General features: G+C 72.6%; 52 protein-coding genes (2 of these 52 only partly in view). 25 read left to right on the top strand and 27 right to left on the bottom strand.

Annotated elements, in window-relative coordinates:
* The 3 genes from ACIPEQ_RS15515 to ACIPEQ_RS15505 all read left to right on the top strand — a co-directional run.
* Positions 1-1,399: the 3' portion of an alpha/beta hydrolase gene (locus ACIPEQ_RS15515; RefSeq protein ID WP_402715863.1), read on the top strand. The gene continues 425 nt to the left of window position 1, outside the view; 1,399 of the gene's 1,824 nt are visible here — the last part of the coding sequence; its start codon lies off the left edge, out of view; it ends in the stop codon at positions 1,397-1,399.
* A 5-nt stretch (positions 1,400-1,404) separates the two neighbouring features.
* Positions 1,405-2,070: a hypothetical protein gene (locus tag ACIPEQ_RS15510; protein ID WP_402715862.1), complete on the top strand. Its 666-nt coding sequence runs from the start codon at positions 1,405-1,407 to the stop codon at positions 2,068-2,070.
* Positions 2,071-2,194: 124 nt separating this feature from the next.
* Positions 2,195-2,866: a peroxiredoxin-like family protein gene (locus ACIPEQ_RS15505; RefSeq protein ID WP_402715861.1), complete on the top strand. Its 672-nt coding sequence runs from the start codon at positions 2,195-2,197 to the stop codon at positions 2,864-2,866.
* A gap of 102 nt (positions 2,867-2,968) precedes the next feature.
* Here the strand turns inward: ACIPEQ_RS15505 and ACIPEQ_RS15500 are convergent, their stop codons facing one another.
* On the bottom strand, positions 2,969-3,523 hold the full coding sequence (locus tag ACIPEQ_RS15500; RefSeq protein ID WP_402715860.1) for a TetR/AcrR family transcriptional regulator: 555 nt from the start codon (positions 3,521-3,523) through the stop codon (positions 2,969-2,971).
* 59 nt (positions 3,524-3,582) lie between these two features.
* Between ACIPEQ_RS15500 and ACIPEQ_RS15495 the strand changes: the two genes are divergently transcribed.
* From ACIPEQ_RS15495 to ACIPEQ_RS15475, 5 genes are all read left to right on the top strand, one after another.
* Entirely contained in the window at positions 3,583-4,719 is a 1,137-nt protein-coding gene (locus ACIPEQ_RS15495; RefSeq protein ID WP_402715859.1) for an MFS transporter, read from the top strand.
* A gap of 10 nt (positions 4,720-4,729) precedes the next feature.
* Positions 4,730-6,019 carry a sensor histidine kinase gene (locus ACIPEQ_RS15490; RefSeq protein ID WP_402715858.1) on the top strand — a complete coding sequence of 430 codons (1,290 nt, stop codon included), beginning with the start codon at positions 4,730-4,732 and terminating at the stop codon, positions 6,017-6,019.
* Positions 6,001-6,714: a response regulator gene (locus tag ACIPEQ_RS15485; RefSeq protein ID WP_402715857.1), complete on the top strand. Its 714-nt coding sequence runs from the start codon at positions 6,001-6,003 to the stop codon at positions 6,712-6,714. The genes ACIPEQ_RS15490 and ACIPEQ_RS15485 overlap by 19 nt, the downstream gene beginning before the upstream one ends.
* 161 nt (positions 6,715-6,875) lie before the next feature.
* Positions 6,876-7,757 carry an ABC transporter ATP-binding protein gene (locus tag ACIPEQ_RS15480; RefSeq protein WP_402715856.1) on the top strand — a complete coding sequence of 294 codons (882 nt, stop codon included), beginning with the start codon at positions 6,876-6,878 and terminating at the stop codon, positions 7,755-7,757.
* Complete coding sequence (locus tag ACIPEQ_RS15475; RefSeq protein ID WP_402715855.1) at positions 7,754-8,830, top strand: ABC transporter permease; 1,077 nt, start codon at positions 7,754-7,756, stop codon at positions 8,828-8,830. The genes ACIPEQ_RS15480 and ACIPEQ_RS15475 overlap by 4 nt, the downstream gene beginning before the upstream one ends.
* Before the next feature lie 307 nt (positions 8,831-9,137).
* On the opposite strand, the gene ACIPEQ_RS15470 is transcribed toward ACIPEQ_RS15475, so the two are convergent.
* Together ACIPEQ_RS15470 and ACIPEQ_RS15465 are read right to left on the bottom strand one after the other, a co-directional pair.
* Positions 9,138-10,202 (bottom strand): YeiH family protein, encoded by a 1,065-nt coding sequence (locus ACIPEQ_RS15470; protein ID WP_402715854.1) that lies wholly within the window; start codon positions 10,200-10,202, stop codon positions 9,138-9,140.
* 29 nt (positions 10,203-10,231) lie between these two features.
* Positions 10,232-10,825 (bottom strand): LppP/LprE family lipoprotein, encoded by a 594-nt coding sequence (locus tag ACIPEQ_RS15465; protein ID WP_402715853.1) that lies wholly within the window; start codon positions 10,823-10,825, stop codon positions 10,232-10,234.
* A 172-nt stretch (positions 10,826-10,997) separates the two neighbouring features.
* Between ACIPEQ_RS15465 and ACIPEQ_RS15460 the strand changes: the two genes are divergently transcribed.
* Positions 10,998-11,339, top strand: coding sequence for a hypothetical protein (locus ACIPEQ_RS15460; RefSeq protein ID WP_161972618.1), 342 nt, complete (start codon positions 10,998-11,000; stop codon positions 11,337-11,339).
* A gap of 105 nt (positions 11,340-11,444) precedes the next feature.
* On the opposite strand, the gene ACIPEQ_RS15455 is transcribed toward ACIPEQ_RS15460, so the two are convergent.
* Positions 11,445-12,302: an ABC transporter permease gene (locus tag ACIPEQ_RS15455; RefSeq protein ID WP_402715852.1), complete on the bottom strand. Its 858-nt coding sequence runs from the start codon at positions 12,300-12,302 to the stop codon at positions 11,445-11,447.
* Entirely contained in the window at positions 12,299-13,219 is a 921-nt protein-coding gene (locus ACIPEQ_RS15450; RefSeq protein WP_126891247.1) for an ABC transporter ATP-binding protein, read from the bottom strand. Before ACIPEQ_RS15450 ends, ACIPEQ_RS15455 begins: the two co-directional genes overlap by 4 nt.
* Positions 13,220-13,470: 251 nt before the next feature.
* On the opposite strand from ACIPEQ_RS15450, the gene ACIPEQ_RS15445 reads away from it, so the two are divergent.
* The gene (locus ACIPEQ_RS15445; protein WP_250368102.1) at positions 13,471-13,929 is read left to right on the top strand and encodes a DUF4383 domain-containing protein; all 459 of its coding nucleotides are present in this window, start codon (positions 13,471-13,473) and stop codon (positions 13,927-13,929) included.
* 153 nt (positions 13,930-14,082) lie between these two features.
* On the opposite strand, the gene ACIPEQ_RS15440 is transcribed toward ACIPEQ_RS15445, so the two are convergent.
* From ACIPEQ_RS15440 to ACIPEQ_RS15430, 3 genes are read right to left on the bottom strand one after another with little or no spacing between them, the layout of a single operon-like run.
* Positions 14,083-15,024, bottom strand: a complete 942-nt coding sequence (locus ACIPEQ_RS15440; protein WP_402715851.1) for a 3-oxoacyl-[acyl-carrier-protein] synthase III C-terminal domain-containing protein — start codon at positions 15,022-15,024, stop codon at positions 14,083-14,085.
* Positions 15,021-15,878 carry an MBL fold metallo-hydrolase gene (locus tag ACIPEQ_RS15435; RefSeq protein WP_161972617.1) on the bottom strand — a complete coding sequence of 286 codons (858 nt, stop codon included), beginning with the start codon at positions 15,876-15,878 and terminating at the stop codon, positions 15,021-15,023. Before ACIPEQ_RS15435 ends, ACIPEQ_RS15440 begins: the two co-directional genes overlap by 4 nt.
* The gene (locus tag ACIPEQ_RS15430; protein WP_402715850.1) at positions 15,871-16,887 is read right to left on the bottom strand and encodes an NAD-dependent epimerase/dehydratase family protein; all 1,017 of its coding nucleotides are present in this window, start codon (positions 16,885-16,887) and stop codon (positions 15,871-15,873) included. Before ACIPEQ_RS15430 ends, ACIPEQ_RS15435 begins: the two co-directional genes overlap by 8 nt.
* Before the next feature lie 62 nt (positions 16,888-16,949).
* Here ACIPEQ_RS15430 and ACIPEQ_RS15425 point away from each other — a divergent pair, with 62 nt between their 5' ends.
* On the top strand, positions 16,950-18,185 hold the full coding sequence (locus tag ACIPEQ_RS15425; RefSeq protein WP_402715849.1) for a glycosyltransferase: 1,236 nt from the start codon (positions 16,950-16,952) through the stop codon (positions 18,183-18,185).
* Positions 18,186-18,241: 56 nt separating this feature from the next.
* On the opposite strand, the gene ACIPEQ_RS15420 is transcribed toward ACIPEQ_RS15425, so the two are convergent.
* Genes ACIPEQ_RS15420 through ACIPEQ_RS15410 form a run of 3 tightly spaced genes read right to left on the bottom strand, consistent with a single transcriptional unit; the run spans position 18,242 to position 21,602 of the window.
* Positions 18,242-19,399 carry a Gfo/Idh/MocA family protein gene (locus ACIPEQ_RS15420; RefSeq protein WP_402715848.1) on the bottom strand — a complete coding sequence of 386 codons (1,158 nt, stop codon included), beginning with the start codon at positions 19,397-19,399 and terminating at the stop codon, positions 18,242-18,244.
* Positions 19,396-20,238, bottom strand: a complete 843-nt coding sequence (locus ACIPEQ_RS15415) for a sugar phosphate isomerase/epimerase family protein (RefSeq protein ID WP_402715847.1) — start codon at positions 20,236-20,238, stop codon at positions 19,396-19,398. The genes ACIPEQ_RS15420 and ACIPEQ_RS15415 overlap by 4 nt, the downstream gene beginning before the upstream one ends.
* On the bottom strand, positions 20,235-21,602 hold the full coding sequence (locus ACIPEQ_RS15410) for an MFS transporter (RefSeq protein ID WP_126891240.1): 1,368 nt from the start codon (positions 21,600-21,602) through the stop codon (positions 20,235-20,237). The genes ACIPEQ_RS15415 and ACIPEQ_RS15410 overlap by 4 nt, the downstream gene beginning before the upstream one ends.
* 291 nt (positions 21,603-21,893) lie before the next feature.
* Between ACIPEQ_RS15410 and ACIPEQ_RS15405 the strand changes: the two genes are divergently transcribed.
* Complete coding sequence (locus tag ACIPEQ_RS15405; RefSeq protein WP_402715846.1) at positions 21,894-22,199, top strand: putative quinol monooxygenase; 306 nt, start codon at positions 21,894-21,896, stop codon at positions 22,197-22,199.
* Positions 22,200-22,283: 84 nt separating this feature from the next.
* Here ACIPEQ_RS15405 and ACIPEQ_RS15400 read toward each other — a convergent pair whose 3' ends face one another.
* Complete coding sequence (locus ACIPEQ_RS15400; RefSeq protein WP_402715845.1) at positions 22,284-23,552, bottom strand: MFS transporter; 1,269 nt, start codon at positions 23,550-23,552, stop codon at positions 22,284-22,286.
* A gap of 95 nt (positions 23,553-23,647) precedes the next feature.
* On the opposite strand from ACIPEQ_RS15400, the gene ACIPEQ_RS15395 reads away from it, so the two are divergent.
* Complete coding sequence (locus ACIPEQ_RS15395) at positions 23,648-24,235, top strand: CGNR zinc finger domain-containing protein (protein ID WP_209679447.1); 588 nt, start codon at positions 23,648-23,650, stop codon at positions 24,233-24,235.
* Positions 24,236-24,299: 64 nt separating this feature from the next.
* On the opposite strand, the gene ACIPEQ_RS15390 is transcribed toward ACIPEQ_RS15395, so the two are convergent.
* Complete coding sequence (locus tag ACIPEQ_RS15390; RefSeq protein WP_402715844.1) at positions 24,300-25,619, bottom strand: endo-1,4-beta-xylanase; 1,320 nt, start codon at positions 25,617-25,619, stop codon at positions 24,300-24,302.
* Positions 25,620-25,786: 167 nt separating this feature from the next.
* Between ACIPEQ_RS15390 and ACIPEQ_RS15385 the strand changes: the two genes are divergently transcribed.
* Positions 25,787-27,877 carry an ArnT family glycosyltransferase gene (locus tag ACIPEQ_RS15385; RefSeq protein ID WP_402715843.1) on the top strand — a complete coding sequence of 697 codons (2,091 nt, stop codon included), beginning with the start codon at positions 25,787-25,789 and terminating at the stop codon, positions 27,875-27,877.
* Positions 27,878-27,946: 69 nt separating this feature from the next.
* Here the strand turns inward: ACIPEQ_RS15385 and ACIPEQ_RS15380 are convergent, their stop codons facing one another.
* Positions 27,947-28,504 carry a hypothetical protein gene (locus tag ACIPEQ_RS15380; RefSeq protein ID WP_402715842.1) on the bottom strand — a complete coding sequence of 186 codons (558 nt, stop codon included), beginning with the start codon at positions 28,502-28,504 and terminating at the stop codon, positions 27,947-27,949.
* Between the two features lie 40 nt (positions 28,505-28,544).
* Between ACIPEQ_RS15380 and ACIPEQ_RS15375 the strand changes: the two genes are divergently transcribed.
* The 5 genes from ACIPEQ_RS15375 to ACIPEQ_RS15355 all read left to right on the top strand — a co-directional run bounded on the left by ACIPEQ_RS15375 (position 28,545) and on the right by ACIPEQ_RS15355 (position 33,934).
* Positions 28,545-29,153 carry a molybdenum cofactor guanylyltransferase gene (locus tag ACIPEQ_RS15375; protein WP_402715841.1) on the top strand — a complete coding sequence of 203 codons (609 nt, stop codon included), beginning with the start codon at positions 28,545-28,547 and terminating at the stop codon, positions 29,151-29,153.
* Positions 29,154-29,157: 4 nt separating this feature from the next.
* Positions 29,158-29,463, top strand: coding sequence for a DUF6457 domain-containing protein (locus ACIPEQ_RS15370; protein ID WP_402715840.1), 306 nt, complete (start codon positions 29,158-29,160; stop codon positions 29,461-29,463).
* Positions 29,460-30,659, top strand: coding sequence for a molybdopterin molybdotransferase MoeA (locus ACIPEQ_RS15365; RefSeq protein WP_402715839.1), 1,200 nt, complete (start codon positions 29,460-29,462; stop codon positions 30,657-30,659). The genes ACIPEQ_RS15370 and ACIPEQ_RS15365 overlap by 4 nt, the downstream gene beginning before the upstream one ends.
* A 108-nt stretch (positions 30,660-30,767) precedes the next feature.
* Positions 30,768-31,634: a formate dehydrogenase accessory sulfurtransferase FdhD gene (gene fdhD, locus ACIPEQ_RS15360; RefSeq protein WP_402715838.1), complete on the top strand. Its 867-nt coding sequence runs from the start codon at positions 30,768-30,770 to the stop codon at positions 31,632-31,634.
* A 38-nt stretch (positions 31,635-31,672) separates the two neighbouring features.
* Positions 31,673-33,934 carry an FdhF/YdeP family oxidoreductase gene (locus ACIPEQ_RS15355; RefSeq protein ID WP_402715871.1) on the top strand — a complete coding sequence of 754 codons (2,262 nt, stop codon included), beginning with the start codon at positions 31,673-31,675 and terminating at the stop codon, positions 33,932-33,934.
* A 232-nt stretch (positions 33,935-34,166) separates the two neighbouring features.
* Here the strand turns inward: ACIPEQ_RS15355 and ACIPEQ_RS15350 are convergent, their stop codons facing one another.
* The 3 genes from ACIPEQ_RS15350 to ACIPEQ_RS15340 form a co-directional block, all read right to left on the bottom strand.
* On the bottom strand, positions 34,167-34,676 hold the full coding sequence (locus ACIPEQ_RS15350; RefSeq protein ID WP_402715837.1) for a hypothetical protein: 510 nt from the start codon (positions 34,674-34,676) through the stop codon (positions 34,167-34,169).
* A gap of 175 nt (positions 34,677-34,851) precedes the next feature.
* On the bottom strand, positions 34,852-36,444 hold the full coding sequence (locus ACIPEQ_RS15345; protein WP_402715836.1) for a DHA2 family efflux MFS transporter permease subunit: 1,593 nt from the start codon (positions 36,442-36,444) through the stop codon (positions 34,852-34,854).
* 152 nt (positions 36,445-36,596) lie between these two features.
* On the bottom strand, positions 36,597-36,821 hold the full coding sequence (locus ACIPEQ_RS15340; RefSeq protein WP_402715835.1) for a PLDc N-terminal domain-containing protein: 225 nt from the start codon (positions 36,819-36,821) through the stop codon (positions 36,597-36,599).
* A gap of 102 nt (positions 36,822-36,923) precedes the next feature.
* On the opposite strand from ACIPEQ_RS15340, the gene ACIPEQ_RS15335 reads away from it, so the two are divergent.
* The 3 genes from ACIPEQ_RS15335 to ACIPEQ_RS15325 all read left to right on the top strand — a co-directional run bounded on the left by ACIPEQ_RS15335 (position 36,924) and on the right by ACIPEQ_RS15325 (position 39,364).
* Positions 36,924-37,340 (top strand): HIT family protein, encoded by a 417-nt coding sequence (locus ACIPEQ_RS15335; protein ID WP_402715834.1) that lies wholly within the window; start codon positions 36,924-36,926, stop codon positions 37,338-37,340.
* Between the two features lie 106 nt (positions 37,341-37,446).
* Positions 37,447-37,878, top strand: a complete 432-nt coding sequence (locus tag ACIPEQ_RS15330) for a hypothetical protein (protein WP_402715833.1) — start codon at positions 37,447-37,449, stop codon at positions 37,876-37,878.
* A 1-nt stretch (position 37,879) separates the two neighbouring features.
* Positions 37,880-39,364, top strand: coding sequence for an FtsX-like permease family protein (locus ACIPEQ_RS15325; protein ID WP_402715832.1), 1,485 nt, complete (start codon positions 37,880-37,882; stop codon positions 39,362-39,364).
* A 74-nt stretch (positions 39,365-39,438) separates the two neighbouring features.
* Here ACIPEQ_RS15325 and ACIPEQ_RS15320 read toward each other — a convergent pair whose 3' ends face one another.
* On the bottom strand, positions 39,439-39,867 hold the full coding sequence (locus tag ACIPEQ_RS15320) for a hypothetical protein (protein WP_402715831.1): 429 nt from the start codon (positions 39,865-39,867) through the stop codon (positions 39,439-39,441).
* 323 nt (positions 39,868-40,190) lie between these two features.
* Here ACIPEQ_RS15320 and ACIPEQ_RS15315 point away from each other — a divergent pair, with 323 nt between their 5' ends.
* Entirely contained in the window at positions 40,191-43,799 is a 3,609-nt protein-coding gene (locus ACIPEQ_RS15315) for a TIM-barrel domain-containing protein (protein ID WP_402715830.1), read from the top strand.
* Between the two features lie 69 nt (positions 43,800-43,868).
* Here ACIPEQ_RS15315 and ACIPEQ_RS15310 read toward each other — a convergent pair whose 3' ends face one another.
* The 3 genes from ACIPEQ_RS15310 to ACIPEQ_RS15300 all read right to left on the bottom strand — a co-directional run bounded on the left by ACIPEQ_RS15310 (position 43,869) and on the right by ACIPEQ_RS15300 (position 46,495).
* Entirely contained in the window at positions 43,869-44,321 is a 453-nt protein-coding gene (locus ACIPEQ_RS15310) for a DUF4383 domain-containing protein (protein ID WP_126890623.1), read from the bottom strand.
* Positions 44,322-44,570: 249 nt separating this feature from the next.
* Positions 44,571-45,437 carry an SMP-30/gluconolactonase/LRE family protein gene (locus ACIPEQ_RS15305; protein WP_402715829.1) on the bottom strand — a complete coding sequence of 289 codons (867 nt, stop codon included), beginning with the start codon at positions 45,435-45,437 and terminating at the stop codon, positions 44,571-44,573.
* Between the two features lie 29 nt (positions 45,438-45,466).
* On the bottom strand, positions 45,467-46,495 hold the full coding sequence (locus ACIPEQ_RS15300; RefSeq protein WP_402715828.1) for an LLM class flavin-dependent oxidoreductase: 1,029 nt from the start codon (positions 46,493-46,495) through the stop codon (positions 45,467-45,469).
* A 59-nt stretch (positions 46,496-46,554) separates the two neighbouring features.
* On the opposite strand from ACIPEQ_RS15300, the gene ACIPEQ_RS15295 reads away from it, so the two are divergent.
* Both ACIPEQ_RS15295 and ACIPEQ_RS15290 read left to right on the top strand, forming a co-directional pair.
* Entirely contained in the window at positions 46,555-48,465 is a 1,911-nt protein-coding gene (locus ACIPEQ_RS15295; protein ID WP_402715827.1) for an ABC transporter ATP-binding protein, read from the top strand.
* A 107-nt stretch (positions 48,466-48,572) separates the two neighbouring features.
* Positions 48,573-49,340, top strand: a complete 768-nt coding sequence (locus ACIPEQ_RS15290; protein ID WP_402715826.1) for an SDR family NAD(P)-dependent oxidoreductase — start codon at positions 48,573-48,575, stop codon at positions 49,338-49,340.
* Between the two features lie 72 nt (positions 49,341-49,412).
* Here the strand turns inward: ACIPEQ_RS15290 and ACIPEQ_RS15285 are convergent, their stop codons facing one another.
* The 6 genes from ACIPEQ_RS15285 to ACIPEQ_RS15260 all read right to left on the bottom strand — a co-directional run.
* Complete coding sequence (locus tag ACIPEQ_RS15285) at positions 49,413-51,626, bottom strand: beta-galactosidase (RefSeq protein ID WP_402715825.1); 2,214 nt, start codon at positions 51,624-51,626, stop codon at positions 49,413-49,415.
* Positions 51,623-52,522 (bottom strand): carbohydrate ABC transporter permease, encoded by a 900-nt coding sequence (locus tag ACIPEQ_RS15280; RefSeq protein ID WP_250368073.1) that lies wholly within the window; start codon positions 52,520-52,522, stop codon positions 51,623-51,625. The genes ACIPEQ_RS15285 and ACIPEQ_RS15280 overlap by 4 nt, the downstream gene beginning before the upstream one ends.
* Positions 52,519-53,469: a carbohydrate ABC transporter permease gene (locus ACIPEQ_RS15275; RefSeq protein ID WP_238638080.1), complete on the bottom strand. Its 951-nt coding sequence runs from the start codon at positions 53,467-53,469 to the stop codon at positions 52,519-52,521. The genes ACIPEQ_RS15280 and ACIPEQ_RS15275 overlap by 4 nt, the downstream gene beginning before the upstream one ends.
* An 11-nt stretch (positions 53,470-53,480) precedes the next feature.
* The gene (locus ACIPEQ_RS15270; protein ID WP_402715824.1) at positions 53,481-54,830 is read right to left on the bottom strand and encodes an ABC transporter substrate-binding protein; all 1,350 of its coding nucleotides are present in this window, start codon (positions 54,828-54,830) and stop codon (positions 53,481-53,483) included.
* A 147-nt stretch (positions 54,831-54,977) separates the two neighbouring features.
* Complete coding sequence (locus ACIPEQ_RS15265) at positions 54,978-56,039, bottom strand: LacI family DNA-binding transcriptional regulator (protein WP_402715823.1); 1,062 nt, start codon at positions 56,037-56,039, stop codon at positions 54,978-54,980.
* Positions 56,040-56,191: 152 nt separating this feature from the next.
* On the bottom strand, positions 56,192-56,303 hold the 3' portion of the coding sequence (locus tag ACIPEQ_RS15260) for a LysR family transcriptional regulator (protein WP_402715822.1). The gene runs 830 nt beyond the window's last position; the window shows 112 of its 942 coding nt (coding positions 831-942); the start codon falls outside the window, past its right edge — the gene reads right to left on this strand; its stop codon occupies positions 56,192-56,194.

The following is a 56,303-nucleotide window of genomic DNA, read 5'->3' as shown; positions in this document are numbered from 1 at the left end:
CCGCGCTCGACACCGACGACGGACCGGAGCGCAGTCGACCGGGCGCAGCAGTGCCGATCCGGACCGGTTGCGACAGTTCGCCGCCGCGGCCCAGGCGCAGGACGGCGCGACGGAGCAGGACCTCGTCCGCGTCCGGAACGCGTGGGCGGGGTTCCGGGACCGGTGCGGGTGGGTCCCCGTCGAGGCACCCCCGCTGCCCGGCGGCTTCGGCGAGTACCTCGACGAGAACGCCGAGGACGCCCGGTGGGCGGCGCGGGTCGCCGACGCGTTCGAGGCTGCCGGCGGAGGGTCGGTCGCCGACGTCGCGCTCGACGTCGCCGGAGCGTCGACGCTGCCCCCGGCGGCACAGCGGCTGCTGGACCCGTCCCTGACCCCGGCGCAGGTCGCGGCGGCGTGGAAGGAGCTCGGGCTCACCGCGGAGGACATCGCGGCGCTCCCGCTGCGCACACAGGTGCAGGTGGCGAACCTCGACGGGGTGCCTGCCGTCGCTCGTGACGTGGCCTCGCGGCGGGTGCTCGCCGTGGCGATTCGAGACCCGGAACGGCTGTACCGACTCTTCGGCCTGGCCTCCACGTACGGCGCGGTGAGCCTCGAGGAGTTCACCGCACAGGTCCGCGCGCTCGCTCAGGGCCTCCAGCGGGCCGACAAGGTCGCAGCCGATCTACCCGCGCCGACCGTGACGGTGGCGCAACTCGTCGGCTTCGGCGTCGCGAACGGCGCTCCCGTCGCCGCGGTCGTGCTGGGCGACCTGGACACCGCCGAGAACGTCACGGTGAACGTTCCCGGGGCGACGACGACCCTCGACAGCACGCTCCAGAAGGTGCGCGCTGCGTCGGGGCTGCTCAACTCCGCGGCACGACTTCAAGGCTCGACGTCGTTCGCGGTCGTGTCCTGGTTCGGCTACCGCGCACCTGCCTTGCCCGAGGTCCCGGCGCAGGGCCGAGCCGCCGCGGGTGGGGCCGAACTGGCGTCCTTCCTCGACGGCATCCACGACAGCCGAGGCGGGGCACCGCGTCGACTCACGGTGCTCGGCCACTCGTACGGCTCGACGACCGCAGCGGAAGCACTGGCTCAGACGCGACACCGCGTCGACACCTTCGTCACCTACGGATCGGTCGGCTTCACGGACGCGACCAAGCCGGAGCACCTCAACGTCGACCGCGTGTACGCGACGGAAGGACAGGCGGACCACACCGCCATCAAAGGCAGGATCGGCCGGACCGACCCACGCGACCTGCCGGACGTCGAGGTCTTCAGCTCCGAAGCGGCGAAAGGCCTCGAGGCCGTGACAGGGCACGCCATGTACCCCGAGACCGCCGGCCAGGTCGGATACCTGACCCCCGGTTCAACTGCTCAGGACACCATCTCGCAGATCGTCGCAACGGGAGGGCGAGGATGACGACCATGCGATCGATCCGCGCCCTCGCCGCAATCATCACCTGCGCCTGGCTCCTGTCCGGGTGCACGGCAGGAGGAGACCGCATGCCCGTCGACGCCGCAGGGCTGACGCAGGAGGACGTGGCGCGGATGTCGCTCCACGAGGAGTTCGATCGGTACCACGAGCACTACGAGCGGATGCAGCAGGTACTCGCGGCCGTGCAACCTCGGGTGCACGACGGTGAGTGGCGGTGGGTCGGCGGCGACCGTGTGCCCGGGATCGGTGGTGACGGCGTCGTCCCGTTGATCGGTTCGACCACCGAGAACAGCTACGACCTGCGCACATCACGCGTCTGGTCCTCTCCTGACGCCGGCAGCGACCGTCGTGGACTGCGACCGATGATCGACTACTTCGAGGACCAGGGCTGGCCGTGGCGAGAGCGCACGCTCGGGAAGAACCACGACGTGTGGGCGGTCACCGACGACGGCTGGCACATCCAGTACCTCATCGTCAGCAACGGCAATCACGCGCTCACCGTGTACAGCGAACTCTTCTGGACCAACGACGGACTCGAGCTCACCGAGGCCATCGGCGGCCGCAACGACGGGGACTACCCCGAGGAGTCCCTCCCCGGCGAGTACCCGCCGTTCCCGAAGTGGAGCGACCCGATCATCCGACCACCGAAGATCTGAGTGCGCATCATGCTCAGTTGCCCGGATGACGCTCCGTGACGACGGCCGTTCCCCCGCCGAGGAGACGTGCCTACGCTCCACGCACCGGCCCGCTCGCCGGCAGCCCGGACCCGAGGAGACCGACGTGACCGACCAGACCATCGCCCGCCAGGTGGACGACTTCAACCAGGGCTTCACCGCCCAGATCGGCCCGGAGCTGTCCGCGGTCTTCGACGGCGAGCAGGCCGACCTGCGCGCTTCGGGCGTACCCGGCGGGGTCGTCGGCGCTGGTGAGACCGCTCCGGACGCGCGGCTCGTCACTCCGACGGGCGAGGAGACCTCGCTCGCGGCGGTCCGCGGCTCCGTCCCGACCGTCGTCGTCTTCTACCGCGGCGCCTGGTGCCCCTACTGCAACATCACCCTGCGCACGTACCAGCAGGAGCTCCTGCCGGCCCTGCGGGAGCGCGGTGTGCAGCTCGTCGCCGTGTCACCGCAGACGCCGGAGGCAGCCGAGCAGTCGATCGCGAACGGCGAGCTCGCCTTCCCCGTGCTCACCGACCCGGAGAACGTGCTCGCCGGGCACTTCGGCATCGTCACGGAGCCGAGTGCCGCCGCGCGAGCTGCGCACACGGAACTCGGCTTCGACGTCGCCGACAGCAACGCCGACGACTCCGCGGCGATCCCGTTCCCGTCGGTCTTCGTGATCGACGCCGACGGCGTGGTCCGCTTCGCGGACGTCCACGTCGACTACACGACCCGCACCGAGGTCGCGGACGTCCTGACCGCGGTCGACGACCTGGTGGTCCCCGCGCACTGACCGGGCGACGCGCAGCCGACGGGGTCCGGACGGGAGGCGCGGCGCAGGCGACGGGCGTCCGTCACCGGCACCGCGCCTCCCGTCCGTGCGGTGGCGGGCCGCTCAGGGCAGGAGTGCAGACGCGACCGCACGAGCGGTGGCGGCGTCCGCCGCCGGGTCGCGCAGGCGCATCGCGAGCGACCCGGAGACGACGAGCAGCAGTTGTTCGGCGAGCGCCGGGGCACGATCGCCCACGACCGGCCGGGCCGTCTCGGTGAGCCGTCGGCGCAGGGTGTCGGTCTCGCGGTCGAGGACGGCGCGCAGGTCCTCGGGGGCATCGACGTACTCGGCAGCGGTACCGAGGAACGCGCACCAGCGGGAGCCCGTCGGGGTGGACCGGTAGTCGTCGAGCGCGTCGAACACGGCGAGGAGCCTCCCGCGGTCGCCCGTCGCCCGCTCGAGCGCCCGGTCCCAGGTCGCGACCCAGTCCTCGTGGCGTCGATCGAGCGCCGCGGCGACGAGGGCCTCCTTGCTCGGGTACCCGCGGTAGAGCGTCGCCGACGACACCCCCGCGCGCTCGAGCACAGCATCGATCGGCGTCGCTGCGATGCCCTGGGTGAAGAACAGCTCCTCGGCAGCGTCCAGCACCCGTTGCTCGGTCCCTGGACGCATCGCCATGCCGTCAGCCTAGGGTCACTGATGTGAAACGATCGTTTTCGTTACGGAATCACCTCCTGGTGGTCGGCGGGCTCGGACTCGTCGCTGCGACGTACGGCCTGGTGCGCCTGGCGTTCGGGCTCTTCCTGCGGGACGTGCAGCGCGACCTCGGCTTCGGGGTGGACGTCGGCGGGGCGGTGTCCTCGGGCGCCTCGGTCACGTACTGCTTCGGCGCCGTCGTGGGGTTCCTCCTCGCGGGCCGCGCTGCCCGGTGGCTCGTCGTCGGCGCGGCACTCACCGCGGGCATCGGCGCGATCGCGATGGCGGCGAGCCCGTCAGCCATCGTGTTCGGGGCCTCCGTGGTCGTGGCGTCGATCGGTGCCGGACTCGCGTCGCCGGCGATGGTGCAGCTGGTCACCGGTCGGGTCGACGGGGCGGCCCGCGACCGGGCGCAGGCGGTCGTGAACTCCGGCACGGGTCCGGGGCTCGTCGCCGCCGGACTGCTCGCGCTCGTGCTCCTGCCGGACTGGCGGGCCGCGTGGGCCGTCGCCGGGGTCGTGACGCTGGTGGTCGGTGGCGTGGTGTTCCTCGCGGCAGGGCGGACCGTCGACGTCGGGCGTCCGGCGCGCCCCGTGCTGCCCGGCCGGTCGTGGTTCGGTGCACAGGTCGTGCCGGTGGTGGTCGCCCTGCTGTTCGGCGCGGGCTCGGCGGCGGTCTGGACCTACGGCCGCTCGGCCCTCGTCGGTGCGGGTGTGCCGAGCGTGCTGACGGTCGTGGCCTGGATCCTGCTCGGCGCCGGCGGCGCCTCGGCCGCGGTGACGGCACGGTGGACGAGCGGCATGCCGGCCGCTCGCCTCTGGCTGCTGACCACGACGGCCGCCGCCGTCGCGGTCCTCGCACTCGGGCTGCTGCCCCACGTCGTCGCGGCCGCACTGGTGGCGTGCGCACTGTTCGGGTGGGGCTACACCGCAGCGACCGGTGCCCTCATCGCGTGGACGACCGAGATCGACGGGCAGTACGCCGCTGCAGGCACCGCGTTGCTCTTCGTGGTGCTCGTCGCCGGACAGGCGCTCGGGGCAGCGGCCGCCGGCGCACTGATCGGACCGGCGGGCACGGCGACGACCTTCATCGCTGCCGCCGCCGTCGTGGCGGTCGCTGCCGGTGCCCCGCTGCTGGTCGCCCGTCGGAGCCTGCGGTCGGCGGTGCCCACCCGGTAGCGTTGACCGCATGGGGAGGACGACGGAGGGGTGGGCCCGGCTGCCCGTCGGGTCGCGAGAGCACCGCCAGGACGCAGTGCTCGCGCTGGTGCTCGGCGTCGGGCTGGCCGTCACGACCACCTTGTACGGCGCAGTGGGCGTGTACGGCGACGACCAGGCTCCGTGGTGGACCTCGGCGTTGATGATCGTCGCGAACGCCGCACCGATCGCGTTCCGTCGCCGGTGGCCGATGACCGTCGCGGTCGTGTCCGCGCTGGCGTACGCGGCGACGCAGCTGCTCCACGTGCCCGAGATCGTCCTCATCAACTTCACGCTGTTCATCGCGCTCTACACGGTGGGCGCCTGGTGCTCGGACCGCGTCCGTGCCGAGGTGGTCCGCTGGGTGATCATCGGCGGGATGTTCGCGTGGGTGTTCGTCTCGCTCTCGTTCGGGTGGGCGGTACCGAGTGCCCTGCCGAACGACGACGACGCGCTCATCCCGCCGTACGTCGCGTACTCGCTGGTCAACATCCTCATCAACGTGCTCTACTTCGGCGGTGCCTGGTACGCCGGCAACCGGGCATGGGCGGCCGCGGTCGCGAAGCAGGACCTCACCGAACGCACCGCCGAGCTCGCGGCCGAGCGGGAGCGCACCGCTGCCCAGGCGCTCACCCTCGAGCGGGTGCGGATCGCCCGCGAGCTGCACGACGTGGTCGCGCACCACGTGTCGCTGATGGGCGTCCAGGCCGGGGCAGCGCGGCGCGTGGTCGACCGTGATCCGGCGCAGGCGACCGCGTCGCTCACGGTGGTCGAGGACAGCGCGCGCACGGCGGTCGAGGAGCTCCGTCGCATGCTCGGGACCCTGCGTGAGGACGACCGTGGCGGGGACGCGACCGACACGGCACCGAGCACGACCGACACGGCACCGAGCACGGCCGGTCTCGGGCGGATGCCGGAACTCGTCGAGGCCGTGCGCACTGCCGGCCACGACGGCGAGTACGTGGTCGTCGGGGACGAACGCGCCGTCCCGCCGACCGTCGGCGCGGTGGCGTTCCGGATCGCGCAGGAGGCCGTGACGAACGTCGTGAAGCACGCTGGACCGAGCGCCAGGGCCGACGTACGACTGCGCTACCTCGACGACGCCATCGAAGTCGAGGTCGCCGACGACGGACACGGCGCCGGCGCCGTCCGCGACCCGAGCAGCAATGGGCTGGGACACGTCGGCATGCGGGAGCGGGTCGCCGCGGTGGGCGGACGCATCGAGATCGGGCCGCGGGCCCGGGGAGGGTACCTGGTACGGGCATGGCTGCCGACGACCTGACGATCGTGCTCGCGGACGACCAGGACCTGGTGCGCGCCGGCTTCCGCGTGATCCTGGAGTCCGAGCCTGGCTTCCGGGTGATCGGCGAGGCCCCGGACGGTGCCGCTGCGGTGGAGGCCGTCGTGGCCCTCCGTCCCGACGTCGTGTGCCTCGACGTCCAGATGCCCGGTGTCGACGGGCTCGAGGCGGCGCGGCGGATCGGTGCACTCACGGACCCGCCAGCGGTCCTCGTCCTCACCACCTTCGACGACGACGACGCCCTGTTCCAGGCGCTCGAGGCCGGTGCGAGCGGGTTCCTGCTGAAGAACGCCTCCCCCGAACGGCTGATCGACGCCGTCCGCACCGTCGCCGCCGGTGACGCACTGCTCGCCCCCGACGTGACCCGCCGGGTGATCAGCCGCGCGACCGCCGGGCACGGGCCGGACTGCCCCGGAGACGCCGGCGGTGACGGGGGGACGTCCGCACCGCACACCGGCGCGGCCGCCATCGCCGCCGCGGGCCTCACCGAGCGCGAGGCCGAGGTCCTGCGCCTGCTCGCGCGCGGGTACAGCAACGCCGAGATCGCCCGCGAGCTCTTCGTCGGCGAGGCCACCGTCAAGACGCACGTGTCGAACGTCCTGCAGAAGACCGGCGTCCGCGACCGGATCCAGGCCGTCGTCTGGGCCTTCGAGCGCGGGGTCGCCTCCGCGAGCTGACGGAGCCCGCTCCCCCGCGCGGTGGATCCGTGGCGTCGGGAAGTCCCGCCTCCCGTCGGAGGTGCGCCGCGCCTCCCGGCCAATAGCGTCGAGACGTCGGCGAAGACCGCCGACGGAAGTCGAGACGTCGGCGAGGACCGCCGACGGAAGGGGAACGGGCGATGCTCACCATCGAAGGGGTCACGAAGCACTTCGGCGACCGCCGGGTGCTCGACGACGTGGGGTTCTCGGTCGGCAGCGGCCGATTGACCGGGTTCGTCGGCGGCAACGGCGCCGGCAAGACGACCACCATGCGGATCCTGCTCGGCGTGCTGCAAGCCGACACCGGGCGGGTCTCGATCGACGGCAGCGAGGTCGGGCCGACCGACCGCCGCCGCTTCGGCTACATGCCCGAGGAGCGCGGGCTCTACCCGAAGATGCCGGTCGCCGAGCAGATCACCTACCTGGCGCGTCTGCACGGCGTCGACAAGCGGACCGCCGGGCAGCGCACGACCGCACTGCTCGAACGCCTCGACCTCGCGCAGCACGCGGGCGACGCCGTCGAGAAGCTCTCGCTGGGCAACCAGCAGCGGGTGCAGGTCGCCGCGGCACTCGTCCACGACCCGGAGGTCCTGGTGCTCGACGAACCGTTCTCGGGCCTGGACCCGATGGCGGTCGACACCGTGCTCGGCGTGCTCCGTGAGCAGGCCGCCAAGGGCGTGCCGGTGCTGTTCTCGAGCCACCAGCTCGACGTGGTCGAACGGCTCTGCGACGACGTCGTCGTGATCGCCGACGGCACGATCCGCGCCGCCGGCTCTCAGGAGGACCTGCGCCGCAGCGCCGGACCCGCCGCGTGGGAACTGCTCGTCGACGGTGACGTCGCCTGGCTCCGCGACGAGTCCGGCGTGACCGTGCGCGAGTTCGACGGCGGCTACGCCGTGTTCGAGGCCGACGAGCCGACCGCGCAGCGTGTCCTGCAGCGCGCCGTCCAGCACGGCACGGTGGGGTCGTTCGCCCCGCGGGTGCCCCGACTCAGCGAGGTCTTCCGGGAGGTCGTCCGATGAACAGCTCCTTCGTGCACGCGGTCAGGCTCGTGACCGCCCGCGAGATCCAGGCCCGTGTGCGCAGCAAGGCCTTCGTGGTCTCGGCAGCGATCCTGCTGGTGGTGGTCGTCACCTCGATCGTGATCGGCGGCATCGTCGGCAAGGCCACGGCGGACGACACGACCCCCGTCGCCGTCGTCGACGGGGTCTCGCTCGACTCCACGGCCGGCTTCGACGTCACCCCGACGCGGACCACCGCGCAGGCCGAACGCCTGGTGCGCGACGGCGACGTGGACGCTGCCATCGTGCCGTCCGACGACGCCCTCGGCTACTCGGTCGTGGGGCTCGAGGACGCCCCGACCGACGTCGTCAGCGCGCTCAGTGTCACGCCGTCCGTCGAGCTCCTCGAGCCCGGGACGCTGTCCGCGGGGCTCGTGTCCGCCATCGGCCTCATGTTCGGCGTCGTGTTCTTCGCCTCCGCGGTGACCTTCGGTTCGTCGATCGCGCAGAGCGTCGTCGAGGAGAAGTCCACCCGGGTCGTCGAGATCCTGATGGCGGCGATCCCGGCGCGGGCGCTGCTCGCCGGCAAGGTGCTCGGCAACAGCATCATGGCCTTCGCGCAGATCGTCGCGATCTCGATCGCCGGGGTGGTGGCCCTCGCGGTCACCGGGCAGGACAACCTGTTCACCCTGCTCGGGCCGAGCGTGCTGTGGTTCGTCGGCTTCTTCGCGGTCGGCTTCGTGCTCATCGCGTCGCTGTTCGCCGCATCCGCCGTGCTCGTCTCCCGTCAGGAGGACGTCGGCAGCGTGACCATGCCGGTGATGATGCTCGTGATAATCCCGTACATCCTGATCGTGGTGGCGGCGGACGACCCGACGATCGTGGGGATCATGTCGTACGTCCCGTTCAGCGCGCCGATCGGCATGCCGATGCGCATCTTCCTCGGGACGGCCGAGTGGTGGGAGCCGATCGTGTCGCTGCTGGTCGTCGCCGTGTCGGTCGTCGTGGTCGTCGCCGTGGGCGCGCGCATCTACGAGAACGCGCTGCTGCGCACGGGCGGTCGCGTGAAGCTCGCGGAGGCGCTGCGCGGCTGACGCGCGCGAGCCGCGCCGGGCGCCGCGCACAACCGGAAGCAGGTCGCGCCACGCAACCACGTGGCGCGACCTGCCTTCGGTTGCGCGGCAGCACGTCGCGCCACGGACGCACCGCCGGACGGGAGGCACGCAACCGGACCGCCACGCGCCTCCCGTCCGCCACGCGGCCACGCCGAGCGCAGGGCGCTGCGCACAACCGGAAGCAGGTCGCGCCACGCAACCACGTGGCGCGACCTGCCTTCGGTTGGGCGGCAGCACGTCGCGCCGCGCGGACGCGGCGCCGCCACGCGGCCGCGCGGGCGCCGCGTCAGAGCTGGCCGAAGGCCGCCTGCACCCCCAGGCTCGTCGCCGCGACGAGCACCCACAGCGCGATGCCGAGCAGCATCGGGCGGAACCCGGCACGACGCAGCGCCGCGAAGTCCGTCGAGACCCCCACGGCCGCCAGCGCCACCGTGATGAGGAACGTCGCCGCCGCCGAGAACCCCGGGGCCGCCGCCGCCGGCAGGACCCCGGTGGTCCGCAGCAGCACCACGACGAGGAACCCGACGAGGAACCACGGGACCAACCGCAGCACGCGGACGCCCCCGGCGCGACGCGGCCCGTCGCCGGGGGCGGGCTGCGCGCGGGCGGTGCGGCGTGCCTCCAGGCCGGCGAGCCCGATGACGATCGGGATGATCATCAGGGTCCGGACCAGCTTGACGACGACGGCGGTGTCGGTCGCCTGGCGACCGTAGATCGTGGCGGTCGCGACGACGGACGACGTGTCGTTCACGGCGGTGCCGGCGAAGACGCCGAACGCGTGCTGGGACAGGCCGAGCGCGTGGCCGACCAGGGGGAAGACGAAGACCGCGGCGATGTTGCAGAGGAAGATCGTCGACAGGGCGTACGCGACCTCGGCGCTGGCGGCACCGACGACGGGGGTGACGGCCGCGATGGCGGAGGCGCCGCAGATGCCCGTGCCGACCCCGATCAGCGTGCGGAGCGTGCTCGACACCCGGAGCAACCTCCCGATCCCCCACGCGGCGACGAGGCACACCACGAGCGTCGTGAGCATCACCGGGAGGGTCTCGCCGCCGATGCGCAGGACCTCGCCGATCGACAGCTGTGCGCCGAGGAGCACGACCGCGGCCTGCAGGACCCGGCTCGACGCGAACTTCACGCCGGGCTGCAGCACGCCGAGGTCCGTCGTCCCGTGGTCCTGCTGCCGTCGGCGCCGGACGAGCCAGCCGACCAGTGCACCGAGCAGCACGGCCGGCACCGGACCGCCGACGACCGGGACCGCACGGCCCACCAGGGTGGCGGCGATGCCGATCACGACCGCGAGCGCGACACCGGGCAGGGCGGCGACGAGCGCCGGGCGGGACAGGGGCATGCGGACCAGCATCCCACCGGCGCGGGCGGTCAGGCAGCCGGCGGGACGTCCCCGGACATCTCGACCCGACCCGCGCCGTCGTCCCACGTGTAGGTCGCGGTCGCGCGGCCGGACGGGTCGGCGTTGCTGTCGGCACCCTGCGGGTAGCGGTACTCGACGCGGATCGACCCCGCCGACTCCCGCGTCACCTCCGGCACGAACGGGTACTGCTCCTTCGTGGCCGTCCCGAGGTACGTGCCGTCGTGGAAGAGCAGGATCGCGACCGGCGAACTCGCGGTGCCGTCGGCGACGCTGACGGTGACGGCGGACAGGGCCGCGCACCCGTCGTACACCGAGGTGTCCGCGGCCGAGGCGTCCCACCGCGCCGACTCGAGGCCGGCGGGCAGCGGGAGGTCCGCGATCGGACCAGCGGCGGCAGCGGCCCCGTCGGACGGACCGCACGAGGGCGTGGCGGTGGGAGCGGCCCCACCGGACGACGACGCCGACGGGGTGACGGTCCGGGTCGCCGTCACGGTCGCGGTGGCACCGCTGCCCGACGCTCCCGTGCACCCGGCGAGCGCGACCGAGGTGATCGCGGTGACCAGGAGCAGGCCTGCGGGACGGGAGTGACGAGTGGTGCGCACGGGACCATCCTGCTCTCCGCGCTGCGCGGACGTTCGTCCCCCGACCGCATCGGCGCCTGGAACCGGACGACCGCTCCGGCGTACCATCCAGGCGGAAGCAAGGGCGGTTCCGAACACCTCCCGAGCGCCGACCTCACGGGCCGGTCGAGTCAGACACAGATCAGAGCACGCCGTGACCGAACACCTCATCGAGTACGTCGCCCGCGACCGAACGGGCATCACCACCGTCGTCACCACGACGGGTGTCTTCGACGTGGACACCGTCATCGACCACATCCGCGCCGGCCACGCCGGCTACTACGTCGCCGCCGACTCGTGGAAGCGCACGCCGGTCCGGAGCATGTCGTTCATCGGCGGCTCCTACCTGTTCGCGAACTGGGACGGCACGAAGCGGAACATGCTCCACGACCTCGCGTTCCGCATGCCCACGCGTGCGATCGAGGTCGTCCAGCAGCCACGACGCACGGGGCGGCTGACGCGCGCCCTGCGCGGGCTGTTCTCGCGGGCGGCCTGACCCGCCGGTACCCGGCTGCGGACGGACGGGAGGCTCGGTGCCAGCTGGCACCGCGCCTCCCGTTGCGTCTCGTGGTCACGTCGTGACCGTCGGCGGCCCTCGTCGTCAGACGTCGCGCTTCTTGACCGCGGCCAACGCGATGACACCGATCGCGACGACCCACGCCGCGAGGATCCCGCCGCCGGACCAGCCGTTCAGCACGACGCCCTCGGGCGCGGGCTGATCCGCGGACCGCTCGTACGTGTAGAGCTGGCTACCGGCCTGGTCGGGCAGGAAGCGTGACCCGTCGAGGAGCCACTGCTGGTCCACCAGCCCGGCGACGAGCTGCAGCACGATCGGCAGCACGAGCAGCACACCGAGCGCGATGGCGATGCCGCCGGCGCTCGAGCGGACGAGCAGCCCGATGCCGAAGGCGAGCAGCGCGATCCCCGTCACGTAGACGGACGAGCCGAGGATCGGCATGAACACCGCGGGGTCGGCCAGGTCGGCCTCGACGCCCTTGTCGGCCTGGAAGAGCGTGACGAGCGCGACGCCGATCCACGTGGCGACCACGCTGACCACGAAGGTGGCGACGGCGAGGACGACGGCCTTGGCCAGGACGGCGCCGGTACGGCCAGGGTCTGCCGTGAAGGTCGACCGGACCTGCCCCGTGCCGTACTCACCCGTGATGATGAGGACGCCCAGCACCGCGGCGACCAGCACGGTGAAGCCGACCGACGAGATGCTGAGGTTGACGATCTGCGCGTTCGCGACCGCCTGGGTCGCCTCGGCACCCTCGGGCAGGCCGACGATCGGCGCGTAGAGCCCGAGCAGTGCACCGAGCCCGATCGTCAGGGCGACGATGATCGCGTAGCACCACCAGGTGGAGCGGATGCTGCGGAACTTGATCCACTCGCTGCGGACCAGTCGTCCGAAGCCCAGGCCGACGCCGCTCGGCATCGCGGTTGCGGTCGCGGCGCTCATCGGGCGACCTCCGCCTGGTACTCGACCTCGTCCTTGGTCAGGGCCATGTACGCCTCCTCGAGGCTCGCACCCATCGGGGTGAGTTCGTGGAGCACCGCACCGCTCTGCGCGGCGATGGTGCCGATCTGCTGCGCGTCGGGGCCGACGACCACGAAGGCGCCGTCCTCGCGCGGGGTGATCGACGACGCGGCCGATCCGACCGCGCCGAAGAGCTGGTCGGGGTGCGGCGTCCGGACGAGGGTGCGCGCCGCGCCGCCCTGCCCGCTGCCGGCGACGAACTCGGCGATCGGCGCGTCCGCGAGCACCTTGCCGCGACCGAGCACGACCACGCGGTCGGCGGTCTGCGCCATCTCGCTCATCAGGTGGCTGGAGAGGAACACGGTGCGGCCCTCGGACGCCAGGTGCCGGGCGAGCTGGCGCACCCACACGACGCCGTCCGGGTCGAGACCGTTCACCGGCTCGTCCAGGATCAGGGTCTTCGGGTCGCCGAGCAGCGCCGCCGCGATGCCGAGCCGCTGCCCCATGCCGAGGGAGAAGCCGCCGACGCGCTTCTTCGCGACCGACTCGAGCCCGGTGAGCTCGATCACGTGGTGCACGCGCGACTTCGGGATGCCGTGCGTCGCCGCGAGCGAGAGCAGGTGGTTGTACGCGCTGCGCCCGGAGTGGACGGCCTTCGCCTCGAGCAGCGCACCGACCTGGCGGAGCGGGTCGCGGAAGGACCGGTACTCCTGGCCGTTCACCCGGACCCGCCCGGACGTGGGCGTGTCGAGGCCCATGATCATCCGCATGGTCGTGGACTTCCCGGCGCCGTTCGGGCCGAGGAAGCCGGTGACGCTGCCCGGGCGGACGACGAAGGAGATGTCGTCCACGGCGGTCTTGGCGCCGTAGCGCTTGGACAGATGCTCGATCTCGATCACGAGGTCCACGCTATTTCCGGAGCACTGCCCGGCGCGTCCCCCCACGGGTGGAGACCCGAGGTCATCCCCCAGGAGGACACGGCAGATCGCGGAAGGGCGCCGAGCAACGTCGTCGACCGCGCTGGAAGGACACCCCGACGACGCACCAATCCGGCTGCGCACCTGCTCCGAAACCCCTGTACGACGACGACGCTGCCCCAGTGCGGTGACCCCGAGACGCCGTCGTGGAACGCACTCGGAAGGACTGCACCATGACCAGCAACGCGGCATCACCCCGTACCGGTTTCGCTTCGACCCTCGTCCAGAAGGGCGCACTGCTCTTCGGCGTCGTCTTCCTCATCGTCGGCGTCGCCGGCTTCATCCCCGGCCTGACGATGGACATGGGCACCATGTCGTTCGCCGGCAACAGCTCGATGGCCATGCTCCTCGGGCTCTTCCAGGTGTCGGCCCTGCACAACATCGTGCACCTGCTGTTCGGCATCGTCGGCATCCTCGCCGCCCGGTCCGCAGCCGGCTCGCGCTCCTACCTGCTCATCGGTGGAATCGTCTACGCCGTGCTGTTCGTCTTCGGCCTCTTCGTCGCGAACATGGCCGGTGCGGCGAACTTCGTCCCGCTGAACAGCGCCGACAACGTGCTCCACGCGCTGCTCGCCGTCGCGATGATCGTCCTCGGCGTGCTGCTCCCCCGCGCGGGTCGCACCGCGCGCTGATCGACCTCGGTGGGCCGCCCGGTGCTGGGCGGTCCACCGGACCAGCGGTGGCCTTCCCCGGGATCAGGGGCCATCGGACGCCCCCGTCGCAGTTGCGGCGGGGGCGTCGTCGTCGTACCCGAATCGAACCCGTCGCGGCGCTGACCGCATCCGTCAGAGGCGCAGCGCGAGGGCGTTCGCGGTCAGGCCCGCCGCCGTCCCGCAGAGCAGCACGGTGTCGCCCCGCCGGAGTCGTCCGTCGTCGAGGCACCGCGCGAGCATGAACGGCACCGACGAGGACACCGAGTTCCCGAACGCGGCGACCTCGTCGACGTACTTGTCGGTCGGGATCCCGAGCCGGCGCATCGCGAGTCCGATCGCTCCGCTGGCCTGGTGCGGCACGACCAGGTCGACGTCGTCGAGCCCGAGTCCGCTGCGCTCCCAGAACCGCGCGAAGAACCCGGGCAGCACGCGGAGCATCCCGGTCAGGGCGCGTCGGCCGTGCATGTCGAACAGGTAGTCCGCCGGGTCGCCGTCGGCGTACTGCTGCGCGGGGTACCGGGACAGGCCGCCCCGGAGCTCGGTGTCGTGGGCGTGCTCCGGCCAGGTCTGCTGCAGCGCCGACAGCACCCCCTGCGTCCCGTCGCCGCGGGTGAGCACGACCGCGGCCGCGGCGTCCGAGAACAGCTCGGCGGACTCGCGCTGGGCCGGGTCGAGGAAGCGCGACCCGACGTCACCGGACACGACGAGCACGCGCTCGTGGTCGCCGTCCTCCAGGTACCGGGAGGCGATGTCGAGCGCGGTGATGAAGCTCGTGCACGTCGAGTTGACGTCGAGTGCGGCAGCCCGGGCGTCGGGAGCGACCTGCTCCATCACGAGGGCCGCCGTGCACGGGATCGGTTGGACGCCCGCAGCGCAGGCCGCGATCACCAGGTCGAGGTCGGCGGCGTCGATGCCGGCGTGCTCGATCGCCCGGGACGCGGCCGCAGTGAGCATGTCGAGGTGCGACACGTCGTCGGCGATGCGGTACCGGGTGACGGTCCGTGCTCCGCTGCCGTAGGTGACCGTCCGGTCCGGCAGTGCTGTCCCCCAACCGGCGATGGCGCAGTGCTTCATGGTCCCCCTCGGTCCTCGTCGTCCTCGTCGTCGAGCAGGTCCACCCCGGTCCTGTGCTCGTCGTGGCTGAAGAGCAGTCTGACACCTGCGCGCTCGAGCGCGAGCAGGCGATCGGCGGTGTCGCGCTGCGCTCCGGCGTCGTGGGCGACCGCGCGCGGCAGGAGGCGCAGGTCGCGTTCCCGCCCGAGCAGGTCGCGGCTCCACGCGGCGTCCCCGGCGAGCAGCGCGCGGTCCTCGACCAGCAGGCCGAGGTGCCCGTCCGCATGTCCGGGCAGGCGCACGAGCCGGGTGTGACCGTCGCCGAACGGGTCGGCGGTGGCCAGCCCGACGGCGGCGAGCGGCCCGGCGCCTGCGGGGCCGAACGCGCTGTCCGGGATCACCTGGAGCCGGTCGACGAGGCCCTCGGGCAGCAGTCCGTGCAGCTGGCCGGCGAGCACCCGCGGTCGGGCGACGCTGCGGGCGACGGCCTCGGTGACCAGCACCCGGGCGCGTGGGACCGCGGCGAGCCCACCGACGTGGTCGGGGTGCAGGTGCGACAGGACGACGTGCGTGACGGCATCCGTGTCGACGGCGTCGGCGAGCGTGCTGCCCACCGGGACCACGGGCGGGAGCAGGCGTCGGTACGCCCACCCGGCGGCACCGGTCCGCCACGGCAGGGGCGCGTACCCGGTGTCGAACAGCACCGTACGGTCCGGGCCGGTCCAGGTGAACACGTTCGCGGGGAACATCCGGCGGTCGCGCGGAGCACCCCGGAGGAGACCGCGCACGTCGTGGGTCGTCCACCCGCACGCGGCGGCACGCAGGACACCGAGCGGGGGCTCCGCGACGCGGCCGTCCGTCGGACGCTCAGCCACGCGGCGGTCCGCCGGCCGCTCGGTCGTGTGGGTGCCCGGCGGTCGCGTAGCTCGCCAGTGCCTCGTCGAGCCCGACGATCGGCTCGTACCCGAGCACCCGTCGGGCACGGGACAGGTCGAGCGTCTGCGAGTGCGTGATCGTCGACACGGTGTAGCGGGTGATCGGCGGTTCGGGCTGCCCCGGCAGCAGCGCGCACACGGCCTCGAGCACGGTGGCCAGTGCGGACACCGGTCCGGCGGGCAGGTGCAGGTGCCGCGGGCGCGTCCCGAGTCCGGTGAGCAGCTGGTCGAGCAGCTCGACGAACGGGCGCGGGTCGCCGTTCGTGATGTTGAACGCGAGCCCGGCGGCCTCGGGCACCTCGGCCGCGAGCCGGACGGCGTGCGCGACGTTCTCGACCGCGGTGAGGTCGACGAGCCCGCGGCCGCCGCGCAGGAGGGGCACTCCGACCCGTTCGTGGACGCGGAGCAGCCTCGGGACGAGCCCGGTGTCCCCCGCGCCGATGATGCCGCGCGGCCGCAGGACGACGATCTCGGGTCCGCCGGGGTCGCCCGTCGCGGCACGGAGGAGGGCCTCGGCGTGCAGCTTCGAGCGGATGTAGTGGTTCATCGGGCGGCTCGGGTCGACCTGGTCCTCGCGGATGTCGAGCCGGTCGCGCGGTGCGGCGTAGATGCCGGGTGAGGACACGTGCACGAGCCGGCGCGCCCCGACGCGACGCGCGTACTCGAGCACCCGGGCGGTCCCGGTGACGTTGGCGTGCTCGAAGGCCGACCACGGACCCCACGGCGAACTGAGCGCCGCGCAGTGCACGACGACGTCCGCGGGGACGTCGGCGCGGGCGAGGTCGTCGAGGTCCCCGACCTGCACGTCGCCGGCGGGCAGGGCCGAGGCTCGACGGCCGGACGCCGTCACGCGGTAGCCGTGGTCGCGCAGGGTCCGCACGACGTGGCCGCCGACGAACCCGCTCGCCCCGGTGACCAGTGCTCGCTCCCCGGTGCCTGTTCCCCCCATGCCCCAGATCCTACGAGCACGTCCGGAGCCGGCAGGAACGGGAGGCCCCCTAGGCTCGGGGCGTGCGGATCGCGCTGGTCACCGACTACTACCTGCCGACGCTCGGGGGCGTCCAGACCGCGGTGCGCTCCCTGGCCGAGGCGCTCACCGCGGCCGGACACGACGTCACGGTGTTCTGTCCGGACGATCCGGCAGGCCCCGCGCACACGACGGGCAGCACCGCCGTGCCGGCCGTCGTCGGCCTGCCCGTCTCCCCCGTGTTCCGCCCCGACGGCTACCCGTTCGCGTGGTCCCCGCGTCGCCTCCGCGCCCTGCTCCGTCGCGAGTTCGCCGCGCGCCGGATCGACGTCGTGCACACCCACTCCGAGATGTTCGCCGCGCTCGGCGGGCTCCGTGCCGCGCAGGACCTCGGCGTCCCGGTGGTGCACACGATGCACGGCCGCATCGACGTCTACACGCGGAACGTGCTCCCCGTCCCCGCCGTCACGACGGTGCTGCTCGCCGTCCTGCACGCGACGCAGGTCCCCCGCCGGGGCATCCGGGTCGCGGCCGATGCCCCGTACACCCGCACCCGGACGGCGCGGCGGATGTGGCGGGTCATGCTCGCGCAGTCACGGGCGAGCGACCACGTGGTGGTCCCGTCGCGGCACTTCGCCGACAAGCTCGTCGACCGGGGCGTGCGGACCCCGGTGTCGGTCGTCTCGAACGGCATCGAGCCCGCGGTCCTCGACGCGATCGGTCCCGCGACGGTCCGGACCCGGGCGGCCGACGAACCGCTGCGGGTGCTGTGGGTCGGGCGGCTGTCGCCCGAGAAGCGCCCGGAGGTTCTGGTCGAGGCCGCCCGGTCGTTCCCGCCCGGCACAGTGGTCGACGTGCTCGGCGACGGCGTCGCGCGTGCAGCGGTCGCCCGCGCCGCGGTCGGCACCCCGGTCCGGCTGCACGGCTCGACCCCGCACGAGGCGGTCCTCGCCGCCATGCACCGTGCACACGTGCTGGTGTCGAGCTCCTCCGACTTCGACAACCAGCCGATGGTGATGCTCGAGGCCGTCGCCACCGGTCTACCGGTCGTGCACTGCGACCCGGACCTCGCCGAGGTCGTCCCCGAGGGCGGCGGCTTCACGACGCCGACACCGGACGCCGCGGGGATCGCGGCGATCGTGCAGCGGTTGCACGACGAGCCGGAGCTGCTCGAGCAGGCCAGCGCCGCGCTGGTCGCGGCCCGCGGTCGGGTCGAGCAGCGCGTCGGCGAGCTGGTGGCGGTCTACGAGAGCGTCCTGCGGCCGTCCCGCACCCCGTGACGGACTGGAGGCTCGGTGTCGGCTGACACCGAGCCTCCAGTCCGTCGTCTGGTCGGTCAGACCGTGGCGGACGCGCCCTCCAGGGTCGCGGCGAGCGGATCGAAGTCCTCGGGCAGCGACGCGATCGGTGCCACCGTCGACGCGACGTCGACGAACGCGCGGCGTTCGACCGACTCCTCGACCGCGACCATGGTGTCGAGCACGTGGTAGCCGACCTCGCCGGTGGCGATGTGCGCACCGCCACCGCGGATCGCCCGCGCCATGTCGAGCACGCCGAGGCCGCGGCCGACCGTCGGCTCCTCGTCGGACAGGGTCTCCCACGCCTGCTCGAACGGGAACGACACGTCGGTGCCGAGCGGTCGGGCGATCCGGATCGGGTGGCCGCCGCCGAAGGTGTTCGGGTCCGGGAGCACGATCGTGCCCTCGGTGCCGTTCACCTCGAAGACGCCGTGCCGGAACAGCGGGGTGTCGAACGACAGCAGCGACTGCGCGTTCCCGCCCTGCTCGAACGAGGTCAGCACCGACAGGTGCGTCGGGACCTCGACCGGGAAGTCCTGCCCGGCGTTCGGACCGACCACCAGCTGCCGGGTGTCGCGCGACCGGGACCCCGTCGCCACGACGGACGCGACCGGGCCGAGCAGGTGCACGAGCGCCGTGAAGTAGTACGGGCCCATGTCGAACAGCGGGCCGGCACCCTTCGCGTAGAGGAACGACGCGTTCGGGTGGAACACGTCCGGTCCCTGCCACTGGAAGCTCGTGACGGCGGTGAGCGGGGTGCCGATCGCACCGGCCTCGATCGCGCGCTTGGCGGTCTGCCACCCCGTCCCGAGGACGGTGTCCGGTGCGATGCCGAGGCGCAGGCCGAGCTCGTCGGCGAGCGCCACGAGTCCGGCGGCGCTCTCGCGGTCCACGCCGATCGGCTTCTCGCTCCAGACGTGCTTGCCGGCGCGGAGTGCCGACGTGGAGACCTCGACGTGCGTGGCGGGCAGGGTGAGGTTCACGACGATCTCGACGTCGGGGTCGGTGAGGACCTCGTCGCCGGTACCCGACGCGGGGATGCCCCACTTCGCCGCCGACGCCGCGGCGCGCTCGGTGTCGATGTCGCCGATGCGGACCACCTCGACGTCCGGGAAGGTCGTGAGGTTCGTCAGGTACTGCTCGCTGATCATCCCGGCGCCGATGAAGCCGATGCCGACGCGGCCCGTGCGGGTCATGCGGACACCCCCGTGGTGGCGGTCGCGTCCGAACCGGCGAGCGTGGCACGCAGCCAGCGGTACGACTGCTCGACCCCGTCGAAGATCTCCCCGTCGAAGCCGTCGAACTCGATGACGGCGTACTCGAGCGCCGACGCTGCGGCGAGCGCGTCGGCCAGCGGCACGTCGCCCTGGCCGGCGGGGGTCTGGTCGGTCGGCACCTGCGCGGTGGAGATCCCCTCGCGCATCGGGCCGTCCTTGACGTGCACGGCGACGATGCGATCGCCGAGCTCCTCGATGAACGGCACGAGGTCGATGCCCGCGGCGGAGGCCCAGTACAGGTCGAGCTCGAGCACGACGCGGGGGTCGAGCAGCTCGGCGAGCACCTGCAGCGCGGGCTTGCCGTCGATGTGCGGCCGGAGCTCGTGGTCGTGGTTGTGGTAGCCGACGCGCAGGCCGTGGCCGGCGGCTTCCTCGGCGGCCGCGTTCAGTCGCGCGGCGACCCGCTCGACGCCCTCGCGGGTCGTCCAGTGGTCGGGGCCGACGAACGGGTCGATGACGATCTCGAGCCCGAGGGCCGATGCCTCGGCGAAGGTCTCGGCGTGCGACGGGGCGGTCATCACGGTGCCGTCCGGCAGCGGGATCGACTCCTCGACCAGGAAGGCGTGGCCGGTGCGGGCGCTGATGCCGTGCGCGTCGAAGGCCGTCCGGAGCTCGGCTGCGCGACCGACGAAGGCGAACGCCTCGACGGTGTCGAACCCGATGGCGGCGAGACGGGCGACGCCGCCGTCGAGGTCGGGCGCCAGTGCCTTGTCGACCGTGTAGAGCTGGAGGGAGATGCGGGGTGCCACGGTGGTCACCGGACCTTCTTGATCGGGAGGATGACGAGCGCACCGAGGAGCACGGCGACGCCGGCGCCCCAGAGCATGAGCGTGTAGTTCTGGCCGCCACCGATGCCGAGCAGGAACAGGCCGACCGCCGGGGCGAGCGACTGCGGCAGGGCGTTGGCGATGTTGATGACGCCGAGGTCCTTGCCCGGGCGCTCCGGGTCGGGCAGCACGTCGACGACGAGCGCGGTGTCGATCGCGGCGTAGATGCCGTAGGCGAAGCCGAGCACGATCTCGGCGAAGTAGAACCCACCGACCGTGTCGACGTGCGCCAGGATCACGAGGCCGACGGCGGTCAGGGCGGTGGAGCCCCAGACGAAGACCTTGCGACGGCGGATGCGGTCCGACACCCAGCCGGAGACCGCGGCGCTGACGAGCAGGGCGACCGTGTAGAGCAGCACGCCGAACGCGACGGTGGCGGTGGCCTCGGCCAGGTCCTGGATGCCGATGTGCTCCCGCATGTAGAGCAGGCGGTACGTCGTGAACATGAACGTGCCGAAGGTGATGAGGAAGCGGCCCCACCAGGCGAGTCCGAAGTCGGGGTGCTTGATCGGGTTCGTCCAGAACGACGCGATCAGGGTGAGCCAGCTGAAGGGCTTCGTCGTGGCCGGGAGCTCGTCGCGGGCCACGACCGCGTAGACGAGGATCACGACGATCGCCAGGATGCCCGGCGCGATGAAGAGGACCGGCAGGTTCCCGACCAGGTACACGGCGAGGTAGAGGCCGGCGAGGATCGCGATGTTCTGCGCGAGGGCGATGACGCTCGACGCCTTGCCGCGCTGGAACTCGGGCACGTTGTCGGCGAAGCTCGCGGTCAGCGTGGCGAGGACGGCGTTCGCGGCGACCTGGGCGAGCACCCACGCGATGGTGAGCTGCAGCACGTCCGGCGCGAACGCGAGCCAGGCCAGCGCGACGACGAAGACGACGACGCCGATGACCATCCAGGGCCGACGGCGACCCCAGCGCGTGCGGGTGCGGTCGGACAGTGCCCCCGCCAGCGGGTTGGCGAGCAGGGCGCCGAGGGCGCCGAACGGCAGGACCGACCCGACGATCGTCTCGGGGCTGTCCGGGTTGAGCACCGTCGCCTTGATCGACATGCTCACGAACACCGGGGTGAGCAGGGCGGCGAAGAGACCGAACTGGGCGAGGCTGAGTGCCCAGAGGTACTTCGGGCCGACCCGGACGGTGCTGACGCTCTGCGTGAGGCCCTCGACCGAGAACGCACGCGATGCCGCTGCGGGGTCACTGCTCGTGGCTCCGGCGGCCGCGGTGACCGGCGGGTTCGCGGTACCGGCGAGACCGGACTGCGGTTCTTCCTTCGACGTCGGTGTCGACATGACTCCTCCTCGAGCCATCGGGGGCGGGGCGCCCTCTTGAATACCTAGTGCTGGTAGGTGAGCAGGACAGTAACACCGAAAACCTTCCTCCGGAAGCTTTTTCTCGACATGTGTCGGCCCGCCCTCCCGCAACACGCAACGCCGGCGGTTCCGCGCAACGGTCCACCACTGCGAACCGTCGCCGACGTTGCGTTCTGCACTTCCGCGGCGGCCCGCGGAACACCGCGTGTCCCCGCCGCGTTGACGCACGCGACGCCCGACCGACGGGCGCCGCTGACGGAAGGTGCACCCATGGCCCAGACGGTCCTCCTCGAGGTCCAGCTGCGAGACGACGTCGCGCAGGACACGATCGACTCCGCGATCCGCGACACCCACGCTCAGACGGCGACCTTCGCCGGCAACGAGTCCCTCGAGGTCCTGGTCGACGACTCCGACCCGCTGCACCTCGTCGTGCTCGAGCGGTGGACGACCCCGGCCGACCACGACGCCTACGTCGCCTGGCGGGCCACGGACGAGGGCGCTCCGCGGGCCCTCGCCGCGATCGTCGCCGCGCCGCCCGTGACCCGGACCTTCAGCCGGACGCTCGACCTCGGCTGACCGTTCGGCAGGCGCCGGACCACGGTGAGTGCGGGCCGTCGAACACACCCCGACTCCCACCGGACCGTGGCCACGTGACCGCGCTCACTCGTCCGGGCCCCGGTCACCCGTGTGTCCGGGGACCGGATCGGCGACGCGGAGGTCCTGGGGCTCGCGGATGCTCCTGAGGGGCGAGCAGGCGACCCAGACCAGGGTCGACAAGCTCCCGGCACAGCCGATCGCGATCGCGGTCCTGGTGCCGAGGGCGTCACCGACGAGTCCCCCGAGCGCAGCCCCGACGGCGATGACCCCGTAGCTGATCCACCGCATGGTCGCGTTGACGCGGCCCAGCAGGCGGTCCGGCGTCCGGAGCTGCCGGATGGTGAGTGCGACGACGCTCGAGAGCGCGGTCCCGGCACCGTTGCAGGCGAACGCGAGCACGAGCACCGCCGTCACGGCGGGACGCGGCCAGTCGGTCCCCACGGCGGGGAGCGCGAGCAGCGCGGCGCACTCGACCGCAGCGCACGCCACGAGGACCGGCCCGGCACCCCACCGGCGGACCGCCTTCGGCGCAGCAGCAGCCCCGACGACGGCACCGATCGCGCCGAGGCTGAAGACCGCACCGAGCAGTCCGGCGGTCATGCCCAGCTGACGGACCGCGTGCACGGTGAAGAGGACGAGGATCCACTGCGCGAAGAGGTTGTAGATCGCGGCGAAGCCGACCAGGGAGACCAGGTACCGGTCCTTCCGCACGTGGTCGAGGCCGTCGCGGAGGTCCCGGAGCACGCCGTGCCCGCTCGGCACCGGTCGGGCCTCCGGCTGACGGATCCGTGCGAGCGCGACGGCCGAGACGACGTACGTCCCCGCATGTGCCAGGAGTGCCCACGGTGCGGTCAGGACCTGCACGAGCAGACCTGCGATCCCGGGGCCGCCCACCTCGGCGACGGACGACGTGGCCTGGAGTCGTCCGTTCGCCCGCTCCAGCTGGTCGCGCCCGGCGACAGTGGGGAGGAAGGACTGGTACGCGACCTCGAACGCCACCGTGCAGGCGCCGAGCGCGCCGACCGCCACGATCAGCAGCGGCAGCGTCAGCGCTCCGGTCACCGCGAGCACGACGACACCGACCGTCAGCAGCGCCCGCACCACGTCGGCTGCCACCAGGACCGGCCGTCGGCGGCACCGATCGATCACCACGCCGAGCGGGAGGGCGAGGAGCAGGAAGGGCAGCCACCGGGCGGCGCCGAGCATCCCCGCCTCGCCAGCGGTGGCGTGGAGGACGACGACGGCGAGGAGCGGCACGGCCAGCTCGCTGATCTGCCCGCCGACAGCGGACGCGCCGAGCGCCATCCACAGGCGCGAGAAGTCGGGACCCAAGCGGTGGGGGCTAATGCGTTGCGATGCAGTCATGCGTTAGACCATGCCAGTTCGCACTAATGGTGTCCGGCCGTAGCACCCATTAGGCTCGACGCATGGACGTACCCTCGACGCCCGCCTTCCCGAAGGTCGCCGGCCACCTTGCCCTGGACCTCGTCGACACGGTCCACTGGCGCCTCGACGACACGCGTTCGATCGACACGCTCCCGACGTTCGACGAACTCGTCCGCTGGTCCGAGGAGATCGCCGGACGCCCCGACCTCGGCAGCTTGCGAACCACCGCAGTCGAGGCACCGGACGATGCTGCCCGGGAACTCGCGGCGGTGATCGCGTTGCGCGAAGCGATCTACGAGGCCGTGTTCCACGGCTCGGACACGGCGGTCGACCTGGTCGCCGTCGAGTACGCCGACGCCGTGCGGCGCTCGTCCCTGGTGCGCGTCCCGGAGCGGAGCACGTGGTCGTGGTCGGAACCGACCGACCTCACCGGACCCCGCACCCTGGTCGCCCGGGAAGCGCACGACCTGCTCACCTCCGACCTCAGCCGTGCACGCCAGTGCAGCGACGATGCCTGCGGCTGGGTGTACCTGGACACCTCGCCACGGCAGAACCGCATCTGGTGCACCGCCGCGGGCTGCGGCAACCGAAACCGGGTCGCGCGACACCAGGCACGGAAGCAACGCTGACCCACGCCGGGCCGGACTGGAGGGGCGGGACCGGCCCGCCCCGCGCCTCCCGTTCGCCGCGCCGTCACGCCACGGGCGCGACCAGCTCGTGTTCCGCCGCGTCGCGTCCGACGGCGAACGCCGTCGACGCACCCCGCACGTCCGCCCGGTACTCCCCCCGGAACCCCCGCACCCGCACCTGCCCGCGCTCGTCCGTGCGGAGCACGGTCGGCCCGGTCCACCACTCGTCCTTCACCAGGCGACGGAGCGCCTCGTACGACGGCTTCGGTGCCCCGTCCTCGCGGACCAGCCCGATCGGTGCCCCGAGCCACGCGCCCGCGTCGGTGATGCCCCAGTACGTGACCGCCTCGACGGCAGGGTGTCCGACCAGGCTCCGGTAGTGCCGCTCGACGTCGTCGGCCTGACGGGCCTCGCCCTCGGGGGTCGAGGGCCACGAGTCCACCACGTGGTCGTTCAGGTCCACGATGTGCGCGGGCATGAGGTCACCCGACACGAGCGAGGTCTCGGTCAGGTGCAGCGGCAGGCCGTACCGGGCGAAGCGGTCGACCATCGCGAGCATCGTCTCCTCGCCCCAGTACCCCTGGTGCATGTGGGTCTGTAGCCCGATGGCGTCGATCTGCACCCCGGCCTCGAGCACGCCCTCGATCAGGCACTCGTACGCGCTCGACAGGTCGAAGTCGTTGAGCAGCAGGGTCGCGTGCGGGTTCGTGGCACGGGCCTCCTCGAACGCCATCCGGATCGTCGGGATGCGGCCCTTCGCCCGGGCGAGCGGGGTGATCGCGTTGTCGCCGTTGTCGAACACCGGCATGATGACGACCTCGTTGATCGCGTCCCACGTGTCGACCAGCCCCGCGAACGCGCCGACCTCGCGGCGGATGCGCTCCCGCTGCAGTCGTTCGACCTCGTCGAGGGGCAGCCCGAGGAGCCAGTCCGGCTGCACGGTGTGCCAGACGAGCGGGTGCCCCTTGAGCGCGATCCCCCGGTCGCGGAACCACTCGGCGGTGCGGCGGAGGCGGACGGTGTCGGGTCGGCCGCGCTCGGGTTCGAAGCGCCCCCAGTAGAACGGGAGCGTCGCGGTGGTGAACACGTCGGTGTACAGGTCGGCGAGCCGTTCGAGCCGCTCCCGCTCGGCGCCGTCGACCTCGTCGTTCGCGAGCTCGACGAAGTCGAAGCCGATGTTCCCGAAGCCGAAGGCGTGCCGGGTCTGCTCGACGGTGACCTCGACGCCCGGCAGCGGTGTGCCGTGGTGGTCGACGACCGTCAGGACGGCCGCTCCGGTGCGGTGGGCGACCGGCTGCTGCGCGACCGATTGCTGCGCGTCCGGTTGCTGCGCGTCCGGTTGCTGGCTGCCCGGCTGCTGGGTGCTCGGCTGCTGGGTGTCCACGTCTGCTCCCCTGGTGGCACCGTCGCCACCGTCGTGCGGATTTGTTGTGGGGCCGAACATAGCACCGCCCGTGGTCGAGCGCTCCTGCTCCCGCGCCTGAACGAACCCGCGGTCCCGGGAGCCCTCGTGCACGGCTGCTCCATCGACTGCGGCGGGACGCTCACGAGATGCACGACAGCAGCACCACCGCAGGCGCCCCCGCCGGACCCCGCCCCTCCCGCTGGTGGCACCAGACCCGGGCGCAGCGCGCGACCCTCGTCGTGATCGTCGCGCTCGGCGCCGTCCTGACCAGCTGGAACCTGGCGCGCGGCGGCGACTCGTCGTTCTACGCGGCAGCAGCGCGCTCGATGTCGGAGTCCCTCCCAGCGTTCCTGTCCGGCTCCTTCGACCCCGGCGCGACCGTCACGCTCGACAAGCTCGCCGGCTTCGCGGTCCCCCAGGCGATCAGCATCCACCTGTTCGGGATGTCCACCGCCTCGCTCGCTCTGCCGCAGGTGGTCGAGGGGGCGGTCACGACGCTCGCCGTCTCCGTGGTCACCCTCCGCTGGCTCGGCGCCCGGGCCGGTCTGGTCGCCGCAGCCCTCGCCGCGAGCACCCCGATCTTCGTGTCGATGTTCGGCCACCCGATGGAGGACGGCCTCCTCACGATGTCGCTCGCGGTCGCGCTGGTCTGGTGGCAGCGGGCCGCGCTGACCCGGACCTGGTGGCCGCTGCTGCTCGCCGGGCTGTTCGTCGGGGTCGGCTTCCAGGCCAAGATGCTGCAGGCATGGATGATCCTGCCCGCCCTCGTGGTCGCCACGGTGGTCGCCACCGCCGGCCCGGGACGGCGATGGCGCCGCGCCGCGGGGCACGTGGGCGCGCTGGTCGGTGCCGCGGTCGTCGCGAGCCTCTCCTGGTCAGTGGTGCTCGGGCTGCTGCCGACGGGCGACCACCCCTACTTCGACGGGTCGACCGACGACAGCGTGTTCGCGATGGTCTTCGGCTACAACGGCGTCGACCGTTTCCTCCCCGGGCTGTGGCCGGGAGCGGTGGGCGCGTTGGGTGCCGCCGTCGGTCACGCCGGGACGCACGTCGCGGACGCGTGGCGCACGGCGACCTCCGGTCGCGCGGGCGGCGGTCACTCCCTGCTGCAGCTCTTCTCGCCGCGGTACGCGTCCCAGGTCGGCTGGTCGTGGCCCGCAGCGCTCACCGGCACCGGGATCGGTGCTGTCCGGTGGTGGCGGCGTCGGTCCGGCCGGGAGGCCCTGCTCCCCGCCGCCACGCTCGTCGCCCTGGTCGTCTGGCTGGTCACCGCGGTGGCGGTGCTGTCCGTCCTGCGGCTCCCGCACACCGCGTACGTCGCCGGGATCGGCGTGCAGCTCGCGGCGCTCGGCGCGCTCGGCTGGTGGGGTGCCGCGGGCCTCGTCGACGCGGACGACCGCCGGCTGCGGCTCGTGCCGGTCGGCCTGCTCGTGGTCCAGGGCGCGTGGTGGGCGTGGCTCGCACGGGCCGCGTCCGAGCCGGCACTCCTCGTCACGGTCGCCGTCGGGGTGACCGTCGTGGCACTCGTGGTGCTCGTCGTCCGGTGGCGTCGGAGCGACCCGACGGCGCTGCGGGCCCGCGGGCGTCGGACGGCGGCAGGCCTGCTCGTCGCCGCGGTGGTGCTCGGGCCGGCGTGCTTCTCACTGCAGGTCCTCGACGCGGCACGGGACGGCAGCGGCGGCGACGCGTCGGTCGGCGTCGCGCAGGGTGCCTTCGCCCGTGGCGGTGGCACCCCGGAACGGGCGTTCACGCTCGGCCGCGGCGGCACCGGTGGGACGCGCACCGGAGGTCGGCCGACCGGCGCCGCGACGTTCACGATCTCCGCACCGGACGTGATCGGTGGCCACACCGGCCTGCCCGCCGACGAGGCCGACCTCGTCGCCGCCGCCCGGCGCGCCGGCGGTGGTCGGGACCGGGCACCGCTGTTCCTCACCGACTCGTGGCGGATCGCCGCCGACGTCATCGGGGCCACCGGCGACGAGGTCCTGACCGACGGCGGGTTCTCCGGCCGGGTCCCGGTCTTCACCGCCGCGCAGGTCGAGTCGATCGTCCGTTCCGGTCGGACGCACCTGCTCGTCGTCGCGTCGGGCACCGCCGCGACCGACCCCGTCCGCCGTGCTGGTGCCGACCTCGGCTGTCGGGTGGTGCAGCGCTGGGGCTCGACGTTCGCCGACGCCGCACCCGGGCGGTCCTTCGGCGGCGGCAGTACGTCCTTCGCGCTCGAGCGCTGCTCCTGACCCGTCGTCACGCCGTCCGATCGGCACGCTGCTCCGTGCCGTGGACGGTCTGCCCCGTGCTCGGGACGCTCAGGCCGAGGGACCCCGTCCGGCCACGGAGGCCAGACCACGGAGGTACTGCCCTCCCGTCTCCACGGTGTCGATCCGGCCGAGGCGGTACCCGAGCGGCTCGTCCCTCCAGGTGGCGTCAGGCCGCACCTCGTGCAGGTACACCCACCGTCGGGTGATCTCGTCGAGCAGCCCGACCCAGATCGCGCCGAGTCGCTGGTCCGTGTGGATCCCGATCAGCTCCCCGTCGCCAGCGAGCGTGCGGAGGACACCGGCGGTCGTGTCGAGGTCGATGTCCTCGGGAGTCAGGGACGACGGTGGCCACTCCGGTCGGAGCCGGGCGGCGCGTGCCACGAACGTGGTGTCGCGCGTGACGCTCTGCACCTCTCGCAACCGGAAGGCGATGAGGCCGTCGAATGCGCCACCGTCGAGGAGCGGGGCCATCAGGAACCACTTCGCGCCGACAGCGAGCACGAACCCGGAGTAGTGGGACCCTCGCACGGTACGACGCACCACGCGCACGACGTGGTCCGCCCCGAGGGCCTCGTCGAGCCGACGACGGATCTTCTTCGACTGCACGGGCTCACGGTAGCGGGCGGGCGGCGGGTAGCGTGCCCGCATGACCGTCTCCGGAGTCGCGCCGCACGACGCCGTCCTGCTCGCCGGGGGTCGGGCGTCGCGGATGGGCGGGACGGACAAGACCGCCCTCGTCGTGGACGGACAGCCGCTCTCCGACCACGCGGTCGCGGCGGCGGCGGGTGCCCGGACGACCGTGCTCGTCGGACTCCGCGCCGGTCGCACCGCGCCGCCCGGTGTCGTGCAGGTCCGTGAAGAGCCGCCCCTCGGCGGCCCGGTCGCCGCGATCGCCGCCGGGCTCGCCGCCGTGCCCGACCCGGCACCGTGGACCCTCGTGCTGGCGTGCGACCTCGTCCGACCGGAGCCGGCGGCCGCGATGCTGCTCGACACGGTCGGAGCGACCGCCGACGACGCGGACGGCTTCGTCGCGGTGGACGAGGACGGACGTCGTCAACCCCTGCTCGCGCTCTACCGCTCTGACGCCCTGCGTGCCGCCGCCCGGGCGCTCGGCGACCCCACCGGCGCGGCGGTCCGACGACTCACGGCCGCCCTGCGGCTCGTCGAGGTCCCGCTGCCCGCAGCACTCTGTGCGGACGTGGACGAACCGGACGACGCCGCGCGGGCCACCGGCAGCGCCGGACTGCTTGACTGACCGCATGACCACTGACGACGTCCTCGCCGCATGGACCGCGGAGCTCGCGGAGGCGCTCGGGTTCCCGGAGGACTTCACGCTCGACCGCGACGTCGTGCTCGACCTGGCCCGCGACGCCGCACACGGAGTGGCCCGACCGGCTGCCCCGCTGACCACCTTCCTGGTCGGGTACGCCGCCGGGCTCCGGGGCGGTTCTCCCGCCGACCTCGCCGACGCCGCCGACACCGCGACCCGCCTCGCCCTGGCACGCGGCGACGACCAGGCGACCCCGGGGACGGACACCGGCGCCACCGGTCCCGACGCCCGGTGACGGCGCTCCTCCTCCCCTGGACCGCAGCGCGCACCGAGGCCCACCGGCAGGGCGGCCGTCTGGCGTCGGACGCAGCCGCGCACGTCCTCGGCGCCGGGCCGCTGCGGCTCGACCTGGCTGCGGCGCTCGGCAGGACGCTCGCGGGTGACCTGCTCGCACCCGGCGCGGTCCCCGGGCACGACAACGCCGCGATGGACGGATGGGCCGTCGCAGGCCCCGGACCGTGGACGATCGGTGCCCCGATCGTGGCCGGGGCCCTCCCCGCCACCGAGCGACTGGCCGCCGGGCAGGCCCGGCCCATCACCACGGGGGCCCCGGTCCCGCCCGGTACGGAGGCCGTGGTGCGCTCGGAGGACGCCGCCGTCGACGTCGACGGCCGCCTGGTCCGCCACACGTCATCCACGCGTCGTCACGTCCGACCCGCCGGCGAGGAGGTCGCCGTCGGCCAGGTGCTCGTCACCCGCGGGACCGTGCTCACCCCACCCCGGGTCGCCCTCGCCGCCGCGTCCGGAGTCGACGACGTGCTCGTCGCCCCTGCCCCGACCGTGCGGGTGGCGGTGCTCGGGGACGAGATCGTCGGCTCGGGCGTCCCACGCCCCGGGCAGGTGCGCGACGTCTTCACCCAGACGCTGCCGACGGTGCTCCGCACGTACGGCGCCGAGCCGGTCGCAGCGGAGCGTGTCGCCGACGACGCTGACACCACCGCCCGGGTGTTCGACGCGGCCCGCGAGCGCCTCGTCGTGACGACCGGCGGCACCGCGGGGTCGTCGACGGACCACGTCCGCGGGGCGCTCGACCGGATCGGGGCCGAGCTGCTCGTCGACCGTGTCGACGTGCGGCCCGGGCGCCCGATGCTGCTGGCGCGACGCGGGACGACGGTGTACCTGTGCCTGCCCGGCAACCCGATGGCGGCGATGGTCGGGCTCGTGCTGCTCGGCGGGCCGCTCGTCGCGGGGCTGCTCGGACGGCCGCTCGACCCGACGGGGTCGGTGCGGCTCGCCGTCGACGTGCCGAACGACCGCCCCGGCGGGCTGGTGCTCGCCTACCGGACGACGCCGGACGGCGCCGTGCCGGCGTCCCACCAGACGTCGGCGATGCTGCGCGGCCTGGCCGATGCGGACGGACTGATGGTCGTGCCGGCCGGGGGCGGCGTGGCGGGCGAGGACGTGCCTCCCGTCCGACTGCCGTGGGTCTGACCGACGCGAGCCTGCCGCTCCGCGTGCCGGCCTGAGGACCGGCTCAGCCGCGCCGGCTGAGAGCGCACCGCCCTGGCGGGTGCCGGGCATGGGTGGTAGACCCGGAGCATGAGCCGGATCACGGCGCGGAAGCGCGTCACCCGCATCACCGTCGCGACGTCCCGGTCGGTACGCGACGACCTGCTCGCCGTCGAGGAGCCGCTGGAGATCCGCGTCGGTGGGAACTCGCTCGCGATCACGATGCGCACCCCGGGCAACGACGTCGACCTCGCCGCCGGGTTCCTGGTGTCCGAGGGGGTGATCGCCCGCGGCGACGACTTCGCCGCCGCTCGCTACTGCGCCGGGGCGACGGACGAAGGGCTCAACACCTACAACGTGCTCGACGTGACGCTCGCACCCGGCGTCCCGGCACCGGACCCGAGCCTGGAGCGCGCGTTCTACACGACGAGCTCGTGCGGCCTGTGCGGCAAGGCGAGCATCGACGCGGTGCGGACGACCTCGCAGCACGCGGTGCACCACGACGACCTCGTGCTCGACCCGGCGCTGTTGGCGACGTTCCCCGACCGGCTGCGTGAGGCCCAGGACGTGTTCGAGAAGACCGGCGGGCTGCACGCGGCCGCGCTCTTCGACGGCGCGACGGGGCGCATGCTCGTGCTCCGCGAGGACGTCGGCCGGCACAACGCCGTCGACAAGGTCGTCGGCTGGGCCGTGAAGGAGGGACGTCTGCCCCTGAGCCGTACCGTCCTCATGGTCTCCGGGCGTGCGAGCTTCGAGCTGACCCAGAAGGCCTCGATGGCGGGCATCCCCGTGCTCGCCGCCGTCTCCGCCCCGTCGTCGCTCGCGGTCGACCTGGCGAAGGAGGTCGGCATCACGATCGTCGGCTTCCTGCGCGGCCAGAGCATGGTCGTCTACAGCCGCCCCGAACGCATCACCGAACCAGCACCAGCCCCTCGAGAGACCGTGAGCGCACCGTGACCGAACAGCCCCCGAAGGACGACGTGACCGACGCCGAGATGACCGTCGGCGAACCGAAGGACTGGGCCGCGGGCGTGCCCGGCGTCCTGCACTCGATGGGCCCCGCGCTCGAGCAGCTCGGCGCGGCCCGCACCGCCAAGCTCATGCTGTCGCTCAACCAGAAGGGCGGGTTCGACTGCATGAGCTGCGCCTGGCCGGACCCGGACAAGCGCAAGACCGCCGAGTTCTGCGAGAACGGCGGCAAGGCGGTCGTGTGGGAGGCGACGCCGGTGCTCGTGCCGCGCACGTTCTGGGCGGAGCACTCGATCCACGACCTGGCCGACAAGACCGAGTACTGGCTCGGGCAGCAGGGGCGCCTGACCGAACCGGTGTGGAAGCCCGCCGGCGGGGACCACTACGAACCGATCAGCTGGGAGCGGGCCTTCCGGATCATCGCCGACAAGCTCAACGGACTCGACTCCCCCGACCAGGCGTCGTTCTACACGTCCGGGCGCACCTCGAACGAGGCCGCCTTCGTCTACCAGCTGTTCGTCCGCGCGTTCGGCACCAACAACCTGCCCGACTGCTCGAACATGTGCCACGAGTCGACGAGCCTGGCGATGGCCGAGGTCGTCGGCATCGGCAAGTCGACCATCGCGTACGACGACTTCGAGCACACCGAGCTCATCATCGTGATGGGGCAGAACCCCGGCACGAACCACCCGCGCATGCTCACCGCGCTCGAGGACGCCAAGAAGAACGGTGCCGAGATCGTCGCGGTGAACCCGCTGCCCGAGGCGGGGCTCCGCCGGTACAAGAACCCGCAGCGCGTCCGCGGCATCGTCGGCCACGGCACGCAGATCGCCGACCAGTTCCTGCAGATCCGGCTCGGCGGGGACATGGCGCTGCTGCAGGCGCTCGCGAAGCGGGTCGTGCTCGCCGAGCAGAAGACCCCCGGGGTGGTGGACCGCGCGTTCATCGAGGCGCACACGAGCGGCTACGACGCGTTCGTCGAGCACATCCTGCAGGTCGACGACGACGAGGTCGTCCGCGCCACCGGGCTGACCATCGAGGAGATCGACGAGCTCGCCGAGCGCTACCTGCACTCCGAGCGGACCATCATCACGTGGGCGATGGGCATCACCCAGCACACCAAGTCCGTCGACACGATCAAGGAGATCATCAACCTCCTGCTGCTCCGCGGGAACATCGGGCGTCCGGGCGCCGGCGCCTCGCCGATCCGCGGGCACAGCAACGTGCAGGGCGACCGGACGTTGGGCATCTGGGAGCAGATGCCGGACTCGTTCCTCGACGCCCTGGCGAAGGAGTTCCACTTCGAGCCGCCGCGCCAGCACGGGGTCGACGCGCTCAAGGGCATCACGGCCATGCAGCGCGGGGAGATCAAGTTCTGGATGGGCATGGGCGGCAACCTCGTCGCCGCGATCTCCGACAGCCAGCTCGCCGAGGCCGCCTTCCGTGGCACCGAGATGACCGTCCAGGTGTCGACGAAGCTGAACCGGTCGCACGCCGTCGTGGGCGAGGAGGCCCTGATCCTGCCGACGATGGGCCGCACCGAGATCGACGTGCAGGCCGCCGGCCCGCAGTTCGTCTCCGTCGAGGACACCGTGTGCTCCGTGCACGGCAGCCACGGCCAGGTCCCGCCGGTCGCCCCCGGCCTGCTGTCCGAGGTCGCGATCGTCTGCGAGCTCGCGAAGGCCACCCTCGGCGACCGGGTGCCGGTCGACTGGCAGGGCATGCGCGACGACTACGACGTGATCCGCGACCACATCAGCCACGTCGTACCCGGCTTCGACGACTACTCCCGCCGCGCCGGCAGCAAGGAGGGCTTCGTCCTGCCGAACGGCCCCCGCGACTCGCGGACCTTCGCGACGGAGACCGGCAAGGCGATGCTCACCGTGAACGAGCTCGAGCACGTCGAGCGCCCGGCGGGCACCCTGCTGCTGCAGACCCTGCGCTCGCACGACCAGTACAACACGACGATCTACAGCCTGAACGACCGGTACCGCGGCATCAAGAAGGGCCGCCACGTCGTCTTCGTGAACCCGGACGACCTGGTCGAGCTCGGGCTGACGGACGGGGACACGGTCGACATCGAGACCGTGTGGGACGACGACGTCGAGCGGGTGCTCCGGGACTACCGGGTCGTCGCGTACCCGAGCGCCCGCGGGTGTGCGGCGGCGTACTTCCCCGAGGCGAACGTGCTCGTGCCGCTCGACAGTGCGGCGATCGGCAGCAACACCCCGGTGTCGAAGGCCGTGCCGGTGCGGCTGACGAGGGTGGCGGTGCCCGCGGGCGTGTGACGCGCTCCAGCCCGCACACGGGTCGGTCGGCATCCGGTCGGCACACGTTGTGCGACAAGACCGCTGTCGTTCGACGGCGGTCTTGTCGTATCTCTCGTCGCCGCAGCCGCACGCGCGGCTGATGCGACGAAGCGGTCGTCGTACGACAGCGGCGATGTCGCAGAACTCGCGCCGTCGCCGGGCGATGTGCGACGGGCGCCGGGCGCCGTGCGACGGGCTGCGCGCGACCCCCTCAGCGCGGGTCGGCGGCCTCGCGGGGCTCCGTGATCCGCTCCCCGGTCTGCGGGTCCCAGCCGATGGTCCTCGGCTCCTGTACACGCGGACGTCGCTCGACGCGGGGGAACCACGGTCGCGCCGACGGCAGGAAGAGCAGCACCGCCGCGGCGACGACGGCGACCGACTCGAGCGTCAGCCAGGTCGGGCTCCCGACGGCCACCGTGATCAGCGCGTTCACGACGGCGAGCACCCCCAGGACCCCGAGCCAGATCCGCGCGGTCCCGGAACCGCGCCACACGAGCAGGGTCGCCCAGGCGAGCAGCGCGCAGATCCCGACGCCGAGCACGCCACCGACGAGCGCTGCGGGCAGCGCGCCGGGTTCGTCCAGCGCGAGACGTACCGAACCGATCACGACGGAGACGACCCGTACGGCGAGCACGACCGCCCAGATCGCGACGGCCACGGTGACCACCGTCGGTCGCCGCCCCGGTCGGCCGGTCTCCTGCACGCGTTCGTCCGTCGTCACGGTGCCCCCCTCTCGTCGCTCGCGAGCTCGGCGCCCGCACACCGCGACGGTAGCGGAGCCGGGGCGCCGTCGGCCAGCCCCCGACGGCGGTGCAGCGCACGGACGGGAGGCACGGTGCCCGCTGGCACCGTGCCTCCCGTCCGTCAGCTCGTCACCGTCCGCCGGACGCGCCCGTTCAGACGGACGCTTCCGTTCCGCGGGCCTTCCCCACCACGACGTCGACGATCCCGGCGACGAGCGCCGCCGCGACGAACACCAGGGAGACCCCGAGGCCGAGCGGCAGCCCCTGCGAGTAGTCGCCCTTCGTGCTCGCGAGCGACGAGTAGAACACGCTGCCCACCGCGGCGATGCCGATCGCCGAGCCGACGCGGGCACCGACCTGGATCAGGCCGCCGGCGGAACCGCCCTGCTGGACCGGCACTTCGGAGAGCGTGAGCGTCTGGTTCGGGGAGATGGTCAGACCCGACCCGATGCCGGCGACCAGCAGCGGCAGCACGAGCCACCAGCCGAGGTCCGGCCCGTAGTGGTCCGCCACGACCCAGATGACCGCGCCGAGGCCGATGAGCACGAGCACCGTGCCGACCACGATGAGCTGCCGGCCGAAGCGGTGGACGATCCGGCCACCGATGGTCGACGCGATGCCGGAGCCGATCGCGAACGGCACCGACGCCACACCGGCGAGGAGCGCGGAGTACTGCAGGCCGGACTGCAGCGCGAGCGTCAGCACGAAGAACAGCGGGGTGAAGCCGGCGAAGTACACCGTCGCGAGGCCGACCCCGAGCGAGAACGACCGACGACGGAACAGGCCGAGGTCGATCACGGGCTCGTGGCTCCGGCCGTAGCGGCGTTCCCACAGCACGAACAGCACGGCGAACACCACCGCGGCGACGACGAGCCACCACTTGGCGTTGCTCTTCCACTGCTCGGACTGCACGAACGGCAGCAGCAGCGCGACGACCGCGGCACCGAGCAGCACGATGCCGACCGGGTCGAAGTCGTGCTTCTGGCCACGCTCCGCCTTCGGGGTGGTGGGCAGGTAGCGGAAGGCGAGCAGGATCGTGACGAGCCCGACGGGCAGGTTCACGAAGAAGACGAACCGCCAGCCGTTCTCGGTGCCGAACGCCGTGATGAGCAGGCCGCCGACGAGCGGGCCGATCGCGGTGGCGATGCCGACGGTCGCGCCGAACAGGCCGAAGGCGGTGCCGCGCTCCTTGCCGCGGAACAGCTGCTGGATGAGCGCGGTGACCTGCGGGGTGAGCAGGCCGCCGGCCAGGCCCTGCACCAGGCGGGCGACGACCAGCACGAAGCCGTTCGGGGCGAAGCCGCAGAGCGCGCTCGCGAGCGTGAACAGCGCGACGCCGACCACGAACATGCGGCGACGACCGACCGCGTCGCCCAGGCGACCGCCGGGCACGAGCAGCAGTCCGAAGGCCAGGGCGTAGCCGGACAGGATCCACTGGACAGCCTCGGGCGTCGCGCCGCTCAGGCCGCTCGAGATGGACTGCAGTGCGACGTTGACGATCGACACGTCGAGCAGGACGATGCCACCGCCGAGCAGGCAGATGACGAGTGCCTTCCACCGGTTGGGGTCCGGTGCCTCGTCCTGCTGCCGGCCGGAGTGCTGCTGGTCGGGGTGCGCCGGCTGGTCGGGGTGCTGCTCGGCCTGCGGCGCCGACGGGTGCTCGGCGGTCGCGGCGTGGTGCGCGGTGTGGTGCGCGACGGTGGGAGCCGCATCGGGCTCGACGGGTTTGCGGTGTTCGGCTGCCATGACGATCCCACGCTAGGCCGGGCCCTCGCAGGCATCCGCAGGCTGTGCGGTTCTTGTCCCCCGGCCCTGGGCCGAGGGGCGCACCGGTCGAGCCGGCGGGCGCACCGGTCAGGCTGGAGGGCGCACCGGTACGGCGCAGACCGGCCTGGTCGTCAGCGGTCCGCGCGCTGCAGGCCGTCCGCTGCCTTCCCCAGCAGCCAGTTCACCGCCCACCCGAGCACGCCGACGACCGGCACCAGGACGATGACGAGCGTCCAGACGACCTTCACCACGTCGCTCCGCCGTCGGTCACGCCAGACCTGCACCAGCGCCAGCACGTCGAGGGCCAGCAGCAGCACGAGCACCAGCACATGGGCGCCAGCGAGGTTCGCGAACACGTCGCCCTCCTCCACGTCGTCGGACGCCCCACGCTAGGACGCGCCCCGTCCCTCCCGCGTCCACCGATGGGACGACCTCGACCGGTCCACCAGACTGGGGCGATGGAGTCGTGCACGTTCTGCAGCATCATCGCCGACCGGCAGCCGGCCACCTGGGTCGAGCGCGAGGAGCACGCCGTCGCCTTCGCACCGCTCCCGGAGTCGGCGCTCGCCCCCGGGCACACGCTCGTCGTGCCGGTCGCGCACACCGCGGACCTGCTCAGCGCCGATCCCACCTCGCTCGCGGCCTGCACGGCCCTGGCGCGACGGGTCGGCCTCGCCATGCGGGGTGCCCTCGGCGCCACCGGGACGGTCCTGCTGCAGGCCTCGGGCACCGACGCCGGGCAGAGCGTGCCGCACCTGCACTTCCACGTGGTGCCCTGCTGGCCGGACGACGGCACGACGCACTGGCCGGGACCGCCGTCGGCGCACGTGCACGACGGCGATCCGCACGCCGACCTGCGGGCGATGTTCGAGTAGGCGCTGCGCCGGATGTCATCCCGGAGGAGCACGTCGGTCCTCCGCTGTGCCGATCCCCGAGGGGGCGCGGATGCGCTGTGATCGGGTCAGACACGAAAGGCTCGACATGCCCCGCTCCACGATCACCACGCCCCTGACCCTCGGCGCGCTCGCCCTCGGCGCCCTGACGCTCACCGGCTGCTCCGCCCTCGGCGACGTCGCCCACGACCGGGTGACCTCCGAGGCCGCGACCCGCGCCGACCTCGACGCCGCACCCGACTGGCTGCCGTCGGACGCCCGCGACATCACCTCCGTCGCCGGCACCGGCGGCAAGGCCTCGGACACGACCCCGACCACGCTGGTCTTCACGAGCGCCGACGGTGTCACCGACGACGCCTGCAGCACGGCCCCGCGGCAGTCCGCGCCGACGATGGACGTCGACGACGCACCCGACGTGTACGGGGCGGACTCGGTGCTGCGGTGCGGGCCGTGGTCGATGACGTCGAAGGGCGACCGGTGGATCGCCTGGACCCCGAACCCGGGCGACGGCGGGTCCTGACGTGTCCCGCCCGCGCGGCCGTCACCGAGCGGCCGGTCGCGACGGCAGGTCGGCGACCGCCGCGCAGCCCATTCGCGCACGCCGTCGCGCACGCCGTCGCGCACCCCGGCTCGGCGAGCACCGGGCGACCGTCGGCGTCGCAGCCCTCTCCGCCGGTCTCGGCGCCCTCGTCGTCACCGGCGCCGACGCCGCTCACCGCATCGTCGAGCTCGGCGAGCGCACCGGGTCCAGCGCCACGGTCGCCGCGATCCTGCCCGTCGTGGCGTGGGTGTTCATCGGCATCGCCCTCTACGTCAGCGCCGTCGTCGCGTCGAACACCTGCGCGACGGTCATCGCCGGGCGTACGCGCTCGCTCGGACTGCAGCGCGTGCTCGGCGCCACCGGTCAGCAGCTCCGCTGGCAGGTCACCCGGACCGGGGCGACCTGCGGGATCGTCGGCGCCGCCGTCGGCACCGTCCTCGGTGCGGTCGTCGCGGACGCCGCGCTCGCCGCCGCCGCGGCCGCGGACGTGCTCCCGCCGCTCGGTGTCCTCGCCCCGCCGTCGCTCGTCCCGATCGGGCTCCTGGTCGCCGACATCACGACGGTCGCGTTCCGCATCGGCTCCCGCGCCGTGCTCACGATCTCCCCGCTCCGCGCGCTCGAGGCCGGCGTCGAGGCCCCTCCCGGCACGACCCGCTCCGTCGGACGCACGGTGACCGCCGGCACACTCTTCCTGCTCGGCTCGGCGGGGCTCGGCGTCGCGCTGGTCCTCGGCGCGACGAGCGTCGACTCCCTGCTGCTCGCGGTGGCCTGCGGTGCACTGTCGTTCACGGGCGTCGTCGTCGCTGCGCCCCTGCTGCTCCCGGCCGTGCTCCGTCTCGCGGCGGCGGCATCGTCCCGCTCCGTCGTTCCGGCGATGGCCGCGCGGAACGCGCTCCGGGCGCCGAAGCGGACGGCCCGCGCCACGGTCGGACTGCTCATCGCGGTGACGCTCATGGCGACGTTCTCGGTCGGGTTCTCCACCTACGCGGACATGCTGCAGGGCCAGGCGGCGGACGACCCCGAGTACTACCGCGGCATCCAGGAGCAGTTCGATCAGCTCGCGGTCATGTTCACCGGTCTCGTCGGCGCCGCCGGGCTCATCGCCGCCGCCGGGGTCGTCGCCGTCACGGCCCTGACGATCGCGCAGCGCGGACGCGAGCTCGGACTGCTCCGGGTGGTCGGTGCGACGCGGCAGCAGGTCCGTGCGCTCGTGCTCGCGGAGACCGCCATCACCGTTGCGGTCGCGGTCGTCCTCGGCGGGCTGCTGGGCACCGCGTACGGCTGGGCCGGTGCCTGGACGCTGCTCGGCACGACGAAGGGTGCCGCGCTCACCGCCCCCGTCGTGCCGGTCTGGCTCGTGGTCGTCGTCGTGGTCGGTGCAGCCGGCACCGGGCTCGCCGCGGCACTCGGGCCGGCGGCACGGGCCGTGCGGGCCGCCCCGGTCGCCGCGCTCCGCTACGAGTAGACCCCCGCCCGGGTGGACCGACGCGCGGGTCGCTCGACGCCCAGTGCCGGCGCGGGACCGGTCGGCCCCGCGGCTCAGCCGGCGGCCCGGCGCACCAGCTCGCGCAGCCGCTGCTCGACGTCGTCGGTCCACTCGACGACGGCGAACGAGGTCGCCCACATCGGCCCGTCGTCGAGCGCAGCGTCCTCCTGGAACCCGACGGTCGCGTACCGCGCGCCGAACTTCGACGCCGGCTGCACGAAGGTGACGACCTTGCCGTCCCGCGCGTAGGACGGGAACCCGTACCAGGTCTTCGGATCGAGCTCCGGAGCGACCTCGGTCACGAGCACGTGGTACCGCGACGCCAGCGTCCGGTCGAAGCCCTCGAGCGCCTCGATCGCGGCCGTGCAGGCCTCGCGTTCGGCCTCGCGCTTCGCGGCGCCCTTCAGCCCACGTGTCGCCTTCCGCTCCTCCGCCGCCTGCTGCATCGCGGCACGCTCCGCGTCGCTGAACACTCCAGCCATGTCCGTCTCCCTCGCCGTTCCCGGTCGGTCTGCCCGGTCCGCGACCGGTGCTGACGGCATCCTGGCACCGCGGGTGCGCACCGCACCACCCGTCGGACGGGAGGCACGGTGCCGGACCGCCGCGGGCCTCCCGTCCGGCGCACGGTCGCGGACCGCGACCGGAGCAGGCCGCAGAACGAGCCGCGTCGATGATGACCCTTCCTCGGGGGCCAACGAGGTCGTATGGTCTACAGCGTTGTAACCGGGGGCGTCGAGCCGACGGCCCCGCTGGTACCGGCCGGAGCACGGCCCGATGGACGACGACGTCCACGAGGAGCACACACTTGCGTCCACTCTCCCTGCGACCCCGAGGGCGGCGGCGCGTGCTGTCCTCGGCCGTCGTCGCCGTGACCGCGCTGGGCATGCTCGGCATCGCTGCCCTCCCCGCCGCCGCGGACCCCGCCGCAGCACGCACCGTCGTCTCCGGGCAGGCCCGGTTCGAGGTGCTCTCCCCCACCCTGGTCCGCACCGAGTACGCCGGGGACTCCCGGTTCACCGACGGCAGCACCTTCAACGTCGTCGGCCGTGACGACTTCGCGCCGACGCGGTTCACGAAGACCGAGCAGGACGGTTGGCTGACCATCGACACGGGGTCGATGGTGGTCCGCTACCGCGAGGGCTCCGGGCCCTTCACGCAGGACACCCTGCAGACGAGCCTCACCCTGCCCACCGGGCAGCACGTCACCGGCACGCCCTGGGTCACCACCCCGAGCCCGTCGTGCGCGATCGGTGCGCTGTGCGAGGCCGAGTCGCTCGGACTCACCGGCCTCTCGCTGGCCACGGACCACGGCGGGTACACCGGCGCCGGCTTCGCAGCGGGCTTCGAGTCGGTCGGCAACGCGGTGACCTTCCGCACCACCGCGGCGACGGCGGGGCCGGTCGACCTGCTGCTCCGCTACGCGAACAGCCAGGGCGGCGACGGCAGGGTCACGACCCGGACGCTCACCGTCACCGTCGACGGCGGTGCGGCGCGGACGATCAGCCTGGCCCCAGGTGCGAACTGGGACGACTGGGGGACGACCGCCGCGACGCCGCTCGACCTGGCCGCCGGCGAGCACACCGTGCGCATCGAACGGACCGCGGACGACTCCGGCCAGGTGAACGTCGACAGCCTCGCCCTGGTGCCGTCCGGTGCGGCCTACCCCGCCCCGACGGCGACGGCAGCGGGCGAGGACTGCGCCTTCGGTGTGGTCTGCCAGGCGGAGGACGCCGCCCTCGATGCTCCCGCCACCGCGGCCACGGACCACAACGGCTTCGCCGGCACCGGGTTCGTCGCCGGGTTCGAACGCGCCGGCGCCCGGTTCACCACGCACGTCACGGGTGTCCCGACCACCGGGGAGTACGCCCTGCAGGTGCGCTACGCCAACGGCTCCGGGAAGGTCCCGATGCTGACGGCCGCGCCGGCCGGGCAGACGGCCACGACGGCCGATCTCCCGACCACGAGCAGCTGGGACTCCTGGACCACCGTCAGCCTCCCGGTGCACCTCGCCGCGGGGACGAACGACGTCGTGCTCGGCTGCCCGACGACGACGGGCAACTGCAACGTGAACGTCGACACGGTCGCCGTGGTCGCCAGCGACGCACCCCTGCTCGCCGCGCACGCCCCGCTCGGTGGCTACCGACGTGACCTCGACACCGCGAACGGACTGGTGAGGACGAACCCCGGACTGCTCTACCAGGACGGGTGGTCGCTGCTCGACGACAGCGCCTCGGCCGGGTACGACCAGGCGACGGGCGACGTCACCCCCGCGAGCGACCACGGCGGCGAGCCGTACCAGGACGGCTACGTCTTCGGCTACGGCTCCGACCACCTGCACGCGCTCCGGGAGCTCGCGGTCCTGACCGGTCCGACGAAGCTGCTGCCCCGCTGGGCGTACGGCGTCTGGTACTCCGAGTACTACGACCGCTCGCAGGCCGACTACGAGGCGATCGCCAAGCGCTTCGCGGACGAGCAGGTGCCCGTCGACGTGATGGCGATCGACACCGACTACAAGACCGGCAGCACCACGAACCAGGACGACAGCAAGTGGGACGGCTGGTCGGTCGACCCCGCCAGGATCCCCGACATGACGCAGCTGCTCAGCGACTGGCACGCCGAGGGCATCCACAACACCCTGAACATCCACCCGACGATCTCGAGCCAGGACCCGGAGTTCGCCCAGGCGCAGGCCACGGCGAAGGGGAAGCTCACCCGGGGCGACGGCGACCGGTACCTGTTCGACTGGTCCGACCCCGACCAGCTGCGCGCGTACTTCGCGCTGCACGAGTCGCTGCAGCCCGAGGGTGTCGACACGTGGTGGCTCGACTGGTGCTGCAGCGAACGCTCGCGGTACTCGGCGAACGGGGTCACCCCCGACGCGTTCATCAACGAGCAGTACGCACGGCAGACGGACGAGGCCCTGGACGGACGCGGCTTCGCGTTCTCGCGGGCGTACGGCTCGCTGACCGCGGGCGGCTACGGCAACCCGCAGGCGGTCCCCACGGGGCCGTGGGCGGACAAGCGCACCACGGTGCACTTCACCGGCGACACCACGTCGTCGTGGGACATGCTGGCGGCCGAGGTCGGGTACACCCCGGGTGAGTCCGCAGCGACCGGCCTCGCGTCGATCAGCCACGACATCGGCGGCCACAACGGTGCGCAGTACGGCATCGAGGGCGCCGAGCCGGGCACGACCCAGCTGCCCGAGGACCTCTACGCCCGATGGGTGCAGCTCGGGACGTTCCAGCCGATCGACCGCCTGCACAGCAACCACAGCGACCGGCTGCCGTGGCAGTACCCGGCCGCGGCGAACGCCTCGGCGAAGCAGTTCCTGAACCTCCGCGAGGACCTGCTCCCGCTGACCTACACGCTCGCCGCCCGGGCCACCGCGACCGGCGAGCCGATCGTGCAGCCCCTGTACCTGCAGTACCCGGAGGCGCAGGAGTCCTACGCCACGGCCGGGTCGGAGTACCTGTACGGGCCGGACGTGCTCGTCGCCCCGGTGACGACCGCCAACGACGCCTCCGGGAAGGCCACCCGCTCCGTGTGGTTCCCGTCCGGCAGTTCCTGGACCGACTGGTTCACGGGGCAGACGTACGCCGGCGGCACCACCGCGGACGTGACGACCGGTCTCGACGCCATGCCGGTGTTCGTGCGGAGCGGCGGCATCGTGCCGACGCGCTCCCACCACGTGCGGAACGACGCGGCGCCGCTCGACGCGGTGACGCTGACGGTCGCGACGGGTGCGGACGGCTCCTTCGACCTGTACGAGGACACCGGGACGGACGCCGACCCCACCGCCCGGGCGTCCGCAGCATCCGCCGCGGACAGCGCGTCGACCGCCGTGCGGTACACGCAGCAGTCGACCGGCGGGACGCTCGACATCGCCCCGGCCGACGGGTCGTTCGCTGGACAGGTCCGGGACCGGTCGTGGACCGCGACGTTCACGGACACCGACCTGCCGCGTTCCGTCACCGTCGACGGACGGGCGGTCCCGGCCTCGGGCTGGTCGTACGACGCGGGCACACGGACGCTCTCCGTGCCCGTCGACGAACGGTCCGTCGACCAGCGCACCGTGGTGCGGTTCAGCAGCGTGGCCGACCCGCTCCCGCCGACGACGGACCCGACGCCCGGCGACGGCACGCCCGGCGGCGCTCCCGGCGACGGCCCCGGCGACGGCGGCCCCGTCACCGGTCCGGGCGCGGGCACCCCGAGCGCCGTGCCCGGTGCCGGCGGGACGGTCGCCGACGGACCCGGCAGTGCTCCGACCGCCGGTGCGACGTCGGACCGCCGCGGCGGACCGCTCGCCTGGACCGGTGCGGAGGTCCTCCCGCTGGGTCTGCTGGCAGCGGGACTGCTGACGGCCGGTGTCCTGCTGACGGTGCGGAACCGACGGCGGCGGTCTCGGGGCTGACCGCCTGACGGACGACAGGAGCGCGCCGGTCCGAGGACCGACGCGCTCCTGTCTGCGCTGGGCTGCGTGTCAGCGGGTGGTGCGGGCTCCGGCGCGGGGCAGGAGCACACCGAGGACGATCATCGCGACCGCGAGGAACGCGTGCAGCACGTTGTCGGCGCTGTTCAGCGGGACGAAGTTCGCCGCACCGGCCATGTTCGCGACGAAGAGGCCGAAGACGAACAGCACCGCGTAGATGATGCCGCCGACGAGCAGGTACGAGCGCGAGCCCGCGGCCGAGCGGGCGGCGAGCAGACCGACGATGCCGAACAGCAGGTGCACGATGTTGTGGAGCACCGACACCTGGAACAGGCCGAGGAGCATGGCCATCGAGCTGTTGCCGGCGAAGGACAGCGTGCCCATGTCCATGGTGAGGCCGGGGATGAAGCCGGCGATGCCGACGATGAGGAAGACGATCCCGAAGAGCAGGGCGCCCTTCTGGACGAGGGTGGAACCGGTACGGGGGGATGCTGCGCTGGACATGTGGTCTCTCCTTGTGTGCGAGGACCGGGTCGTGGTTCCGGTCGATGAGGTGACGGGCGTCACGCTCGGTTGGGTTTCACGGTAGACATGCAGCCTGCTCTCGGTTTCCCCCCGTCCGGGGGGACGCGTCGAACGGACAGGACCTGCCGTGGCGCACCACGCCCTGACCACGCGCGTGCGGACGGACGGGAGGCGCGGTGCCGGACCGCACCGCGCCTCCCATCCGACAGCCACTCACGTCCGTCGTGGTCACGGTCCGGGGACGGTGACGCGGACGGCGCTGATCCGGCCGGCGCGCGTGCGCGCCGTGGTGTCCGGGTCGTAGCTGTCGGCGGTGGCGAGGTAGAGGGTGCGGCCGTCCTCGCCGCCGAGCGCACAGTCGATCGCGCACAGTCCGGGAGCGTCGACGCGGTCGGTGACCTCGCCGCCCTCGACGACCCGGAGGAACTCCCCCGTGTCCACGGAGCAGACCCAGATCGCGCCCTCGGCGTCGACCGTGCTGCCGTCGGGGGTGACCCCCTCGGGCAGCGCGGCCCACTCGCGGCGGCCGGTGAGCGATCCGTCCGGCTCGATGTCGAACGCGGTCAGTCGACCGCCCCAGGTCTCGCTGACCACCAGGGTCCGTGAGCCGGGGAGCACGTTGGCACTGTTCGGGAACACCAGACCGTCGGCGGCGAGCCGAGCGGAGCCGTCCTGGTCGACGACGTAGAGCGGCCCCGGGCGCAGCTCCTCGCCGCTGTACAGGTCGTAGCCGAACGCGCCGACGTACGTCCGACCGGTCGCCTCGTCGACGACCAGGTCGTTCAGGAGCGAGGGCTCGGTCGACGACAGGTCGGCGAAGGGCTCGTTCGTCCCGTCGGGGCGGACGACCTGGATCGTCCGCGAGTTCATGGCACTGACGATCAGTCGGCCGTCGGCGAGCCACCCGAGGCCGGACGACTGCCCGTCGATGGTCGTCTCGAGGCGCGGCCGCGTGTCCGGCGAACCGGGGTCGACCGAGAAGACCTCGCCCGTGTGCATGTCGGAGTACCAGAGCCGGCCGTCGTGCCAGCGGTTGCCCTCGGGGAACCGGATGCCGGAGACGACCTCGGTCGCGGAGTCGATGGTGGTGTGCACCCGTCCAACCTGCCACTCGGGACTGGCGGTCACCTGGCGCTCGTGGACGGCGTCCAGCCGAGCTCGGGGCCGAGCCGCCCGGCCATGTCCTCGATGATCTGCGCGTAGTCGTCGGGCGCGAACGAGAACGGCAGGGCGAAGGCGACCTCCGTCGCCACCTGGTACCCGGCGTCGGCGCGGAGCCGGTCGGCGATCTCGGCCGAGCTCCCGACGAGGTCGGCGGCGAACAGCAGCTTCCCGGGCCCCTGCGGCACCCCGACCCGTCCGGCCCGGGACTCGGCGTAGGCCCGGTAGCGCGCGACCTGCTCCGGCGTCGCCGTGTCGGTCGGGATGACGACGAGGCCCTGCGACACCCGCGCCGCAGCGGGGTCCGGGTGCGCGTCGAGGTACGCCTCGACCTGGGCGCGCTGGTTCGTGGCGAAGTCCGTGCCGACCTCGCTCCGCGTCACGCTCGAGGTGAGCAGGTGGAAGCCGTTCTCGGCCGCCCACACCGCCGACCGCGTGCTGCCGGTGCCGTACCAGATCCGGTCGGCGAGCCCGGGGCTCTGCGGTTGGACGGAGGTGGCGAACTCCTCGATCCCGCGCCGCTCGACGAGCGGCGTGACGGCGTCGCCGCGCACGAGGTCACGGAAGCGCAGGAGCCGGTCGTTACCGAGGTCCTCGTGCTCGGCGGTGTCCGGGTGGATCGCGTCGCGGTAGAGGTCGTAGTGCATCGGCGTCCCCACGGAGAACCCGGGCTGCAGCCGACCACCGAGCAGCACGTCGACGGTGCCGAGGTCCTCGGCCAGGCGGAACGGGTTCTCCGCGCCGATCGGGGTGACCGCGGTGCCGAGGGCGATCCGCGAGGTGCGCTGCGAGGCGGCGGCCGTGATCGCCACGGGTGACGAGATGCCGTGCTGCAGGTGGCGGTGCCGGAGCCAGGCGCTGTCGAAGCCGAGGGCCTCGGCCCGTTCGATCACGCGGAGTGTCTCCTCGTGGCCGTCGGCCGGGCGCGCGGGGTCGAACGAGCCGATGGTCAGGAAGCCGAGGCGCTCGAGGGGACGGTCGTCGGAGGGCATGCTCCGATCGTGGCAGACCGGGGCGCGGGGCGTCGGTGGCCCCGACGTATCCTGGCTGCATGAGCATGGAAGGCGCTGCCTGGAGCTCGCTGTACAAGATCTCGTCCGCGAAGGACGCCGGGCGGGGCTTCTCCCGCGAGTCGCTCCGGCGGATCATGACGTTCGCCGTGCCCTACAAGGTGCAGCTCGTGGTGTTCATCGCGCTGTCCGTCGTGGGGGCGTTCCTCGCCGTCGCGACGCCGGTGCTCGCCGGTCAGGTGGTCGACGTCATCGCGGCCCGCGGCGCCGTGTCGACCATCGTCTGGCTGGCCGTGGTCATCGCGCTCGTGGCCGTCGCCGACGCCGCGTCGTCGCTGCTCACCCGCTGGTACTCGGCGCGGATCGGCGAGGGTGTCATCCTCGACCTCCGCACCGCGGTGTTCAACCACGTGCAGAAGATGCCGATCGCCTTCTTCACCCGCACCCGCACCGGCGCCCTGGTCAGCAGGCTGAACAACGACGTGATCGGCGCGCAGCAGGCCTTCAGCGGCACGCTGTCCGGCGTCGTGACGAACTCCGTGGCGCTCGTGCTGACCCTCGTCGTCATGCTGAGCACCTCGTGGCTGGTGACGGTCATCGCCGTCGTCATGCTCCCGGTCTTCCTCGTCCCCGCGCGTCGGATGGGCAGCCGCCTCGCCGCACTCCGCCGCGAGGCCGCCGACCACAACTCCGCGATGAGCACGCAGATGACCGAGCGGTTCTCCGCACCTGGCGCGACGCTCGTCAAGCTGTTCGGGCGCCCCGACGAAGAAGCCGAGGAGTTCCGCGTGCGCGCCGCCCGCGTACGGGACATCGGCGTCCGCACCGCGATGCTGCAGTTCGTCTTCGTGACCGCACTCATGCTCGTGTCGGCGCTCGCGCTCGCACTCGTGTACGGCCTTGGTGGCACGCTCGCCCTCGGCGGCCAGCTGAACACCGGTGACGTCGTCACCCTCGCGCTCCTGCTCACCCGCCTCTACGCACCGCTCACCAGCCTTGCGAACGCCCGGGTCGAGATCATGAGCGCCGTCGTGAGCTTCGAGCGCGTCTTCGAGGTCCTCGACCTGCGGCCGCTCATCCAGGAGAAGCCCGACGCCGTCACCCTGCCCGACGGTCCCGTGGCGGTCGAGTTCGACGACGTCCGCTTCGCCTACCCGTCCGCCGACAAGGTCTCGCTGGCCTCGTTGGAAGAGGTCTCCACGCTCGACACCCGCGGCGGCGACGAGGTCCTGCACGGTGTCTCGTTCCGGATCGAGCCCGGACAGACCGTCGCCCTGGTCGGGTCCTCCGGCGCGGGCAAGTCCACGATCGCGCAGCTGCTCTCCCGCCTGTACGACGTCGACAGCGGCGCCGTCCGTCTCGCCGGCACGGACGTCCGCGACGTCACCTTCGAGTCGTTGCGGCACACGATGGGCATGGTGACACAGGACGGGCACCTGTTCCACGAGACCATCGGCGCCAACCTGCGCCTGGCCCGCCCCGAGGCCACCGACGACGAGGTCTGGGACGCCGTGCGACGCGCGCGCCTCGAGCCGCTGATCCGGTCGCTGCCCGACCAGCTCGACACCATGGTCGGCGAGCGCGGCTACCGACTGTCCGGCGGCGAGCGCCAGCGCATGACGATCGCCCGGCTCCTGCTCGCGCAGCCCCGCGTCGTGATCCTCGACGAGGCGACGGCGGCGCTCGACTCGACGTCCGAGGCCGCCGTGCAGGCCGCCCTGAGCGAGGCGCTCGACGGCCGCACAGCGATGGTCATCGCACACCGCCTGTCGACCATCCGGAGCGCCGACCTCATCCTGGTGATCGAGGACGGCTCGGTCGTCGAGCGCGGCACCCACGAGGAACTCCTCGCGGCCGGCGGGCGGTACGAGGAGCTGCACCGCACCCAGTTCGCCGTGCAGGCGGACCAGGCGCCGGACCCCGCTCCGATGCCGGAGACCAGCGTCCGCTAGCACCTCCCGTCGCGGCGCCTCCACCTGCACGACACCTCAGCCGATCCGCCGGACCACGGGAGCGACATCGGAGCACCGTGGGCAGCACCGGACCCACAGGAGGAACCATGCTGCTCGAGGGCAAGACCATCGTCGTCACCGGCGGGAACAGCGGCATCGGTGAGCAGATCTGCCTCGCCGCTGCCGCCGAGGGCGCGAACATCGTCGTCGACTACGTCGTGCACCCGGAGGCGACCGACTCGCTGATCCACCGCATCGAGGAGGCCGGTGGGCACGCGGTCGGGGTCGACGCCGACATCACGAGCGCATCCGACCTGCACGCGATGGTGCAGAAGGCCGTGGACGCGTACGGCTCGCTCGACGTCCTCGTCAACAACGCCGGGATCGAGGACCGCAAGTCGCTGCTCGAGGAGACCGAGGACGGCTACGACGAGGTCATGGCCGTGAACATGAAGAGCGCGTTCTTCGGCACCCAGGCGGCGGCGAAGCAGTTCATCGCGCAGGGGCGCGGCGGACTCGTGCTCAACATCTCGAGCGTGCACGAGGACTGGCCGATGCCCGGCAACCTGGCCTACTGCGTGTCGAAGGGCGGCATGCGGATGCTCGCCCGGAGCGGGGGTGTGGAGCTCGGGCCGCACGGCGTCCGGATCGTGAACATCGCTCCCGGTGCGGTCGACACCCCGATCAACACGGCGACGACCTCCGATCCCGGCAAGCTGAAGCGGCTCGACGACGCGATCCCGCTCGGGCGCCCGGCGAAGCCGCACGAGGTCGCCGAGGTCGTCGTGTTCCTGGCATCGGGCAAGGCCGCGTACATGACGAGCACCACCGTCACGATCGACGGCGGGATCTCGCAGGGCAGCGTCGGGCTCTGAACGCGACCCGCTGAGGGCCGGGAGGCGCGGTGCCAGCTGGCACCGCGCCTCCCGTCCGTCCTGTGGTCGCGTCTACCGGACGGCCACCACCCGCACGTCCCAGGCCCCGAGCGACAGCTCGGATCCTCCGGCGAGCGCCGCGCCGTCGAGGACGTCCTCCGCGTCGACCGGCACGGTGAAGGTGCTCGGCGTCCAGGACCAGTTGTGCACGACGTGCACGGTCTCGCCGCGGGCGTTCGTGGCGGTCTGCACCGACTGCGTCTCCGTCTGCGGACGCCAGGTCGTCGCACCGCTCCCCCGCTCGACCGCCCAGGCGGCGACCGCCGCGGCGAGCGCCGGGTCCGGCACCGTCCCGACGTACGTCACCCGGCCGGAGCCGTGCGCACGGGTGGTCACGGCGGCGAACCGGCCGTGGTGCGGGTGGTCGTAGCCGACGAGCACGTCGGCGTCGTCGATGAGCAGCCCGTCCGCCCAGCGGGTCGCCGTCGCGCCGGTCGGCACCGTGAAGCCGTGGTCCGCGGCAGCGGCGCCCGCGGACACCGGTACGCGTCGGCCCAGGTTGCTGAACTCGTCGTAGTGCACGCCGGCGGCCACGTCGAGGAAGGCCGGCTTGCGCTCGAGTCGGGCGCGGGCCTCCTGGTCCTCGTACCCGGTGCGGATGCCGACGACCAGGTGTCCGCCGGCCTCGGCGTAGTCCGCGAGCCACCGCAGCTGGTCGTCCGTCGCGATGGTGAACGCCGCTGCGACGAGGACCGGGCGCTCCCGGGCGACCACGGCGGGATCGCGGTCGAACACCTGCGACGGGTGCACCGTGTTCGCCTGCAGGCCGGCCTCGAACACCCCGCGGACGAACGCGTCGTACACGGTCTGCCACGAGCGGCGGTCGGGCTCCGCGCCGTCGCCGAGTGCCGGGTGCTCGTTCAGCGCCCACTTCGACTCGTTCGAGAACAGCAGGGCGACGTCGGCGTGCGGCCGGAGCCCGGCGACCCGGTCCCCCGCGTGCCGGAACTCGGCGCCGATGCGGGCGATCTCCTCGTAGGTGCGTCCCGGCTGCTGCGAGTGCGGCAGCACCCCGCCCCAGTAGGTCTCGACACCGAAGTGCAGCGTGTGCCAGTGCCAGTACTCGATCATCGACGCCCCGCGGGAGACCAGCGCCCAGGCCGCCTGCCGCCACTGGCCCTCGTAGGCGGGTTCGTTCATCCACGAGAAGCCGATCGCCTGCGCGTTCGTCTCGGTCACGAGGAACGGGGCCTGCTTCGACCCGTACATCCGGTCGCCGGTCGCGACGACGGACCACGCGCCGGAGGACGTCCAGTACTGCGGCGCCTCGTCGGTGTCCGGGAGTTCGAGGGCGTCCTGCATCCGGTAGTACGGGTTGCCCGCGGTGACGTCGAGGGCCCGGGTGAGGGCGTCGTCCTCGACCGTCGGTCGCTCGTACGAGATGCAGGTGGTGACGAACTGGTCCTCGCGGGCGTACTCACGCACGATCTCGGCCTGCCACCCGATGAAGTCCGTCGTGAGGGACGCCTGGAACCGGCGCCAGGCGAGGTCGTACTGCGGCTGCACGTTGCCGTCCGGTGTCCACAGGTCCGCCCAGGTCGACAGGCGGTGGGACCAGTAGGTCAGGCCCCACTCCTCGTTGATCCGCTCGACGCTGCCGTAGGTGTGGCGGAGGTGGTCGACGAAGCGCTGGAACACCTCGGGGTTGGCGATGAGCTCGTTGCCGGGCTCGTTGTCGACCTGGTAGCCGATGACGGCGGGGTGCTCGGCGTACCGGGCGACGATCTTGCGGATGACCCGCTCGGCGTGGAACAGGAAGGCGGGGTGGGCGTGGTCGATCTCCTGGCGAGCGCCCCAGCCCATCGGCTCCCCCGCGGTCCGGCGTCGCACGTTCACCTCGGGCACGATGCGGGCGAGCCACATCGGCAGCGCGTAGGTCGGCGTGCCGAGGATCACGCTGATGCCGTGCTCGTGCGCCGCGTCGAGCACGGGCGCGAGCCACTCGAGCTCGAACCGGCCGTTCTCCGGCTCCCAGGTGCTCCAGACGGACTCGCCGACCCGGATCACCGTGAAACCGGCCTCCTGCATGAGGCGCATGTCCTCGTCGAGCCGTGGGGTGGGCTGGTACTCGTGGTAGTACGCGGCGCCGAAGAGGACGCGGTCGTGCTGCATGGTGCGGGGTGCTCCGTTCGTGGTGCGGTGGCCCGAGGTGCGGTCCGTGGTGCGGTGGCCCGAGGTGCGGTCCGTGGTGCGGTGGTCCGTGGTGCGGTCCGAGGTGTCGGTCATCCCTTGACCGCCCCCGCGGTCAGGCCGTCGAGCAGCTGCTTCCGGAGGAGCAGGAACACGAGGATCGTCGGCACGCTCGCCAGCACGGCGCCGGCGAGGACGAGGTCGTAGGACCGGTTCTCCGACGCGAAGATCGCGTTCAGCCCGAGCGGCAGCGTGTACTGGTCGGAGTTCGACACGAGCACGAGCGGCCAGAGGAACGAGTTGTAGCTCTGCAGGAAGCTCCACACGGCGAGCGCCCCGAGGGACGGTCGGAGCAGCGGGAGCACCACGCGGCGGAAGGTGCCGAACTCCGAGTTGCCGTCGATGCGGGCGGCCTCGATGATCTCGTCCGGGATCGACTGGGTGATGAACTGCTGCATCATGAAGATCCCGAACGCCGGCGCCACCCACGGCACGATGAGCGAGAACCACGGGTTCGCGAGCCCCGACTTCACCACGAGGATGAAGAGCGGCACGAGGATCACCGCGAACGGGACCGACAGCGACGAGAACATCACCGCGAACAGGACCCGCTTCCCCCGGAACCGGAACTTCGCGAACCCGTACCCGGCCATCGCGCAGACGAAGACCGACACGACGGTGGCGATCACGGCGGTGCCGACGCTGATGCCGAACCACGCCCAGAACGGCTGCGTGGTGAGCAGGTTCACGTAGTTCTCACCGGTCGCCGGGCTCGGCACGAGCGTGGGCGGGGTGGAGAAGATGTCGCCGCGGCGCTTGAACGAGCCGGACAGCGCCCACAGCAGCGGGAACACGAACACGAGCAGCAGCACCACGAGCGTGGCGTAGAGCAGGCCGCGGCGGGCGATCCACCCGGGAGTGCGCGGCGGGCCGGACCGGGGGCGGCGCGCGCTGCCCCTGGTGGTCACGGCCTCGGTGACGGTGGCGGTCATGCGTCCCTCCCGATGGCGAGTGCGCGGTTGAGGATCTGGCTGACGCCGAAGACGACGACGAACAGGACGACACCGGCCGCAGCCGCGTAGCCGAACTGCTGCCGTTCGAAGGCGGCGCGGTAGATGAACATGGCGACGGAGAGCGTCGCTTCGCCCGGGCCGCCCTTCGTGAGCAGGTAGGGCTCGTCGAACAGCTGGGCGGCGCTGATGAAGCTCGTCACCACGACGAAGGCGGTCACCGGGCGGATCGCCGGCAGCGTGACGTTCGTGAACTTCCGAAAGGTGCCGGCCCCGTCGAGCGAGGCGGCCTCGTACTGCTCCGGTGAGACGTTCTGCAGCGCGGCGAGGAAGAAGATCGTCAGGTACCCGACCGTGCGCCAGAGGAGCACGAAGCCGATCGCGACCTTCGCGAGCGTCGGATCGCCGAGCCAGTCGGTGTTCGGCAGCCCGAACAGCGCCTTGAGCGTGGCGTTGAGCAGCCCGTAGTTCGTGTCGAAGACCAGGCTGTAGATGAGCGCGATGACGATCGGCGACAGCACCATCGGGATGAAGAACGTGACACGGAACAGGTCACGCGCTCGGAGCCCCTTGGCGTTGAGCGCCTGCGCGACGAGCAGCGAGACGGGCACGATGACGAACACGGCGATGAGCGTGTAGATCAGCGAGTTCACCAGGGCCGTGCCGAAGCTCGTGTCCCGGAACAGGTTCGCGTAGTTCCGCAACCCGATCCAGTTCGGCGTCCCGAGGCCCACCCACTCGGTGAGCGACAGGTACACGGCGGCGAGCACCGGCACGATCATGAACAGGGCGTACAGCACGTAGAACGGCGCGATGAACAGGTACGGGGCGCTGCCGCCGTTCGTGTTGAGGCGGCGCCGCCTGCCCGGTGGGTCGGCTGCTGCGGGCGAGGCGGACACCGGGATGCCGGTGGCGGTGGATGTGGACAACGTCGTCCTCCTCAGGCGCGGGTCTGACCGCGGAAGTCGGCCGCAGCGGCGTCGAGCGCCTGCTTCGGGGAGATCTGGCCCTTGTAGGCCTTGATGAGGTAGCCGCTCAGGACGGTCTGCAGGATCGCGGCGTTCGCGCTCTGGTGCTGCGAGGGCACCTCGTCGATGACCGACTTGTAGACGCCGAACAGCTGCTGCCCGCCGAAGTACGGGTCGCTCAGCGCTGCGAGCCTCGGGTCGTCGTACACGGAGCGGAGCGTCGGCAGGTACCCGAGGTCCTCGTACCGCTTCACCTGCTGGTCGGGGTCGAGGTACGCGGCGAGCACGAGGTCGATGCCGGCCTGCGTGAGGGGCTTGTCGCGGAGCACCGCGAAGCCCGTCCCGCCGCCGACGCTCGTCGTGCTCCCGCCGCCAGCGAACCGCGGCAGGTTGCGGACCCGCCACTTGCCCTCCTGCTCGGGCACGTTCGGCTTGATGCCGTAGCTCGCGTACCAGGAGGGCATGTCGACCGCCAGGATCGTGCCGCCCTTGAGTCCGGACTGCAGGCTCGGTCCGTACATGTCGGCGACCGTGGCGATCGCGCCGGACTGCACGCCGTCGACCAGGAACTGCAGCGTGCGCTCGGCCTCGGGCGTCTGGATCGCGATGTCGCCGGACTCGTCGTACAGGTCGCCGCCGCGCTGCAGCAGCAGGATCTGGTAGCTCTGCAGTGTGCCCCCGGGGTCGGTGACCGCGACCGCGTGGAGCGAGACGCCCTTGGTCGTGTTGAGCTTCGCGCCGACCGCCATCGTCTCCTCCCACGTGGCCAGGTCGTCGGGGATCCCGAGCGCCCGGAACTGGTCGGCACGGTGGTAGTACACGCAGAGCGGGGTGTCCGAGTCGAGCGCGTACAGGCGCCCGTCCTTCGAGAACGGTGTCAGCCGCGCGCTGATCAGGTCGTCCCGCTTCGACGCGACCGACGACGACAGGTCGCTCAGCAGCTCCTTCGCGATGTCGCCGCGGAGCATCCGGCAGAACGCGCCGATCTCGAGACCGGCCACGTCCGGCGTCCCCGTCCCCGCGACCGCCTGCGCGATCAGCTTGGTCGGGATGTCCGCCGCCGCGATGGTGGTGATGTCGAGGGCGTAGCCGAACCGCGACTTCCGGTCGGCGACCGGGAGGGCCTCGGTGAAGAACTTCTCGTAGCCGGGGTCGTGCGTCCAGAAGGACAGGTCGGCCCTGCCCGAGCGGACCGCCGCGGTCGACTGCGGGGAGCAGGCGGCGAGCAGCCCGCTCAGTGCGAACGCGCCGCCGGCGGCGGCGCCCCAGCGGAGCAGGTCGCGCCGGCTGGGCGCTCGGTGGCCGCCGCGGCCGGGAGGCACGGCTCCCGTCGATCCGGGAGGTCGCGTTGGTACTGGGGTCACGTGCTGACTCCTGACGTCGTCGTCGGGGTGATCGGTGGGGTGGGTGGTGAGCGCTCGTGAGCGCTCACTCGGCGGACCGACGCGAGTCGCGCCTCCCGGCCGGGTTCAGTCGGCGGGGCGGAGGTGACGGCGCTCGGCGGAGGGCGGCGCGCTGGTGGCGCGCGTGATGAGCTGGCCGGGGAGCATCCGGTGCCGCTCGGCGGGCGGGTGGCCGTCGAGGGTGCGGAAGAGGCGGTGCATCGCGAGACGGGTCGACTCGTCGAAGTCCTGGCGGATCGTGGTGAGGGGCGTCGGGAGGAAGGCGGCGATGGGCATGTCGTCGAAGCCGACGATGCTGATGTCCCGTGGGACGGAGAGCCCGGCCTGCTGGATGGCGGACATGGCGCCGATCGCCATCTGGTCGTTCGCGACGAAGACCGCGGTGACGTCCGGCCGGGTGAGCAGCGAGCGCATCGCGTCGTGCCCGCTCCGGGGAGACCAGTCCCCCTCGACGGGTGCGTGCTCGGCGACACCCGCGTCCTGCAGGGCGGCGCGCCAGCCCTGCTCGCGGCGGACGCTCGACGTCCAGTTCGCCGGGCCGGCGATGTGCCAGACGGTCTCGTGACCGAGGGCGAGCAGGTGGTCGGTCGCGGCGAAGGCGGCACCGCTCTCGTCGAGACCGACGGCCAGGGTGTTCTCGCGGTCGGCGACGTCGGGCGGGCCGAGCGTCAGGACCGTGACGCCGGTCGGCATGTGCAGCTGGTCCATCTGGTTCTCGACCGGCTCGGACAGGACGATCGCCTCGACGCCCTGCTCGACGAGGGAGTCGACCGCGGGCTGGAGCTCCTCGGCCGAGGCCGTCACCGTGCGGACGATCGACAGGGCGTAGCCGTTCGAACGGCAGGCCTGCTCGACGCCGGTGAGCATCGCGGTCGGGCCGTACAGGTCCGTGCCGATCGTGATGATGCCGACGCGTCGGGAACGCTGGGACTTCAGGGTCCGTGCGGCGGCGTTCGGGCGGAAGCCGAGCTCGGCGATGGCGGACTCGACCTTGGTGCGGACGGCCTCGGTGACGTGGGGCTCGCCGTTGACCACCCGGGAGACGGTCTTCTGCGACACCCCGGCGAGAGCGGCGACGTCGGTCATCGACGCTGGGCGGAGGCGGCGCACGGGGGCGGTGTCGCTCATGGGCCAGCTCCTTCGCTGCGTCGGGTGGTCACCCGCTGAGCGGGTGTGGGAGCAAGACAACCACGGCAATGACTACGTAGTCAAGACCCGATCGGACCTCGCCGCCCAGAGGGCGGGCCGTGCATCGCGCTGCGCGCGTCGGCCGCGTCCGGTCACCCCAGCGGCTCGACCCCGTAGCTCACGACGACCGCCCGCAACTCCTCCAGGTACGTCTGCGCCTGTTCCGTGAGGGGCACCGACGAGTGCGCGATCCACCCGATCTCG

The sequence above is a fragment of the Curtobacterium sp. NPDC087080 genome (assembly GCF_044745105.1).
Lineage (GTDB): Bacteria > Actinomycetota > Actinomycetes > Actinomycetales > Microbacteriaceae > Curtobacterium.
The sequence above is the reverse complement of the archived record's forward strand: the minus strand, read 5'-3'. Positions and strand labels throughout refer to the sequence as shown.

Bases quoted from the DNA above. Each gene is read 5' to 3' on its own strand.
- ACIPEQ_RS15510 (WP_402715862.1), top strand. From the start codon at position 1,405: ATGCGATCGATCCGCGCCCTCGCCGCAATCATCACCTGCGCCTGGCTC.
- ACIPEQ_RS15500 (WP_402715860.1), bottom strand. From the start codon at position 3,523: ATGGCGATGCGTCCAGGGACCGAGCAACGGGTGCTGGACGCTGCCGAG.
- ACIPEQ_RS15490 (WP_402715858.1), top strand. From the start codon at position 4,730: ATGGGGAGGACGACGGAGGGGTGGGCCCGGCTGCCCGTCGGGTCGCGA.
- ACIPEQ_RS15485 (WP_402715857.1), top strand. From the start codon at position 6,001: ATGGCTGCCGACGACCTGACGATCGTGCTCGCGGACGACCAGGACCTG.
- ACIPEQ_RS15480 (WP_402715856.1), top strand. From the start codon at position 6,876: ATGCTCACCATCGAAGGGGTCACGAAGCACTTCGGCGACCGCCGGGTG.
- ACIPEQ_RS15475 (WP_402715855.1), top strand. From the start codon at position 7,754: ATGAACAGCTCCTTCGTGCACGCGGTCAGGCTCGTGACCGCCCGCGAG.
- ACIPEQ_RS15470 (WP_402715854.1), bottom strand. From the start codon at position 10,202: ATGCCCCTGTCCCGCCCGGCGCTCGTCGCCGCCCTGCCCGGTGTCGCG.
- ACIPEQ_RS15455 (WP_402715852.1), bottom strand. From the start codon at position 12,302: ATGAGCGCCGCGACCGCAACCGCGATGCCGAGCGGCGTCGGCCTGGGC.
- ACIPEQ_RS15445 (WP_250368102.1), top strand. From the start codon at position 13,471: ATGACCAGCAACGCGGCATCACCCCGTACCGGTTTCGCTTCGACCCTC.
- ACIPEQ_RS15440 (WP_402715851.1), bottom strand. From the start codon at position 15,024: ATGAAGCACTGCGCCATCGCCGGTTGGGGGACAGCACTGCCGGACCGG.
- ACIPEQ_RS15430 (WP_402715850.1), bottom strand. From the start codon at position 16,887: ATGGGGGGAACAGGCACCGGGGAGCGAGCACTGGTCACCGGGGCGAGC.
- ACIPEQ_RS15420 (WP_402715848.1), bottom strand. From the start codon at position 19,399: ATGACCCGCACGGGCCGCGTCGGCATCGGCTTCATCGGCGCCGGGATG.
- ACIPEQ_RS15410 (WP_126891240.1), bottom strand. From the start codon at position 21,602: ATGTCGACACCGACGTCGAAGGAAGAACCGCAGTCCGGTCTCGCCGGT.
- ACIPEQ_RS15405 (WP_402715846.1), top strand. From the start codon at position 21,894: ATGGCCCAGACGGTCCTCCTCGAGGTCCAGCTGCGAGACGACGTCGCG.
- ACIPEQ_RS15395 (WP_209679447.1), top strand. From the start codon at position 23,648: ATGGACGTACCCTCGACGCCCGCCTTCCCGAAGGTCGCCGGCCACCTT.
- ACIPEQ_RS15385 (WP_402715843.1), top strand. From the start codon at position 25,787: ATGCACGACAGCAGCACCACCGCAGGCGCCCCCGCCGGACCCCGCCCC.
- ACIPEQ_RS15375 (WP_402715841.1), top strand. From the start codon at position 28,545: ATGACCGTCTCCGGAGTCGCGCCGCACGACGCCGTCCTGCTCGCCGGG.
- ACIPEQ_RS15370 (WP_402715840.1), top strand. From the start codon at position 29,158: ATGACCACTGACGACGTCCTCGCCGCATGGACCGCGGAGCTCGCGGAG.
- fdhD (WP_402715838.1), top strand. From the start codon at position 30,768: ATGAGCCGGATCACGGCGCGGAAGCGCGTCACCCGCATCACCGTCGCG.
- ACIPEQ_RS15355 (WP_402715871.1), top strand. From the start codon at position 31,673: ATGACCGTCGGCGAACCGAAGGACTGGGCCGCGGGCGTGCCCGGCGTC.
- ACIPEQ_RS15345 (WP_402715836.1), bottom strand. From the start codon at position 36,444: ATGGCAGCCGAACACCGCAAACCCGTCGAGCCCGATGCGGCTCCCACC.
- ACIPEQ_RS15335 (WP_402715834.1), top strand. From the start codon at position 36,924: ATGGAGTCGTGCACGTTCTGCAGCATCATCGCCGACCGGCAGCCGGCC.
- ACIPEQ_RS15330 (WP_402715833.1), top strand. From the start codon at position 37,447: ATGCCCCGCTCCACGATCACCACGCCCCTGACCCTCGGCGCGCTCGCC.
- ACIPEQ_RS15320 (WP_402715831.1), bottom strand. From the start codon at position 39,867: ATGGCTGGAGTGTTCAGCGACGCGGAGCGTGCCGCGATGCAGCAGGCG.
- ACIPEQ_RS15310 (WP_126890623.1), bottom strand. From the start codon at position 44,321: ATGTCCAGCGCAGCATCCCCCCGTACCGGTTCCACCCTCGTCCAGAAG.
- ACIPEQ_RS15300 (WP_402715828.1), bottom strand. From the start codon at position 46,495: ATGCCCTCCGACGACCGTCCCCTCGAGCGCCTCGGCTTCCTGACCATC.
- ACIPEQ_RS15295 (WP_402715827.1), top strand. From the start codon at position 46,555: ATGAGCATGGAAGGCGCTGCCTGGAGCTCGCTGTACAAGATCTCGTCC.
- ACIPEQ_RS15290 (WP_402715826.1), top strand. From the start codon at position 48,573: ATGCTGCTCGAGGGCAAGACCATCGTCGTCACCGGCGGGAACAGCGGC.
- ACIPEQ_RS15285 (WP_402715825.1), bottom strand. From the start codon at position 51,626: ATGACCGACACCTCGGACCGCACCACGGACCACCGCACCACGGACCGC.
- ACIPEQ_RS15280 (WP_250368073.1), bottom strand. From the start codon at position 52,522: ATGACCGCCACCGTCACCGAGGCCGTGACCACCAGGGGCAGCGCGCGC.
- ACIPEQ_RS15265 (WP_402715823.1), bottom strand. From the start codon at position 56,039: ATGAGCGACACCGCCCCCGTGCGCCGCCTCCGCCCAGCGTCGATGACC.